At 68.1% G+C, this 57,671-nt stretch carries 51 protein-coding genes (3 of these 51 cut by a window edge); 41 read left to right on the forward strand and 10 right to left on the reverse strand.

The features are described from left to right. Positions 1–2, forward strand: partial view of a carbohydrate ABC transporter permease gene (locus tag ASD56_RS05840; protein ID WP_055962366.1) — a 2-nt sliver only. The gene continues 901 nt to the left of window position 1, outside the view; a 2-nt sliver of its 903-nt coding sequence is all that appears in the window; its start codon lies off the left edge, out of view; the stop codon is cut by the window's left edge — 2 of its three bases fall inside, at positions 1–2. After that, positions 1–961: the 3' portion of a carbohydrate ABC transporter permease gene (locus ASD56_RS05845; protein ID WP_082541276.1), read on the forward strand. The gene continues 2 nt to the left of window position 1, outside the view; the window shows 961 of its 963 coding nt (coding positions 3–963); the start codon is cut by the window's left edge — 1 of its three bases falls inside, at position 1; the stop codon is at positions 959–961. The genes ASD56_RS05840 and ASD56_RS05845 overlap by 4 nt, the downstream gene beginning before the upstream one ends. A 62-nt stretch (positions 962–1,023) precedes the next feature. Beyond that, positions 1,024–2,394, forward strand: coding sequence for an ABC transporter substrate-binding protein (locus ASD56_RS05850; protein WP_082541277.1), 1,371 nt, complete (start codon positions 1,024–1,026; stop codon positions 2,392–2,394). Between the two features lie 158 nt (positions 2,395–2,552). Continuing rightward, positions 2,553–5,495, forward strand: coding sequence for a hypothetical protein (locus ASD56_RS05855; protein ID WP_157535778.1), 2,943 nt, complete (start codon positions 2,553–2,555; stop codon positions 5,493–5,495). Between the two features lie 90 nt (positions 5,496–5,585). Beyond that, positions 5,586–6,608 carry a LacI family DNA-binding transcriptional regulator gene (locus ASD56_RS05860; RefSeq protein WP_235565532.1) on the forward strand — a complete coding sequence of 341 codons (1,023 nt, stop codon included), beginning with the start codon at positions 5,586–5,588 and terminating at the stop codon, positions 6,606–6,608. A gap of 328 nt (positions 6,609–6,936) precedes the next feature. On the opposite strand, the gene ASD56_RS05865 is transcribed toward ASD56_RS05860, so the two are convergent. Beyond that, the gene (locus tag ASD56_RS05865; protein WP_055962373.1) at positions 6,937–8,196 is read right to left on the reverse strand and encodes an ABC transporter substrate-binding protein; all 1,260 of its coding nucleotides are present in this window, start codon (positions 8,194–8,196) and stop codon (positions 6,937–6,939) included. A gap of 208 nt (positions 8,197–8,404) precedes the next feature. On the opposite strand from ASD56_RS05865, the gene ASD56_RS05870 reads away from it, so the two are divergent. Then, positions 8,405–9,685: an ROK family protein gene (locus ASD56_RS05870; protein WP_082541278.1), complete on the forward strand. Its 1,281-nt coding sequence runs from the start codon at positions 8,405–8,407 to the stop codon at positions 9,683–9,685. Positions 9,686–9,768: 83 nt separating this feature from the next. Then, positions 9,769–11,610 (forward strand): glycoside hydrolase family 3 protein, encoded by a 1,842-nt coding sequence (locus tag ASD56_RS05875; protein ID WP_055962380.1) that lies wholly within the window; start codon positions 9,769–9,771, stop codon positions 11,608–11,610. A 304-nt stretch (positions 11,611–11,914) separates the two neighbouring features. Here the strand turns inward: ASD56_RS05875 and ASD56_RS05880 are convergent, their stop codons facing one another. Both ASD56_RS05880 and ASD56_RS05885 read right to left on the reverse strand, forming a co-directional pair. Beyond that, positions 11,915–13,096, reverse strand: coding sequence for a 4-hydroxybenzoate 3-monooxygenase (locus tag ASD56_RS05880; RefSeq protein WP_055962383.1), 1,182 nt, complete (start codon positions 13,094–13,096; stop codon positions 11,915–11,917). Positions 13,097–13,180: 84 nt separating this feature from the next. Further along, positions 13,181–13,933 carry an IclR family transcriptional regulator gene (locus ASD56_RS05885; protein ID WP_055962386.1) on the reverse strand — a complete coding sequence of 251 codons (753 nt, stop codon included), beginning with the start codon at positions 13,931–13,933 and terminating at the stop codon, positions 13,181–13,183. 121 nt (positions 13,934–14,054) lie between these two features. Here ASD56_RS05885 and pcaH point away from each other — a divergent pair, with 121 nt between their 5' ends. Genes pcaH through ASD56_RS05925 form a run of 8 tightly spaced genes read left to right on the forward strand, consistent with a single transcriptional unit; the run spans position 14,055 to position 20,551 of the window. Then, entirely contained in the window at positions 14,055–14,876 is an 822-nt protein-coding gene (gene pcaH / locus ASD56_RS05890) for a protocatechuate 3,4-dioxygenase subunit beta (RefSeq protein WP_055962390.1), read from the forward strand. Further along, positions 14,876–15,442: a protocatechuate 3,4-dioxygenase subunit alpha gene (gene pcaG / locus ASD56_RS05895; RefSeq protein ID WP_055962391.1), complete on the forward strand. Its 567-nt coding sequence runs from the start codon at positions 14,876–14,878 to the stop codon at positions 15,440–15,442. Before pcaH ends, pcaG begins: the two co-directional genes overlap by 1 nt. Beyond that, positions 15,432–16,784: a lyase family protein gene (locus ASD56_RS05900; RefSeq protein WP_055962393.1), complete on the forward strand. Its 1,353-nt coding sequence runs from the start codon at positions 15,432–15,434 to the stop codon at positions 16,782–16,784. Before pcaG ends, ASD56_RS05900 begins: the two co-directional genes overlap by 11 nt. Next, the gene (locus ASD56_RS05905; RefSeq protein WP_055962395.1) at positions 16,781–17,548 is read left to right on the forward strand and encodes an alpha/beta fold hydrolase; all 768 of its coding nucleotides are present in this window, start codon (positions 16,781–16,783) and stop codon (positions 17,546–17,548) included. Before ASD56_RS05900 ends, ASD56_RS05905 begins: the two co-directional genes overlap by 4 nt. A 4-nt stretch (positions 17,549–17,552) precedes the next feature. Beyond that, positions 17,553–17,957: a 4-carboxymuconolactone decarboxylase gene (gene pcaC / locus ASD56_RS05910; protein ID WP_055962398.1), complete on the forward strand. Its 405-nt coding sequence runs from the start codon at positions 17,553–17,555 to the stop codon at positions 17,955–17,957. Beyond that, positions 17,954–18,712 (forward strand): 3-oxoacid CoA-transferase subunit A, encoded by a 759-nt coding sequence (locus tag ASD56_RS05915; RefSeq protein ID WP_055962401.1) that lies wholly within the window; start codon positions 17,954–17,956, stop codon positions 18,710–18,712. Before pcaC ends, ASD56_RS05915 begins: the two co-directional genes overlap by 4 nt. Next, positions 18,709–19,380, forward strand: coding sequence for a 3-oxoacid CoA-transferase subunit B (locus ASD56_RS05920; protein ID WP_055962404.1), 672 nt, complete (start codon positions 18,709–18,711; stop codon positions 19,378–19,380). Before ASD56_RS05915 ends, ASD56_RS05920 begins: the two co-directional genes overlap by 4 nt. Position 19,381: 1 nt before the next feature. Continuing rightward, the gene (locus ASD56_RS05925; protein ID WP_055962405.1) at positions 19,382–20,551 is read left to right on the forward strand and encodes a thiolase family protein; all 1,170 of its coding nucleotides are present in this window, start codon (positions 19,382–19,384) and stop codon (positions 20,549–20,551) included. Between the two features lie 12 nt (positions 20,552–20,563). Here the strand turns inward: ASD56_RS05925 and ASD56_RS05930 are convergent, their stop codons facing one another. Further along, positions 20,564–21,379, reverse strand: a complete 816-nt coding sequence (locus tag ASD56_RS05930; protein ID WP_327043461.1) for a TIM barrel protein — start codon at positions 21,377–21,379, stop codon at positions 20,564–20,566. 149 nt (positions 21,380–21,528) lie between these two features. Further along, positions 21,529–23,142 (reverse strand): carboxylesterase/lipase family protein, encoded by a 1,614-nt coding sequence (locus ASD56_RS05935; protein ID WP_162249506.1) that lies wholly within the window; start codon positions 23,140–23,142, stop codon positions 21,529–21,531. A gap of 224 nt (positions 23,143–23,366) precedes the next feature. Here ASD56_RS05935 and ASD56_RS05940 point away from each other — a divergent pair, with 224 nt between their 5' ends. Beyond that, positions 23,367–24,668: a C-glycoside deglycosidase beta subunit domain-containing protein gene (locus ASD56_RS05940; protein WP_055963744.1), complete on the forward strand. Its 1,302-nt coding sequence runs from the start codon at positions 23,367–23,369 to the stop codon at positions 24,666–24,668. A gap of 13 nt (positions 24,669–24,681) precedes the next feature. Then, entirely contained in the window at positions 24,682–26,157 is a 1,476-nt protein-coding gene (locus ASD56_RS05945; protein WP_055962414.1) for a C-glycoside deglycosidase beta subunit domain-containing protein, read from the forward strand. 3 nt (positions 26,158–26,160) lie between these two features. On the opposite strand, the gene ASD56_RS05950 is transcribed toward ASD56_RS05945, so the two are convergent. Next, positions 26,161–27,102, reverse strand: coding sequence for a LysR family transcriptional regulator (locus ASD56_RS05950; protein ID WP_055963747.1), 942 nt, complete (start codon positions 27,100–27,102; stop codon positions 26,161–26,163). 235 nt (positions 27,103–27,337) lie between these two features. On the opposite strand from ASD56_RS05950, the gene ASD56_RS05955 reads away from it, so the two are divergent. From ASD56_RS05955 to ASD56_RS06010, 12 genes are all read left to right on the forward strand, one after another. Next, entirely contained in the window at positions 27,338–28,639 is a 1,302-nt protein-coding gene (locus tag ASD56_RS05955) for an ABC transporter substrate-binding protein (protein WP_055962417.1), read from the forward strand. A 78-nt stretch (positions 28,640–28,717) separates the two neighbouring features. Further along, complete coding sequence (locus ASD56_RS05960) at positions 28,718–29,677, forward strand: carbohydrate ABC transporter permease (RefSeq protein WP_055962420.1); 960 nt, start codon at positions 28,718–28,720, stop codon at positions 29,675–29,677. Position 29,678: 1 nt separating this feature from the next. After that, positions 29,679–30,515 carry a carbohydrate ABC transporter permease gene (locus tag ASD56_RS05965; RefSeq protein ID WP_055962422.1) on the forward strand — a complete coding sequence of 279 codons (837 nt, stop codon included), beginning with the start codon at positions 29,679–29,681 and terminating at the stop codon, positions 30,513–30,515. Between the two features lie 112 nt (positions 30,516–30,627). Next, complete coding sequence (locus ASD56_RS05970) at positions 30,628–31,422, forward strand: TIM barrel protein (protein WP_055962425.1); 795 nt, start codon at positions 30,628–30,630, stop codon at positions 31,420–31,422. Further along, positions 31,419–32,942: a GMC oxidoreductase gene (locus tag ASD56_RS05975; protein ID WP_055962428.1), complete on the forward strand. Its 1,524-nt coding sequence runs from the start codon at positions 31,419–31,421 to the stop codon at positions 32,940–32,942. Before ASD56_RS05970 ends, ASD56_RS05975 begins: the two co-directional genes overlap by 4 nt. 60 nt (positions 32,943–33,002) lie before the next feature. Next, positions 33,003–33,398 carry a C-glycoside deglycosidase beta subunit domain-containing protein gene (locus tag ASD56_RS05980; RefSeq protein ID WP_055962431.1) on the forward strand — a complete coding sequence of 132 codons (396 nt, stop codon included), beginning with the start codon at positions 33,003–33,005 and terminating at the stop codon, positions 33,396–33,398. Then, on the forward strand, positions 33,395–34,495 hold the full coding sequence (locus tag ASD56_RS05985; RefSeq protein WP_055962433.1) for a sugar phosphate isomerase/epimerase family protein: 1,101 nt from the start codon (positions 33,395–33,397) through the stop codon (positions 34,493–34,495). Before ASD56_RS05980 ends, ASD56_RS05985 begins: the two co-directional genes overlap by 4 nt. Before the next feature lie 34 nt (positions 34,496–34,529). Continuing rightward, positions 34,530–35,582 (forward strand): sugar phosphate isomerase/epimerase family protein, encoded by a 1,053-nt coding sequence (locus ASD56_RS05990; RefSeq protein ID WP_055962436.1) that lies wholly within the window; start codon positions 34,530–34,532, stop codon positions 35,580–35,582. Between the two features lie 10 nt (positions 35,583–35,592). Beyond that, complete coding sequence (locus tag ASD56_RS05995) at positions 35,593–36,009, forward strand: C-glycoside deglycosidase beta subunit domain-containing protein (RefSeq protein WP_055962439.1); 417 nt, start codon at positions 35,593–35,595, stop codon at positions 36,007–36,009. Beyond that, complete coding sequence (locus tag ASD56_RS06000) at positions 36,006–37,193, forward strand: Gfo/Idh/MocA family protein (protein WP_055962441.1); 1,188 nt, start codon at positions 36,006–36,008, stop codon at positions 37,191–37,193. The genes ASD56_RS05995 and ASD56_RS06000 overlap by 4 nt, the downstream gene beginning before the upstream one ends. Before the next feature lie 43 nt (positions 37,194–37,236). Beyond that, positions 37,237–38,238, forward strand: a complete 1,002-nt coding sequence (locus ASD56_RS06005) for a sugar phosphate isomerase/epimerase family protein (RefSeq protein WP_055962444.1) — start codon at positions 37,237–37,239, stop codon at positions 38,236–38,238. Positions 38,239–38,246: 8 nt separating this feature from the next. Further along, positions 38,247–39,116 (forward strand): ThuA domain-containing protein, encoded by an 870-nt coding sequence (locus ASD56_RS06010; protein ID WP_055962447.1) that lies wholly within the window; start codon positions 38,247–38,249, stop codon positions 39,114–39,116. A 66-nt stretch (positions 39,117–39,182) separates the two neighbouring features. On the opposite strand, the gene ASD56_RS06015 is transcribed toward ASD56_RS06010, so the two are convergent. The 3 genes from ASD56_RS06015 to ASD56_RS06025 all read right to left on the reverse strand — a co-directional run bounded on the left by ASD56_RS06015 (position 39,183) and on the right by ASD56_RS06025 (position 41,946). Further along, positions 39,183–40,193, reverse strand: coding sequence for a hypothetical protein (locus tag ASD56_RS06015; protein ID WP_055962450.1), 1,011 nt, complete (start codon positions 40,191–40,193; stop codon positions 39,183–39,185). Between the two features lie 18 nt (positions 40,194–40,211). After that, on the reverse strand, positions 40,212–40,625 hold the full coding sequence (locus ASD56_RS06020; protein ID WP_055962453.1) for a hypothetical protein: 414 nt from the start codon (positions 40,623–40,625) through the stop codon (positions 40,212–40,214). A 64-nt stretch (positions 40,626–40,689) separates the two neighbouring features. After that, the gene (locus ASD56_RS06025; RefSeq protein ID WP_055962454.1) at positions 40,690–41,946 is read right to left on the reverse strand and encodes an ROK family protein; all 1,257 of its coding nucleotides are present in this window, start codon (positions 41,944–41,946) and stop codon (positions 40,690–40,692) included. 130 nt (positions 41,947–42,076) lie between these two features. Here ASD56_RS06025 and ASD56_RS06030 point away from each other — a divergent pair, with 130 nt between their 5' ends. From ASD56_RS06030 to ASD56_RS06075, 10 genes are all read left to right on the forward strand, one after another. Beyond that, positions 42,077–43,117, forward strand: a complete 1,041-nt coding sequence (locus tag ASD56_RS06030; protein WP_055962457.1) for a Gfo/Idh/MocA family protein — start codon at positions 42,077–42,079, stop codon at positions 43,115–43,117. Beyond that, positions 43,114–43,875 (forward strand): hypothetical protein, encoded by a 762-nt coding sequence (locus tag ASD56_RS06035; RefSeq protein WP_055962460.1) that lies wholly within the window; start codon positions 43,114–43,116, stop codon positions 43,873–43,875. Before ASD56_RS06030 ends, ASD56_RS06035 begins: the two co-directional genes overlap by 4 nt. A 107-nt stretch (positions 43,876–43,982) precedes the next feature. Beyond that, positions 43,983–45,002, forward strand: a complete 1,020-nt coding sequence (locus ASD56_RS06040) for a VOC family protein (RefSeq protein WP_055962463.1) — start codon at positions 43,983–43,985, stop codon at positions 45,000–45,002. 88 nt (positions 45,003–45,090) lie between these two features. Beyond that, complete coding sequence (locus ASD56_RS06045; protein ID WP_055962466.1) at positions 45,091–46,056, forward strand: fumarylacetoacetate hydrolase family protein; 966 nt, start codon at positions 45,091–45,093, stop codon at positions 46,054–46,056. Continuing rightward, a complete protein-coding gene (locus tag ASD56_RS06050; RefSeq protein ID WP_157535780.1) occupies positions 46,053–47,051 on the forward strand; it encodes a cyclase family protein in 999 nt (332 codons plus the stop codon). The genes ASD56_RS06045 and ASD56_RS06050 overlap by 4 nt, the downstream gene beginning before the upstream one ends. A gap of 36 nt (positions 47,052–47,087) precedes the next feature. Continuing rightward, positions 47,088–48,224, forward strand: coding sequence for an FAD-dependent monooxygenase (locus ASD56_RS06055; protein WP_055962473.1), 1,137 nt, complete (start codon positions 47,088–47,090; stop codon positions 48,222–48,224). Next, positions 48,221–49,225, forward strand: a complete 1,005-nt coding sequence (locus tag ASD56_RS06060; RefSeq protein ID WP_055962476.1) for an amidohydrolase family protein — start codon at positions 48,221–48,223, stop codon at positions 49,223–49,225. The genes ASD56_RS06055 and ASD56_RS06060 overlap by 4 nt, the downstream gene beginning before the upstream one ends. Then, positions 49,222–50,199, forward strand: coding sequence for a fumarylacetoacetate hydrolase family protein (locus ASD56_RS06065; protein WP_055962479.1), 978 nt, complete (start codon positions 49,222–49,224; stop codon positions 50,197–50,199). The genes ASD56_RS06060 and ASD56_RS06065 overlap by 4 nt, the downstream gene beginning before the upstream one ends. A 128-nt stretch (positions 50,200–50,327) precedes the next feature. Continuing rightward, positions 50,328–51,815 (forward strand): MFS transporter, encoded by a 1,488-nt coding sequence (locus ASD56_RS06070; RefSeq protein WP_055962482.1) that lies wholly within the window; start codon positions 50,328–50,330, stop codon positions 51,813–51,815. 19 nt (positions 51,816–51,834) lie between these two features. Next, positions 51,835–53,406: a GMC oxidoreductase gene (locus tag ASD56_RS06075; RefSeq protein ID WP_055962485.1), complete on the forward strand. Its 1,572-nt coding sequence runs from the start codon at positions 51,835–51,837 to the stop codon at positions 53,404–53,406. Between the two features lie 426 nt (positions 53,407–53,832). Here the strand turns inward: ASD56_RS06075 and ASD56_RS06080 are convergent, their stop codons facing one another. Next, positions 53,833–54,468 (reverse strand): TetR/AcrR family transcriptional regulator, encoded by a 636-nt coding sequence (locus ASD56_RS06080; RefSeq protein ID WP_055962488.1) that lies wholly within the window; start codon positions 54,466–54,468, stop codon positions 53,833–53,835. Between the two features lie 174 nt (positions 54,469–54,642). Between ASD56_RS06080 and ASD56_RS06085 the strand changes: the two genes are divergently transcribed. Together ASD56_RS06085 and ASD56_RS06090 are read left to right on the forward strand one after the other, a co-directional pair. Next, positions 54,643–55,998 (forward strand): MFS transporter, encoded by a 1,356-nt coding sequence (locus ASD56_RS06085; protein WP_235565534.1) that lies wholly within the window; start codon positions 54,643–54,645, stop codon positions 55,996–55,998. A 27-nt stretch (positions 55,999–56,025) separates the two neighbouring features. After that, positions 56,026–57,671, forward strand: partial view of a family 78 glycoside hydrolase catalytic domain gene (locus tag ASD56_RS06090; protein WP_055962494.1) — the 5' portion only. The gene runs 1,012 nt beyond the window's last position; 1,646 of the gene's 2,658 nt are visible here — the first part of the coding sequence; its start codon is at positions 56,026–56,028; its stop codon lies off the right edge, out of view.

Here is a 57,671-nt window from a genome sequence, read left to right on the forward strand (position 1 = left end):
GACCGCCACCCTGCCCCCGCGCCAGCGTCGACACGAGGTCGAGACCGGCCCGTCCGGGCATGCTCCTCAGACGAAGCGAGCACGGCCCCGCATCAGTGCTGGACGCATCTTCGCGTGGGCCGGACTCATCCTCGTGCTGTTGGTGACGCTCTTCCCGTTCTACTGGATGCTCCGCACGGCGCTCTCGAGCAACAGCGCTCTCTACCTGCAGCCCGGCAACCCGCTGCCGGTCGAGTTCAGCTGGGGCGGCTTCCGTCGGGTCCTCGGTCTTGCGAGCCCCGACGAGATCGCTGCCGACGGCGGCACGAGCGGCACCCTCAACTTCTGGCTGTACCTGCGCAACTCGCTCATCGTGTCGACAACCATCACTGTCGGGCAGGTGTTCTTCAGCTCCATGGCGGCGTACGCATTCGCTCGTCTGCACTGGCGCGGTCGCGAGGCCGTGTTCTTCCTCTTCCTGACGGCTCTCATGGTCCCGCCGATCTTCGTGCAGCTGCCGAACTTCGTCCTGATCCGCGACCTCGGCCTCCTCAACACGCTCCCAGGCATCATCCTGCCGTTCCTCTTCATGACTCCGTTCGCCGTCTTCTTCATGAGGCAGTTCTTCCTCGGCATCAGTCGCGAGGTGGAGGAGTCGGCGATGATCGACGGCGCCGGCCATTTCCGGATCTTCTTCCGCATCATCGTTCCGATGTCCTGGACTCCGATGCTCACGCTCGGGCTGCTGACGTTCATCACCGCGTGGAGCGAGTACTTCTGGCCGCTCCTGGTCGGCCGCGGCGAAGAAGCGCGCGTCCTCACCGTCGCGCTCGGGATCTTCCGTTCCCAGACACCGCAGACAGGACCCGACTGGGCCGGCCTCATGGCGGCGACCCTCATCGCGGCACTCCCCGTCCTCATCCTTTTCTTCGTCTTCGGTCGAAAGCTCATCGACAATCTCGGCTACTCGGGAATCAAGTAGCCCCCAACACGTGTGCCGCACCCGCCGGCATTCGATCCACCACCCAGCCCGAAAGGTCAGCAATGAAGCACCAGAATCGGCCCGCGCGCCGGATCATGATCGGTGGCGCCGCCGGAGCCGCCGCGTTCTCACTCCTCCTCGCCGGCTGCGCGCCGCAGTCCGGTGGAGAGGGTGGAGGCGACGCCCAGGAGATCAGCTATTGGCTCTGGGACTCGAACCAGCAGCCCGCCTACCAGCAGTGCGCGGATGACTTCGCCGAGGAGTCCGGCATCGCCGTGAACATCGAGCAGTTCGGGTGGGCGGACTACTGGCAGGGTCTCACGACCGGCTTCGCGTCGGGCAGCGCCCCTGATGTGTTCGCCAATCACCTCTCGTACTACCCCGAGTTCGTCTCGCAGGGCCAGCTTCTCGAGATCTCCGACCGCATCGAAGCAGACGACATCGACCTCTCCATCTACCAGGATGGACTCGCCGATCTCTGGCAGGACCAGGAAGGTGAGCGCTACGGGCTCCCGAAGGACTTCGATACGGTCGCGCTGTTCTACAACGAGCAGATGGCGACCGAGGCGGGAGTCACGCCCGAACAGCTCGCGGAACTCGAATGGAATCCGGAGGACGGCGGCACGTTCGAGGCGGCCGTCGCGGCATTGACGGTCGATGCCAACGGCGTGCGCGGCAACGAAGCCGGCTTCGACAAGTCCAACGTCGCCGTCTACGGGCTCGCGCTGTCGGGCAACGGGCTGAACGCTTCCGGCCAGCAGACCTGGGCGCCCTACGCGCTCAGCAACGACTGGTACTTCGGCGACAAGACGCCCTGGACGACGGAGTTCAACTTCGGCGACCCCGAGTTCGCAGACACCCTCGCCTGGTACAGCAGCCTCCAGGACAAGGGATACATGCCCACCGTCGATATCGCCCTGTCCGAGCAGGACCCGCTGAACGGGTATCTCGCCGGACGCTACGCGGTCGTGTCCGATGGCTCCTGGATGAACGGCTCCTACCTCGGTCAAGACGACGTCGTGACCAAGGTGGCACCCACCCCGGTAGGCCCCAGCGGTGAGCGCGCCACCGTCTTCAACGGACTCTCCGACGGGATCTGGTCAGGCACCAAGAACCCCGACGCAGCGTGGGAGTGGGTCTCCTACCTCGGGTCCGCCGAGTGCCAGGACGTGATCGCGGAGTCCGCGGTCGTCTTCCCCGCGATCAAGACATCGACCGAGAAGGCGACGGAGGCATTCGCTGCGAAGGGCTGGGACATCACTGGCTTCACCGTTCAGGTCGACGAGGGAACCACCCAGCTGCTGCCCATCGCAGACAACTGGTCCACCGTCAACGACACCATGACGGCGGCCATCGAGTCCTACCTCCAGGGCAATGGAGACGCCGCTTCGCTCGCCACCGCCAACGACGAAATCAACGCCCTCTTCAAGTAGCCCACGTCAGGTACGTGTCCTCTTCGGCGGCCGACAGCCGCTGAGCCGGTAGTGGCGGGATTGGAGTCCCGCCACAGGCCGTACGGCCACTCGATCGGCGACGGATCGCTGGTCGTCACGAACACGCAGGAATACCCAACCCCGAAGGAGTGGTAAGTATGTTCTCACGATCCCCTTTGCGCGCCACCAGCGTCTTGCTGGCCGGCGCCCTGATAGCCGGAGGCGGAGCTCTCGCCACCGTCGTGCCGGCCTCAGCCGCAACCGAAGTCGTCACCGTCGATTTCTCCGATTCGACGGGACCCGTGCACGGCGGTGCAGCGGGCTACCTCTATGGGCTGAGCGACCCCGACGTGCCCACCACTTCCGTCATCGCAGGTGCCGGAGTAAAGCACCTCACGCAGATGCCGGAGGGTGGTGAGCAGCATCCGAACGGCGGAGCCTTGACGGTTTCCGACACATTCTTCCGCGCTGGTGGAGAAGAGATCTACATCAACGTTCAGGACCAGTACCCGCAGTGGGGTTATGCCAACGCCGGCGTGCCCTCGAACACCTACCCCGGTCAGGCGGACTACCTCGAGAAGGTTCGCCACGTCGTCCAGAAGGTCGTGGACGCAGTTGAGCCCGAGCACTACGACCGGTACGTCATCACGCCCTTCAACGAACCGGACTGGATCTGGTACGGGAACTGGGGCAGCGCCACAATACGCGAGCAGTTCTTCGCCGACTGGGATGCCGCATACCGCCTGATCCAGGAGATCATGCCCGGCGTCCGCGTCGCCGCGACCGGCGAGGCGCAGTGGAACCAGACCCGCGTGCGAGACTTCCTCACGCACGCGAAGGCGAACAACACCCTTCCGCAGATCTTCACGTGGCATGAGCTCGACAACAACGACCTGCGTGACTGGCCGACCCACCTGGCGCAATACCGTCAGATTGAGGACGACCTCGGGATCGCAGATCTTCCGATCAACATCACCGAATACGGTGGCCGCCGCGACACTGGCGTCCCCGGGCGCATGATCCAGTGGCTCTCCACCTTTGAGGGCTCGAAAGTGGACGCTCAGATCGCCTACTGGACGTACTCGGGAAACCTTGACGACCATGTGGCGCAGACCAACGGCGGCAACGGCGCGTGGTGGCTCCTCAAGTGGTACGCCGACCTCACCGGAGAAACGGTCCGGCTCACCCCGCCCGCGATTCACCAGCCCAGCACGATCCAGGGGATCGCAGCGCTTGACGAGCAGAAGCAGGCAGCCACGGTGCTCGTCGGGGGAGGTGCGATCGATGTCGATCTCTCCTTCACAGGGCTCGACTCTGTGACCTTCGGCACCGAGGTCGATGTGCAGGTCAGCCGTACGACGTTCACGGGGCAGGAGGGCTTCGCAGAGCAGCCGCCGATCATTCTCACCCAGCGTGTCGAACTCGACGCGAACGGCGGCGGGAAGATCACCATTCCGAACAACTACGTGATGGACGCTTACCAGGTCGTCTTCACTCCGGCGGTCGAAGCAGCGCCCGAAGTCAACGCTCCGTGGAAGGTCCGCACAGAGGCGGAGTCGACGACTCTCGCGGGTGGCGCATCGATCACGACTCACAACGCGGACCAGCAGGCGACGTCCAATGGCCGGGACGTGCGGGGCTTCGGCAACGCCGCCGCGTCGTCGACCTGGACCGTGGAGGTTCCTGCCGACGGCAAGTATCTGCTCGGTGTGCACTACGGCACCCAGGAGAAGGTCGCCGGTGACACCCTCAACAACAAGGTGGGCCGTCACGCCCTGTTCCTGGACGGCGCGTTCTCCACGGTTGTGCAGTACTCCAGCACGCTCAACTATGTCTACAAGGGTCGCGTCGATGTCCCGGTCGAGTTGACCGCGGGGTCGCACACGTTCTCACTGCGTTCCAGCCAGAACGGGACCACCGCCCTGCCGGGAAGCAACATCGCCCTCGACAAGTTCGAACTGACGGATGCCTCGGCACCAGAAGCGGCTGAGTATCGGGGCACAGCTGCCCGGCTATCGGGTGACTGGGAGATCGAGCGTGGCGCCGGCGAGTACGGCGGCAGCGCGGTCCTCGGCGACGATGGCATCGCGGCGTTCTACCTCGGTGCGGCCGAGGACGGCTACTACGACGTCACGATCGATTACCGCACACCCGGCCCACAGGAGCTGGATGTCACTGTGAATGAGCGTCCGATCACGGGCGTGGCATCCGATGGCGCCGGACTCTGGTCGACGACGGCAACCATCCACTTCGCCAAGGGCGTGCAGGAGCTCGCGGTGAGCGGCGCCGGCGTGGGAGTGGAAGGAGTCAGCGTCGTCCGTAACCGTGCCGCAGACTCCAATGTGGCCGTCATCGAGGCCGAGTCCCCGGCTGTGCAGCGATCGGCGGGCATCACCGTCGAGACACCGGGCGCGGCCTATGGATCGAACGTGAACGGGCAGTTCGCCGGTTGGATTCAGGCAGGTCGTACGCTCACCATCCCCCGCCCAGCGGGAACGGAGGCGGGGCAGTACAACTTCCTCGTCAACTACGCGAACGCCCAGCGCCGTGTCGGTCATCCGTACAACACGGACGGGATCACCCGCACCGCAGATATCACGGAAACTGGCGGATCGACATCCGTCACGGGACAGTTCCGACACAACTACAGCTTCTACAGCTTCTGGTGGCAGAACGTTCCGATCGAGCTCGTGACGGATGACGGCGCCATCGTCGTCGGCAACCCCGCCGGCGATGCGCCGAACATCGACGCCTTCCAGCTTGCCAAGCTGGTCACCGCGATCGACACCACCTCTCGCAATCCCGTCCCCTCGCTGGATGTCAGCGCGGAAGCGAGCACGCGATGCGTCGCGGGCAAGGCGGTCGTCACCGTCAAGTCGACCAACGATGATGACATGCCCGTCTCGATGGCGGTCAGCTCGGCGTTCGGATCGAAGACGTTCGCGTCGGTTGCGGCGGGCAAGTCCGTCTCTAACGTGTTCACCACACGATTGGGGAGCGTCCTGGCCGGCGTGGCGACCGTGCAGGCGACGGCATCCGTCGGTGCTGAGCCGGTCACTGTCACCATCGAGGCGCCGTACGACGCGCGATCCTGCGGCTGACAAACAACCGAGCCGGGTGCTGCGTGATCGCAGCGCCCGGCTCGGGCCGCATCCGCTCAGCCAATCGGCCGCCATAAGAGGAAGACACAGTTGGATGAACTGATTGTGAGGGGTTCGCAGAGGCCGAACATCTATGACGTCGCCACACTGGCCGGCGTCTCGCACTCCACGGTGTCGCGCGTGCTCAATGACCAGCCGCATATCAGCGACTCGGCCCGGCAGCGGGTGCTGGATGCCATCGAACGGACCAACTTCATGCCGAGCTCAATTGCGAGGGCCCTAGCGACCCGACGCGCCGGTCGCATCGGCGTCGTCGTCGACACGTCCCTCCAATACGGCCCCGAAAGCACCATCCGTGCACTGGAGAGCGCCGCGCGCGTCGCCGGGTACGTCATCACTCCCTTTTCCGTGGGCGACGATGACGGTGGCCTCGGGATAACCGAAGGAGTGGGTGAACTCGACGCCGACGGCGTAGACGCGCTCTGTGTGATCGCCCCACGGGTGTCCTCCCTCGAGGCGCTGCGTCAGCGGCAGGCCGGTGTCCCCGTCCTCGTCATCCAGTCCGAGCCAGACGCCGACATGCACAGAGTGGCAGTGGACCAACGCGCCGGCGCGATGATGGCAATGAAGCACCTACTCGACCTCGGCCACCGGTCGATCGCGCACATCGCCGGCCCTCTCGACTGGTACGACGCGCGTGCCCGCGAAAGCGTGTGGCGTGATGCGCTGACCGCGGCGGGGGTGACCCCAGTCGGCACGCCAGTCGGCGACTGGTCCTCCGCGTCCGGCTACGAGTTCGGCCGGTCCCACGACTTCGGCGACGCCACTGCCATCTTTGCGGCCAACGATCAGATGGCGCTGGGAGCTATCCACGGGCTCAGAGACCGTGGACTTCGAGTACCAGTGGACGTCAGCGTCGTCGGCTTCGACGACCTGCCCGACTCCCGCCACTTCCTGCCGCCCCTCACCACCATCCGGCAGGACTTCACCGCGCTGGGCACCCTCGCGATGGCGTTGCTCGTCGCTGCCATCGAAGACGGAACCACACCCGACCGGAAGACAATCGCGCCCCAGCTGATCGTGCGCGAGTCCACCGCGGCTCCGCCTAAGTAGCCGACCCGGTAACGAATGCGCGGTCTCCCGCGTCGACGAGTCGACTAGGTCGTCGTTCCTTCAGGCGTGGCGACCTACTCCCAGGGATCAAATCCTTGCGGCGCAGGCAGATGCGTCGAACGACGTGCAGCATCCGCAATCCCGCGGAAGAAACCGGCGAAAGAAGCAGCGCGCCTCTGCGTAGCCTCGAAAGGTCGAGATCCGCCTGTCCGGAACCTGCTCGAAGGCCGATCCCTAGCCCGGCACTCGCCGCCAGATCGTTCGCACTCCCCTTCGACTCAGCCCAGGTCGTCGCGTGTACGCCGACCTGGGCTGGCTCAGGGGGTCTCTAGCGGTCCCAGGCTGCGTCCATGTCCGCAAGGACCTGTTCGGGAGCGACCTGCCCAGTCAGCAGACCTTGCACTCCGGTCGCGAGCGCGTCGAAGACCGCGGAGTTCGGCCACGTGGCGTTCGGCACCGTGGTGAAGGCGCCGTTCTTGAGAATGTTGGCCACTGGTGCATAGACGGTCTGCGACAGGTCCATGTCCTCGTAACCGACCGCTGGGAGGGCGTTGCTGAGTTCAGCGAACATTTCGGCTTGGGCAGGTTCAGCGACCCACTTGACGAACGCCTGTGCGGCCGCGTCATTACTGGCTGCCGCTGGCACCGATAGTGCGTATGAACTGCTTACCAGACCGAACGGATCCCCCGATTCGGTGGGGAACGGCTCGATAAGCCAGTTCGCGTCGGGGGCAGAAGTGAGCAGCTCGCCGATGGAGTTTCCCGGGATGAACGCGCCAAGCGCGATCTGCTGCTGCAGGTTGTTGGTGATGACGTCGAAACCTGCGCCCTCAGCTCCCTCTTGGAAGCATCCGCCGTCGTGGAGTGCGATGACGGTGTCAAGGGTTTCGCGCCAACCGTCGCTGTCGGAGAAGGTGACATCGCCGGCCTCACGCTGCGCATTCCAATCCGGCTCGTCTGCGTAGACAGCGCTCGCGGCGACAGTCATGGCAGCCAATCCCGTGTTGGGAGGCGCCGCGCCCGCGAGGACGATGAAGGACATGCCCATTTCGGACAGGTCTCCGCACTTGGCGATGAAGTCCTTCAGCGTCGTCGGGAACGGATCGACCCCGAGTGGCTGTAAGCCCGCCCCCGCCACCACGAGTCCGCTCACCGTGATGCCCATCGGAACGCCGTAGATATCGCCGTCGACCTCGAACAACGGCTCGCTGCCCGGCGCGACAAGGTCCCGCGCGGAGGCGTCGATGGGAGCAAGGAGGTCAGCCTCGACGAGAGGCACGATGCTGTTCTGCTCGCCCGAGCCGGCGGCAGTGAGCATCACATCCGGGGCGTTGCCCCCTCGCAGCTGTGTGAGGACCGTCTCGGCGTAGCTGTCATTGGGCAAAGCGTTGAGCTCAATGGTGACGTCCGGGTTCTCCTGCATATAGGCCTTCGCCAGTTCCTCGTAGGGGCTGACGCCCGAGTTGGCGACCGCGTAAGTGAACGCGAAGTTCTTGCTGTCCGCGGACGCGCCGCAACCTGCCAATGCAAGCCCGGCAAGGACGGGCACGGTAAGCGCCGCGACTGCGCGCGGCGAGTGGAGAGTCATGTGCTGTTGCCTCCTCAGACATCGTTGTCGTCGACCCTCGGTGGGATCGCAAATCAGAGCTTGTCATGGTAATGCGCGCCGCGCACATTAGTAAGGTCTATACAGTGCATTGATCGAGTTGCGGGCCGAGCCCTTCAGGTGCACTGAGGTCCGCAGGTGCAGCCGTAGAATTCGGTCGAGACCGATTACCCTAGCGATTGAGTACACCATGGAGCCCGCCGAGGAACCCTCGCGAGGCGTGGCCGGGGTTCCCGCGGACTTCGACTCCATGCCGACAGCTGTTCTGCTGGACCTTGTGCGCTCGGGCCGTGCCACAACGCGCCCCGAACTGGTGAATGCCAGCGGTGCGGGTAGGAAAGCCGTCGCCGAGCGAGTCGCTCACCTCGTGGACGTTGGCCTGCTAGAGGATACGGGTCTGGTTCCTTCCAGCGGCGGGCGACCCGTCCGCACGCTCGCCGTGAATCCGGGTGCTGGGCATGTGGTCGCCGCCATTGTCGGATCCACCGAGATCACGCTGGCGCGGACGGATCTCACGGGTCGGGTTATCGCTTCCGCGCACTGCTCGTGGCAGGTTGAGCGAGGTCCGCAAGAAACGATGCAGCGAGTCGCTGCGCTGCTCGATGAGACCTCGATACCCGTACGCGGCAGGGCGCCCTGGGCCATTGCCCTGGGATTGCCGGGCCCGGTCGAATTCTCGACCACGCGGCTCAGTGCTCCAGCGATCATGCCCGGCTGGGATGGGTTCAGTCCCAGAGCGTGGCTTCGCGAGCGTTACGACGCACCCGTGTGGGCCGACAACCACGTGCACGTGATGGCTCTCGGCGAATGGCACGAGCAACCGCAGCCACGACGCGACCTCCTCTTCATCGAGGTGGGCGTGGACGTGGGCGCCGGCCTCGTAGTCGACGGCCACGTTCTCCGAGGTGAGCGCGGCGGCGCTGGGGCCATCGGGCACATTCGAGTTTCGGCCGACGAGACGCGATGTCGCTGCGGAAAGACCGGCTGCCTCGAGGTCACGGCCGGCGGATGGGCGATACTGCTCAAAGCGGCGGAACGGGCCGCTGAGAGCCCGACCTTATCGCGCATGCTTCGGACTGGGCCGCTCACCCTAGAAGACATCGGCGTCGCGGCGAGGGAGGGCGATCCGGTCGTCGAGGAACTACTGCAGCGCGCCGCGGATGATGTCAGCGCGGTGGCCTCCAGCCTCGTCACCTTCATCAACCCCGGCGAGGTCGTGCTCGGCGGCGGCGTCCTCAATGCGGGCCCTCGATTCTTGAAGACCATGGACGCCGCCATCAAGGCGAACGGGCCCGAGTTGGTCACGGAGCGGCTCGTCGTGCGTCCCTCGTCTCTCAGCGACGGCTACGGCATCATTGGAGCCGCCCGGCTGGCCCTAGATTCCATCCTTACCCCGCCATCGCTGGCTCGATGGTTGCCGAGCCGGACGCCGCTCGCACATGGCGCCGAGCTGCAGCGCATCGTGCGTTAGCAACTTAGGTGCTTAGCGAACCTTAGCGGTGCTATGGTAGCGGCTGTCGATCGCGTCTCGTTGCGGCGACAGATGGGAAGACCATGGCGCTGGCTCATTCGGAAAGCAGCGACGGTACTCGCTACCGCGATTTGAACGGCAATGGCGTTATGGATCCGTACGAGGATCCCCGACTGAGCTCGGACGACCGAGCCGATGATCTGCTTGGCAGGCTTTCCCTGGAGGAGAAGGCCGGCCTGGTCTTCCAGACCGTCATCCACGTCGGCGCCCCTGGGGATCACGATGACCCCGGGCATGTGGGGACTGGAACTGCCCGAGAACTGGTCCTCGGCAAGCGGATGAATCACTTCAATGTGACCCGGCTGCCGTCCGCCCGGCAAACGGCACTCTGGGTGAACGCGCTGCAGGAACTCGCTGAGGGGACGCCGCACGGCATCCCGGTCACCCTCGCTTCGGACCCGCGTCACGGCTTCTCCCACAATGAGGGGATGGTTCAGCCGGCGGGTCACTTGTCGCAGTGGCCGGAAACACTCGGGTTGGCTGCCATCGGTGAGGTTGATCTGTTCGAGCGGTTCGCAGACGTCGCTCGGCGGGAGTACCGCGCGCTGGGCATCACCTCAGCGATCCACCCGCAGATCGACCTGGCGACCGACCCGCGCTGGGCGCGGCAGTTGCAGACTTTCGGTCAGGATCCGGCCCAGGTCAGCGCGTTCGTGGCGGCCTACCTTCGCGGCTTCCAAGGTCAAGACCTCTCCACCGGTGTGGCGTGCATCGCGAAGCACTTCCCCGGCGGCGGCGCACAAAAGGATGGCGAGGACCCGCACTTCCCGTACGGACGAGAGCAGGTCTACCCCGGCGGCCGATTCGACGAACATCTCGCCCCCTTCCGCGCAGCAATTTTCGCCGGCGTCGCCGCCGTCATGCCCTACTACGGCATGCCCGTCGGACTCACCGTTGATGGTGAACTGATCGACGAGGTTGGATTCGCGTTCAACCGCGCCATCATCACCGACCTGCTCCGGAGCCGCCTTCACTTCGATGGGGTCGTCGTCTCGGATTGGGCGATCATCAGCGACATCGAGGTGGCAGGAAAGCCGTGGCCCGCGAAGGCCTGGGGGGTCGAGCATCTCAGCATCCCGGAGCGCGTGACCCTAGCTCTCCAGTCCGGCGTCGACCAGATCGGCGGAGAAACCCTGACCGAAGTCGTCGTTGACCTGGTTCAGAACGGCACAATCGAGGAGGAGCACCTCAACCAGTCCGTTCGACGTATCCTCCTGGTGAAATTCCGACTCGGACTGTTCGATAATCCGTACGTCGAACCCGACACCGCGGACGCGGCCGTCGGAACCGTTGAGTATCGCCAAGAAGGCCACAACGCGCAGGCCCGGTCGATCACGATTCTCAAGAACGAGGGGATACTGCCTCTCCCTGAAGGAACCCGGCTCTACTGCGAGGGCATGAACGTTGACGACGTCAGACAGTATGGGGTCGAAGTCGTGGACAAGCCCGAGGATGCTGACGTCGCCGTCGTCCGACTCGCTGCGCCTTACGAACCGCGGGACATGTACTTTCTAGAAGCAGCAACTCACCAGGGCAGCCTCGACTTCGATCCAGAGGTGATCGCGCATCTCGCGGACCTGGCATCCCGTACCGCCGTTATCGCCGACATCCATCTCGAACGCGCGGCGATATTGACCCCGATAGCTCCGTCCACCAGCGCCCTCGTGGGCAACTACGGGGCGTCGGACCGCGCCCTCCTGGACGCCCTGTTCGGCCGCATTCAAGCCCAGGGAACGCTCCCCATGGAGCTACCCAGCTCCATGACCGAAGTCCTCGCGAGCTACCCCGATGTACCGTCGGACACCGGCAACCCGCTCTTCCCCGTCGGGCACAGTGTCCCGTACGCCACCGTGATGAGGACCTGACGCGGTCGCTCCGTCGTGATCTGTCCGGACCTGCCCCGCATCCATGGGCTCCTGGACGCCGGGCTCCGGGTGCCGGGCGACGTCACGATCCGCGGAACGACGCGGAAAGTCAACCTCTGCGCAGCCTCGAAATGTGATCCGAGAGGGGTTCGAATCCCATCGTCGCCGCCAGAAAACCCCTGATTCGTCAGGGGTTTTCTGGCGCGGACGCCTGGTGGGAAAGAAATGGGAAGAACCGTTCGCGGATCACGTCCAGGATTGCTGTCGCGCCCGCGACTGCTCACGTTGGGTATCTGTCGCATCGTCACTCCGGGAGCGGCCACCCTGTGTACGCCTCGGCGAGGAAGGTGCGACCGGCGTCGGATTCGACCACCGAGCGCAGCTCGCCCAGCTGACGACGCCGGTCGAAATCAGTGGCTCCGGGAGCGACGTGGAGCATGCTCGTCATCCACCACGAGAAGTGCTGGGCCTTCCAGATGCGGTGCGAGGCGGACTCGGCGAAGCCGTCGATGAGGCGCTCGTCGCCGTCGAGCAGGAGGGCGCGCAGCGCGCGGTCGAGAAGCACGACATCGGCGACGGCGAGGTTCATGCCCTTCGCGCCGGTGGGCGGCACGGTGTGCGCGGCGTCGCCGACGAGCACCGCGCGTCCGCGCCGCAGTTCGCGGGCGACGAAGCTGCGGAAGCGCAGCACGTCGCGCTGGAAGATGGGGCCCTCGGTGAGCGCCGTGCCGGGGACGCGGGCCTGGAGGGTGTCCCAGATCTGGGCCTCCGAGAGTGCATTCGGGTCGGCATCCGGTTCGCACTGGAAGTACATGCGCTGCACCGTGGCGCTGCGCTGGCTGATCAGGGCGAAGCCGTCGGGCGCGTTGCTGTAGATGAGCTCGTGCGCGCTGGGCGGCGCCTCGCACAGGATGCCGAACCAGGCGAACGGGTACTCGCGGAAGTAGCCGCCCGCAGAAGCGCCGCTCACCGCGCCGCGCACCACGCTGCGGGATCCGTCCGCGCCGACCACGAACTCGGCCTCGATGCGGAGGTCCTCTTCTTCGGCGGTGGTGGCGATCACCGTGGGGCGGTCGCCGTCGATCCCTTCCATCCCGACCGCCGTCGTGCCGAAACGCAGGTCCTGTCCCGCCGCGATGCGCGCCGCGATGAGGTCCTTGAGCGCTTCGTGCTGCGGGTACAGCCATACACTCCGGCCGACGAGACCTGGGAAGTCGATGCGGTGGCCGTGGCCGTCGAAGCGGAGCTCGATTCCGTCGTGCCGGCTGCCGTCCGTGAGCACGCGCGTCGAGGCGCCGGTCCTGGTCAGCACGTCGACCGTTCCCTGCTCGAGGATGCCGGCACGGATCGTGCTCTCGATCTCGGCGCGGGAGCGCTGGTCGATCACGACTGAGTCGATGCCGGCGTCCGCGAGGAGGTGCGAGAGCAACAGGCCGGCGGGTCCGGCGCCGACGATGGCGACGCGGGTGCGGACAGTGGTGGTCATGGCGTCTCCTTCGACGGGGCGGGACCATTGTCCTGTCGCGGTTCGCGCCGTTGACGGCCACTTCTCATTCAACGGGATTCCGCGTCAGCGGCGGAAGCCCAGGGCCCCCTCGATGCCGCGCGCGGCGGCGTGGAGCTCCGCGAGAGCCGGAGGCACCGGGTCATCGCGCCGCAGCACGCTCGACAGCGCCGCGATCACGGCGCCGGTCTCATCTCTCACGGGCACGGCGACGCCGGTGGACACCGCCTCGATGTAGCCGGGGGCGATCGAGTGCCCGAGGGAGCGCACCTCGGCGAGCTTGCGGCGCAGGGCCGCGGCATCCGTGATCGTCTCCACGGTGAGGGGGAGGAGAGGGCCGTGCAGGATGCGCTCCTGCAGGTCGTGCTCCCCATAGGCGAGCAGTACGAGCCCCGAGGACGAGGCGTGCAGAGGAAGCCTCCCGGCGACGCGCGTCACGTTCGACCCGGAGTGGGGGCCGCTCAGGCGCTCGAGGAAGAGCGCCTCGTCCTGCTCGAGGATCGCCAGCTGGGTGTGCTCGCGCACCCGGGCCTGCACCTGCTCCATGTACGGCAATGCCACCTGTCGCAGCCGGAGCGCCTGGGATGATCGGGTCGCGAGCTCCCACAAGCGCATTCCGACGCGGATGCGGCGCTCCTCGTCGCGCTCGAGCAGCCCCGCGTCCACCAACTCGCCGACGATTCGGTGCGCCGTGGACGGCGGCAGTCCCGCACGCCGCCCGATCTCGGCCGCGGTCTGCACGGTGCGTGTCGGGGTGAAGGTGTCGAGCACGCGCACGAGACGGCCGGTGACGGAGTCGCCCGACGTGGAGTTCGCCATGGCCTCATGGTCGCACAGCGCGCATCCGATTCCCATTGGATGGGAATCACCACCACGATCGGCCGACCGGAGCGCACGATGCTGTAAGACGTACCGCCCTCCTGTGTCGAAGGAGACACCCATGACCGACCCTCTCGCGCCCACCGCCGAGGCGCCGGAGTCCCTGCTCGCTTCGCCCGACCAGGTCGACCAGCACACGATCACCCGGGAGATCGAAGACTTCCACGCGAGCTATGCCGAGCGCGAGCGCTCCGGCGAGGCGCTTCCCGCGACGATGCACGACTTCCCGCCGTACCGTTCAAGCCTGCTGCGCCACCCTACGAAGAACCCGAAGCTCGTCGACCCCGAGACGATCGAGCTGTGGTCGCCCGCCTTCGGACAGCGCGATGTCGCCGCGATCGAGTCCGACCTCACGATCCAGCACGCCGGCGAGCCCCTGGGGGAGCGGATGACCGTGCGCGGGCGCCTGCTGGACTCGTGGGGCAAGCCGATCCCGAACCAGCTCGTCGAGCTGTGGCAGGCCAACTCCGCGGGCCGTTACATCCACCAGCGCGACCAACATCCCGCGCCTCTCGATCCGAACTTCACCGGTGCCGGGCGCGCGATCACGAACGATCAGGGCGAGTACCTCTTCACGACGATCAAGCCCGGACCGTACCCGTGGAAGAACCACGTGAACGCCTGGCGCCCCGCCCACATCCACTTCTCGGTCTTCGGCAACGGCTTCACCCAGCGGCTCGTCACCCAGATGTACTTCCCCGGCGACCCGCTGTTCCCGCTGGACCCGATCTACAACACGATCTGGCGGCAGCGTGACCGCGACAGCCTCCTCGGCGTGTACGACCACGACCTCACCTCGCCCGAGTGGTCGACCGGCTACCGCTTCGACATTGTCGTCGACGGCCCGGATGCGACCTGGTTCGAACCGGAGGAAGAGCACTGATGCCCGCGGACCGCCCACCGAAGACGCACCTGCCGACCCCCGGCCAGACCGTGGGCCCGTTCTTCGCCTACGGCGTGGAGTACGCCAAGATGCACGAGGTCGCCCACCCGCACTCGCCGGGCGCGATACTGCTCGACGGGGTCGTCCGCGACGGCGCGGGCAACCCGATCCCGGACGCCTTCATCGAGATCTTCGCGGCGGACGAGGACGGCTCCGTGCCCCGCGCACGCGGGGCGTTCCGTCGCGACGACCACACCTTCACCGGGTTCGGCCGCGCGTTCACGGACGACGAGGGTCACTACGAGTTCTGGACGCGGAATCCCGGCTCCGTCGACGGCGCCGCGCCCTTCTTCGCCGCGATCGTCTACGCCCGGGGCCTGCCGGACAAGCTGCACACCCGCATCTACCTCCCCGACGATGCAGGAGCGCTCGCCGCGGATCGGCTGCTCTCCTCGCTCGACGAGGACGACCGCGCTACCCTCGTCGCGACGCGCCTTCCCGGTGGTGGACTCCGCCACGACATCCGGCTGCAGGGCGAGAAGGAGACCGTGTTCCTTGTCTTCTGACCACCGCGAACCCTCCCTCGACGTCGGGCTGCTCTCGCCGGTCTCGGCCGGCCACGACGAAAGCGTCAGCGACGCGGCGATCCTCGACGCGCTCGTCACGGCGGAGGTCGCGCTGGTCCGGGGCCTGGCCCGCGTCGGCGCGCTCGACCCGGGTGCCGCCGAGCGGCTGTCGGCCGAGTACGGGTGGACGGACAGCGGATGCCGCGGCCACGGCCTCAGCGCGACGGACCTCGCCCTCGCCGCCGTCGACGGCGGGAACCCCGTGATCCCGCTCGTTGGTGCCCTGCGCGGACGCGGAGTCGAGCCCGACGCGATCCACCGCGGGGCCACCAGCCAGGACATCCTCGACACCGCACTCATGCTCGTCGCGCGCGAGGCGCTCGGCCGTGTCATCGCAGACCTCGACCGAGCCGCTCGTGCGCTGTCGGCGTTCGCCGACGAGCACGCCGGCGTCGTCACGGCGGGCCGCACGCTCACGCAGCACGCGGTGCCGACCACGGTCGGCGCTCGGGTGGCGGGCTGGGTTCGCGGCATCCGGAGAGCAGTGCACCGGCTGCGGGAGGCGCGCGACGCCCTGCCCGTTCAGCTCGGCGGCGCTGCCGGCACGCTCGCGGCGACCGTCGACGAATGGGGGACGGATGCCGCGGCCGCCCTGCCTTCTGCCTTCGCGGCCGAGCTGGGTCTGATGGCGCCGGATGCCCCCTGGCACACCGAGCGCTGGCCGGTGACCGAGCTGGGCGACGCCCTGGTCCAGGCCGTCGACGCCGTCGGCAAGGTCGCCGCGGATGTCGCCGTCCTCACGCGCCCCGAGATAGGCGAGCTGGCGGAAGGCCGTGGCGGCGGGTCGAGCGCCATGCCGCAGAAGCAGAACCCTGTGGCGTCGGCGCTGATCCGCTCCGCGGCCCTCCGCGCTCCGCAGCTCGCGGCGACGCTCCACCTCGCATCCGCGTTCGCCGTCGAAGAGCGACCGGACGGGGCATGGCACGCCGAGTGGCCGACCCTGCGCGAGCTGCTCCGGCTGGCGCTCGGATCCTCGGCGCAGGCCGCCGCGCTCGCCGAGGGTCTGGTCGTGGACCGCGCGGCGGTCGCGCGAAACCTCGCCCTGTCGGACGGGCGGATCGTGAGCGAGCGTCTCGCCCGGGTGCTCGTTCCCCGCATCGGGAAGGAGCGGTTCGCGGCCCTGATCGGCGAGGCCTCGACCGGGTCGCTGGCGGGCGCCCTGCGCGCACTGCCCGAAGCCGCCGACCTCGACGTCGACGCACTGCTCGACCCCGCCGGCTACACGGGGCTCGCCGAGCGCTTCGTCGGTGATGCCACAGCGCCGGACAGCGGGCGCGCATGACACCCGCGCTCACCCTGACCGATCCCGTCGGCCCCGACGGAGCGCCGCTGCTCGTGCTCGGGCCCTCGCTGGGCACCTCGACGATCTTGTGGGAGGCGGCGACGCCTGTCCTCTCGACCCGGTACCGGGTGACGGCCTGGGACCTTCCCGGCCACGGCGACTCCCCGGCCGGCGACGGCGGCTTCACCGTCGCCGACCTCGCCGACGCGGTCGCCGCCGCCGTCGACGAGCCGACCTTCCGCTACGCCGGCGTCTCGCTCGGCGGGGCGGCCGGGCTCGAGCTCGCGCTCCGGTATCCGCATCGCGTCGAGGCGGCGGTGATCGTCGCCTCGGGTGCGCAGCTCGGCGAGCCGGCAGCGTGGCACGAGCGCGCCGCACAGGTGCGGGCCGAGAGCACCTCGAGCCTGATCATCGCGTCGGCGCAGCGCTGGTTCGCCGAGGGGTCGGTGGCGCGGCATCCGGAACTGACCGGCCGCCTTCTGCACGCCCTGCAGTGCGCTGACGACGAGAGCTATGCCCGGTGCTGCGAGGCGCTCGCCGCGTACGACGTCCGCGCGAGACTGAACGACATCGCGACCCCGACGCTCGCGCTCTGGGGTGAGCACGACGCGGTGGCGCCCGAGGTCAAGGCGGTTGAGATCGCCGATGGCGTGCAGCGGGGCGAAGCGGCGATGGTCGCCGGTGCCGCGCACCTGCCGCCGGCCGAGCAGCCCGAGGCGGTCGCCGACGCGGTGCTGAGGTTCTTCGCGAGTGTGGAGGGATGAACGCATGACTCGACCCGATGGCGAGGGCCTCACCGACGAGCAGCGCTACGACCAGGGGATGGCCGTGCGCCGCGCGGTGCTGTCCGACGCCCACGTCGACCGCGCCGACGCCGCGACGACCGAGCTCACCGCGGACTGGCAGGACTTCATCACCCGTGTCGCGTGGGGAGACGTCTGGTCGCGGCCGGGCCTCGATCGCCGTGCCCGCTCGGTGGCGGTGATCACCGCGCTCATCGCGCACGGTCACCACGAAGAGCTCGAGATGCATCTGCGCGCCGCGGTGCGCAACGGGCTCACCGTCGACGAGATCCGCGAGGTCATCCTGCAGTCGGCGATCTACTGCGGCGTCCCGGCGGCGAACAGCGCCTTCCGCATCGCCGCCGCCGTGTTCGGCGAGGAGACCCCGTGATCGACAAGACGGTGACGGATGCCGCCGCCGCCGTCGCCGGCATCCCCGACGGAGCGACGGTCATGATCGGCGGATTCGGCCGGGCCGGGCAGCCTGTGGAGCTCATCGATGCGCTCATCGAGAGCGGTGCGACGGACCTCACGATCGTCAACAACAACGCGGGCAACGGCGACACCGGTCTGGCTGCGCTCCTCGCGAGGAGGCGGGTGCGCAGGATCGTCTGCTCGTTCCCGCGCCAGCACGACTCCTGGGTCTTCGACGGTCTCTACCGGGCCGGCGAGATCGAACTCGAGATCGTGCCGCAGGGAAACCTCGCCGAGCGCATCCGTGCGGCAGGCTCCGGGATCGGTGCCTTCTTCTCGCCCACCGGGGTGGGGACCGAGCTCGCCGACGGCAAGGAGGAGCGCACGATCGACGGACGCCGCTACGTCCTCGAGTACCCCATCCGCGCGGACTTCGCGCTGATCTCGGCGCTCAAGAGCGACCGCTGGGGCAACCTCGTCTACCGCGAGACCGCGCGCAACTTCGGCCCGATCATGGCGACCGCGGCCACGACCACCGTGGTGCAGGTCGACGAGGTCGTCCCGCTCGGCTCCCTCGATCCCGAGAGCGTCGTCACTCCCGGGATCTTCGTCGACCGCGTCGTCGCCGTCGGTCCGCGTGCCTGGCTCCGCGACGGCGGGTTCGTCGGGGGAGTGGACGTCGAAGGACGCCCGGCGGCCGCCCCGGTCGCCACCGTGGAGGAGAACCAGTGAGCACCCGGATCAGCCGCGACGACCTCGCCCGCCGGATCGCCGCCGACATCGCCGAGGGGTCGTACGTCAACCTCGGCATCGGAGCGCCCACCATGGTCGCGAACTTCCTGCCCGACGACCTCGAGATCATCCTCCACACCGAGAACGGACTGCTCGGCATGGGCGGCGCCCCCTATCCCGGCAGCATCGATCCCGACCTCATCAACGCCGGCAAGCAGCCGGTGACCGCGCTGGCGGGCGCCGCGTACTTCCATCACGCCGACTCGTTCGCGATGATGCGCGGCGGGCACCTCGATGTGTGCGTGCTCGGAGCCTTCCAGGTCTCGCAGACCGGAGACCTCGCGAACTGGTCGACGGGCGCGGCCGGCGCGATCCCCGCCGTCGGCGGGGCGATGGACCTGGCGATCGGCGCCAAGCAGGTCTTCGTCATGACCGACCTGCTCACCAAGACCGGCGAGTCCAAGCTCGTCGCCGCCTGCACCTACCCGCTCACCGGGGTCGGCTGCGTCACCCGGGTCTACACCGACCACGCCGTCTTCGACGTGGACGGCGGCCGGTTCGCCGTGCGCGAGACGTTCGGCGACAACACGCTCTCCTCGCTCGCCGAGCTGACGGGCCTCGACCTCATCGATAGGACGGATGCCGCGGCATCCGTCGCCGGAGACTGACATGCCTGCCGCCTACATCTACGACGCCGTCCGCACGCCCTTCGGACGGGCGGGCGGAGCGCTCGCCGGCACGCGGCCGGACGACCTCGCCGCCGTCGTCATGAAGGCCGTGGTCGAGCGCTCCGGTATCGACCCCGGCCGCATCGACGACGTGATCTTCGGCGATGCCAACCAGGCCGGCGAGGACAACCGCAACGTCGCCCGCTTCGGCGCGCTGCTCGCGGGGTTTCCGACCACCGTGCCCGGAGCGACGGTCAACCGCCTCTGCGGCTCGTCGGTGGAGGCGGTGATCCAGGGGTCGCGCGCCATCGAGACGGGTGACGCCGAGGTCGTGCTCACCGGCGGCGTCGAGTCGATGAGCCGCGCGCCCTACGTGGTCGAGAAGTCGCCCCGGCCCTGGCCGGCGGTGGGCAACCAGACGCTGTGGAACACGGCGATCGGATGGCGGATGACGAACCCGGCGCTGCCCGCGCCGTGGACGATCTCCAACGGCGAGTCTGCCGAGAAGCTCGCAAGCATCTACGGCATCTCGCGCGAGGCACAGGACGCGTTCGCGCTGCGCAGCCACCGGCTCGCCGGTGACGCCTGGGCAGCCGGCGCCTACGACGACGAGATCGTGCAGGTGCCGGGCGCCCCGCTGGAGCGGGACGAGGGCATCCGTGACGACACGACGCTCGAGAGGCTCGGCGGGCTCAGGGCCCTGTTCGCTGCCGACGGGACCGTCACTGCGGGCAACTCGTCTCCGATCAACGACGGGGCGTCCGCCGTCCTTCTCGGTGCCGAGGGCGCGGTCGACGCGGAGCCGCTCGCCCGCATCACCGGCCGGGGCGTCTTCGGCAACGATCCCGACGTGTTCGGCGTCGCACCGGTCGAGGCGGCGAACCGCGCCCTGGCGCGCGCCGGCCGGACGTGGGCCGACGTCGACGTGGTCGAGCTCAACGAGGCCTTCGCATCACAGTCGCTCGCGTGCCTCGCCGGATGGCCCGACCTCGACCCCGAGCGCGTGAACATCCACGGCGGGGCCATCGCCATCGGTCATCCGCTCGGCGCTTCCGGCGGGCGCATCATCGGCCACGCCGCGCACGAACTGAGGCGCCGCGGCGGGGGAGTCGCGGTCGCGGCGCTCTGCATCGGCGTCGGCCAGGGGTTGGCGGTCGTGCTCGAGAGGTAGCGGTGTACCGCGTCATGCGCGAGATGCCAGCTCACGAATATATTGAATCGCTTCGGCTGAAGATGTTTGGGGCACCGGCTCGAGGCCGATCGGCCCGTCGTAACCGGTGGCACGCAAGACAGTGAAGAATGCGGGCCAATCGATCTCACCCGTTCCAGGCTCGCCGCGCCCCGGTGCGTCTGCGATCTGCACGTACTGGATGAGTTCACCAGCGTTGGTGAGCTCGACCTCGGGATTCTCGCCCTCCGTGACCGAGTGGTAGAGGTCGTAGAGGACGCCGAATGAAGGTGAGTCCACTCCGCGAGCCACATATACGGCGTCGGCCGTGCGATCCAGAAGCATGCCGGGATGATCGACGCGGCCGTTGACCGCCTCCAGGACGAGCGTGATTCCTGAGCCGCTGATCTGGGTCGTTGCCTTTCGGAAGATCTCGACCAGCTCATCCAGCTGCGTCCGTCGCCTCGAGCCTCCAAACCCTGTGCCGCCACTGACGACGAGACGCGGGCACTCGAGCGTTTGCGCGATCCGAACTCCCTCGTCGAGCTTCCGATAGAACTCTGAATGGTCCTTCGGTGGAAGCATGAAGTGGGTTCGCGGTTCAGCAGTCTGCAGGGTCAGCTGCGTGTTCGTCTCCTCCAGCGCTGTCTTCAGGGCGGCTATGTCCTTCGGGACCGAAGGGAAGTCCGCGCCGGTGGGACCCCACATCTCCACAGCCGTGAACCCGGCGTCGGCGGCGGCGCGCACGCGGTCGTGGTAGTCGCCCGCCTCTGTGAATAGAAGTTCTATGTTGGCAGCAAGTTGGTACACGAGGCCGTTTCCTGTCTGCACGGGGATCGTCAGGGCTGTCCCTGTTGCGAGTCGAACTTCGGACTTGGCGAAAGCATGATGCAGCGGGTCTCCGCAAGACGATTCGCTGCAAACGGGCTCCGCCCAGAATCGGTCGCGCGCCGGACCTGTTGAGGTCCGGCGGACCTCGCTTATCGCTGGGTCGCCCAGAATCCGCAGTTGTGGTCGTCCGCGAAGGTGCGGAACACCTCATCCCCTCCGGACTGCAGGCGCAGCACGGGGTGATCGAGTGACGTGACCGGCGCCCAGGGTGATCCCAGCGTGCCAGTCTCGGCGAACTCACCCCAATACAGCTTCATCCGCGTCGCGAGCTCGTTCTCCGTCGCGGTGAGCGGGCGTTCCACATCGGAGTATGCGAACAGGTACGCCAGGTCCGCCGAGTGCGCACTCGCCATGTCTAGTCCGGCGATACTCATGCCCTGGTTCGTGGGTGACGTCGGGTCGTCGAACTCGTACTCATAGACCGGGACTTGTGTGGCCGCGAGCTCCGCGAACTCGTACGAACGGCACCCGAAACCACTGTCGGTATCGATGGCCGCCAGGGCATACGCGGGCTTCTCGAAGTCGGAGGCCGGGTACTGGGCGAGGATGGCATCCGCCCGCGGCCCGTGGAACTGTCGCACCTTAGCCTCGTACTGCTCGACAGTCATCGACCCGGCATCCGGGCCCACGCTGAAGTAGATGCCCTGCTTGCCCTCGTATCGCGTGGAGCCGAGGAGCAGCGGTACCTTGTGCCAATCGCCGGCGGCGATGGCCTCGAGCGGCGATGTCGGAACCGCCGGCACCCCGTGCACCGGAGTGAAGCGTCCATTGACCCGCATCAGTGCGCCGACGTCGAGTCCGCGCAGGCAATCCATCCGGTCGGCTGGCGACGTGCACCCGAGGGAGGCTGCTGCCGCGCCGCCGCGGACAACGGCGGTCGAGGCGGCGCTGGATGCGGGGAACGTGCATGGACCGCTCTGCAAGATGGCCCTATCGAACAGGCCTTCGGTCAGCGGCGACACGAGAAGGCTGCAGATCGACATCGCACCCGCTGACTGCCCGTCGAGGGTGACGGAGCCCGGGTCGCCGCCGAAGGCGGAGATGTTCCTGCTCACCCACGTGAGCGCGGCAGCCTGGTCGAGGATGCCGAAGTTGCCGACGGCTTCGCCCATCTGCTCGACTGCGAGGAATCCGAGCGCCCCGAGTCGGTAGTTCACGGACACCACGACGGACTGGGTCAGCCGGGCCAACTCAGAACCGTCGAACTCACCGCCGCTGCCCCCACCGAATCCCCCGCCGTGAATCCAGACGATGACGGGCAGCCGGTGCCCGGGTGCAGCGCGCCCGGGACCGTAGACGTCGAGGTACAGGCAGTCTTCGCTCGTGACCTGGCCACTCGACACGTCTCCCATCCCGCCTTGGAGACACGCGGGAGACGCTGTCGTGGCGTCCCGCACCCCCCGCCACTTGGCGGGCTCGCTGGGGGCGGCGAACCGAAGCTCGCCCACCGGCGGTGCCGCGAAGGGAATGCCGCGGAACGACTGCACGCCGTTCGCCTGCACCCCGCGGAGGTTCCCCTGCTCCACGTGCACGACGCGCGACTTCGAAGATGACCCCCCGACGGCCCCGGTCGCAGGCGCCGCGGTCAGCCCACTGACGACGATCACGATCGCGGCCACCATCGCGACGGCGAGCGCAGCGACCCGGGCTCGGTGAACCGCTCGTTCGGAAGCGCCATTTGGCGCGAGATGCCAATGCGACACATCAACTCCTTTGTTGAGTAGTGAAGATATGAGGTCGCCCGCGCGACCCACTCCGAGCATTAAGTCATATACCGACTCACTTAAGCAAGAAATAGTCGAAAGGCTTCACTAACAAGGAGCGCGCCCTTCCTTATGCGCCTATCAGGAATCCTTATGCATAAACCTGACTGAAGTTGCTAGCCTCGAAGAGCGCGATGCCGCGCCTGATCAGAGAGCGAGCACCGATGCTTCTCGAGCGAGACCTCATCCAATCTGTCGGATTTCGGAACGTCCGCGAGGGCGACGAGATCCGCGGATTCCAGTTCCGCGTTCGGATGCCCTCCTACCGCGGCATGGCCGCCTCCCTCATCGACGGCATCGGCGTGCGCATCCCGGGCCTGGTCGATGTCGCCCCCGATGTGCCGACGTGGACACTGCAGGGGCAGACGTACACCCTCGCCGAGCTGTGGGAGAGCGACGGGGTGCGCTGGCAGCTGGAGGAGGCGGCCGTCGTGACCGTTCCCCTTCCCGGGGGTCTGCCGGACGGCATCCACGAACTGTCGATCGACCTGCGCCTGCGCATGTCCTACATCCCGCAGGAGCACCAGCCGAGCCGGTACGAGATCGCGAAGCACGTCACGCTCACACCGGAGGCCGCTGGCCGGCCGTTCAGCTACGGCGTCTCGCTGTACAGCTACATGGGCGATTACGGCACGGTCATGGACCTCGAGACAGCACTGCGCTCGATCGCCGACCTCGGGGCGACGGGGGTTGAGATCCTCGGCGAAGGCCACATCCCGAACTACCCCGAGCCTGCGCAGGAGTGGGTCGACGAGTGGTTCCGGCTGCTCGGCGTGTACGGGCTCGAGCCGACGAACTACGGCTCGTGGATCGATACCCGGCTCCACTCCAGCGGAGCGAACGGCCGCGACATGACCGCCGACGAGGGCGCGGCCGCCCTCCAGCGCGACCTGCGCCTTGCCAAGCGCCTCGGCTTCCGCTTCGTCCGACCCAAGATCGGGGTGGTCTCGGGCGACCTGGTCCCGCATCCGATCTGGACCGAGGTCGTCGAGCGATCCCTCTCGCTCGCCGAGGAGCTGGACGTCGTGATCTGCCCGGAGATCCACTCTCCGACCCCCATCAAGCACGAGGTCGTCGATGATTACATCGAGCTGATCCGCCGCACCGGCACGAAGCACTTCGGGCTCCTGCTGGACACGGGCATCTTCCAGGACCGCCCGATCCCGTTGGCTCCCGGCGAGCTCCCCGGCCGCCGGCCGGCCTTCCTCGACGGCATCGGGGTCGACCCGGCCGACGTCTTCGACATCATCGACCACGTCGTCTTCATCCAGGCGAAGTTCCACGACATCGACGACTCGCTCGAGGACCAGCAGATCCCCTGGGAGCCCGTCCTGCGTGCGCTGAAGGAGGCAGGCTACACCGGCTACCTTTCCAGCGAGTACGAGGGGGAGCGGATCCCCTGGCGCTCGATCGAGCAGGTCCGCCGCCAGCACTCGCTCATGCGCCAGGTCGCCGACCGGCTCTGAACAGGAGACAGCCATGCCCAACGGACTCATCCACGACGACAGCCTCCGCCTGCACCCGGACGGACTCGCACTGCGCTTGACGCTGCCGTGGTACCGCAGCCTCTGGCTGTCGTCGGTCACGAGCCTCGACCTCACCGTCGACGGCGAGCCCGTGCCGCAGGGCGATCTGACGTTCGTACTCGGTGATCGCGAGTACACGCTCGACGAGCTGCCCGAGCAGAGCGAGACCCTCTGGTACCTGCAGGAGCACCCGCTCCTGGTCGTCCGTCGCGACCGCGGCGTCGCTCTCGGCGAGCGGCACAACGTCACCCTCGCCGGGCAGTTGCGTCTGCCGTACATGCAGATCGCGCCCGGCGAGAACGGTGCTCCCGGCATGTATGTGCCGAACTTCGTGCGCGACCAGCTCACGTTGACCGTGAGGGATGCCGATGCCCCCGCGCCGGCGCTGGTGACGGACGTGCCGCCACCCCCGCCGGCGATCGACGCCGATCCCTTCCAGCTCGGGCTGACGCTCTATTCGGCGAGTGCGGAGTTCCGCGCCGGCTGGTTCGACTTCGACGGTCTGCTGGACCGGGTCGCCGAGCTGGGCATCGGACCGGGGATCGAGATCGTGGCATCCCAGATGGTGCCCACCTACCCGGTGGTGTCCGAGGAGTTCGTGCGCAGCTGGCGGGCCGCGTTCGACAGGCACGGCTTCGCCGCCAGCTCCTTCGGCGCGAACCTCGACATGGGGCGCCGCCGCGACCGCGACATGACGCCGGACGAGGAGTTCGAGTTCAGCGAGCTCATGCTCCAGGGGGCGAAGAAGCTCGGCTTCCCGCTGGTGCGGATCCAGAGCGCGAAGTCTGAGCTGCTGCGGCGCCTCCTGCCGATCGCCGAGGAGCTCGAGCTGCAGCTCGCGTACGAGATCCACGCGCCGCTGGGCCCCAACGCGGAGCCCATCCTCAAGGTGCGCGAGACGTACGCCGAGCTGAACTCCCCGCTCCTCGGCTTCGTCGCCGACTTCTCGTCGACCATGCACGCGATGTCGCCCACGCTGCTGCGTGCGGTCCGTCGTGCCGGGCTCGACGACGAGGCGCTCGGGCGTCTCCAGGAGATCTGGGCGACGGATGCCACGATGCGAGAGCGCCAGGAGGAGTTCATCGGCTATCTGCGGGGACGCGATTTCGATCCGGCACGACTGGGATCGTTCGCGCACCTCGCCTTCAACATGCACGGTCATGTCGACCCGCGGGAGTGGGCCGACATCATGCCGCAGATCATGCACGTGCACGCGAAGTTCTACGACATCGACGAGCACGGGCAGGAGCCCGCGATCGACTACCCGGAACACGTCCGCGTCTTCGTCGAAGGGGGATACCGCGGCTACTGGTCGAGCGAGTGGGAGGGGCACGCCTTCGCCGAGCTGGGCGAGGTCGACCCGCTACTCCTGGTGCGCAGGCAGCACGACCTCATCCGTCAGGCGATGCGAGAGCTGCAGCCGTCCTGAGGTTCACGCGATGACGTGAGCGTTCTCCTCGACGATGCGGCCCGCTTCCTCGAACAGCCCGCGCATCCAGGTGTGCTCCGGGTCACGGGTGTGGCTTGGGTGCCACCACAGGGCATTGACGAGCGGCGTCGCATCGAACGGCAGGGGCACCACCCGGATGCCGCCGATGCGGAGCATGTGGGGGGCCAGCGCCGCCTGCACGAGACCGATCCGGTTCGTTCCGCTGACGAAGTGCCCGACCGACAGGAAGCTCTCGAGTACCACCTCGATGTGCGGCTCCACCCCGAGCTGCTGAACCTGACGGGCGGCGGAGGTGAAGGCGGACCGCGACTGGTACGTCATCACCCAGGGCAGCTCCGACATGTTCTCCATCGTGAGCTCGGCGCCGACGGCCGAGTTGGTGTCGGACACGACCGCCAGCCAGCTGTCGTGCCACAGGTCGAGGAACGGCAGATCCGAGACCGGGCCATGCGGGATCACCATGCCGTCGGCGGATCGCAACTTGGTCGCGGCGTCCTCGACGATGACGGGGTTGTGCAGCATGAAGCGGAATCGCACCCCGGGCGAACGCTCGGCGGCGAGCCGGGATACGACGGTTCCGAGGGTGACGAAGCCGTAGTCCGACCCGTAGATCGAGAACTCCCGGGTGGATTCCTCCGGACTCCATGTCGCCTGGCTCTCGAACACGCGCCGTGCGGCTTCCAATGCGGTGGTGGTGTGTTCGATGAGTCGCAGCGCGAACGGCGTGAGCTCGTAGGTGTTGCCACGGCGGGCGAGGATCTGATCGCCGAAGTGGATGCGAAGCCGCCCGAGCGAGGCGCTCAGAGCGGGCTGGCTGAGATGCAGGCGCTCAGCGGCGCGGGTGACGCTCTTCTCCGTGAGCAGCGCGTCGAGCGCGACGAGCAGGTTGAGGTCCAGGCGTGAGAGCAGGGCGTGATCGGTCACCACGACGTGAACCTCCGATGCAAGAGCGGTCGATCCACTGTATCAACGGAGGCTATGCCCACGGGGGTTGGTATACGCGGGGTCGATGGTGTCGAAAATCGACCGGGGTCGTCCCGGCTTATGCCGCATATCGTAAACCCTTATGTGCGTTTCCGGCACATGATCGTGATACTGGACTCACAGCACAGGCGCTCGAATGGACGAGCCGCCGACAATGAAGTCAGAAAGGCTGGACATGTCACAGCACAGTCACACCGCTCTGCGTCGAGGAGCCCTCATCGCGGTCCCCGTCATCGGAGCGCTGCTCCTGGCCGGCTGCTCCGGCTCCGGCGGCGATTCGAACGACTCGGGCGACGAAGGCGCGGCCGAGTTCTCGTTCACGTTCGCGACCTCCAATAACCTCGAGAGCCCGTACGAGACGCTGTCGAACGCCTACATGGAGGCGAACCCCGACGTCACCATCACGACGAACCCGACGCCGAACGACAAGTACGGCGAGACCATCCGCACGCAGTTCCAGGCCGGCAACGCGGCCGACGTCGTGCAGACGACGCCCGGATCCGGCGACGCCCGCGGCATCATCCCACTCGCCGAGGCCGGGTTCCTCGAACCGCTCGGCGAGACCGCGGCATCGCTCGTGCCGCAGGGCAGCGAGACGATCTTCGAGATCGACGGCGAGGTCTACGGCCAGCCGATGGACTTCACCATCGCGGCAGTCGTCGCGAGCATGGGCACGGCTGCCATGAACGGCCTCGATGCGTGGCCGACGAGCGAGGACGAGATGTACGACGCGTGCACCGCGCTCGCCGGTGACGGCAAGTCGCTCCTCGTGGTCGCCGGCGCTGCGCCCCCCAACGCGGGGCTCACCGCGCAGGGCATCGCCGCCACCCGCGTCTACGCCCAGGATCCCGACTGGAACGAGCAGCGTGCCGCCGGCGACACGACGTTCGCCGAGAGCGAGGGCTGGGCCGACACCCTCCAGACGATCATCGACCTGAACGAGGGCGGCTGCTTCCAGGCCGGTGCCGAGGGTGGTGGCTTCGACGCCATCACCAACGGGCTGTCTCAGGGCACGTCGGTCGGCAGCTTCATCCCCTCGGGCTCGGCCGTCGAGATCGCGACCGCGGCACCGCCGGAGGCCGACTTCAAGGTGCAGCCCTTCCCGCCGGCAGATGGAGGCGACCCCTACATCATCGCGAGCTCGAACTACACGATCTCGATCAACGCCGCATCGGAGAAGAAGGACGCCGCCGCCGACTTCGTGGAGTGGCTCGCCACGCCCGAGGCGCAGGAGATCTACTACGAGGCATCCGGCCTCCTGCCCATCTCGAACTACCAGGACCTCGATCTGAGCGAGACCATCTACTCGCCCGTCGTCGACCTGCTGGCCGAGGGCTCGTACACGCCGCTGCCGAACAACATCTGGCCGAACCCGGCCGTGTACGAGGCGCTGCAGGTGGGCGTCCAGGGCTTGCTCACCGGTCAGAAGACCGTCGACCAGGTGCTCCAGGACATGGACAGCGCCTGGGGCGAGTGATCACCGTGACCGCCCGGGCGCATGACGCCCGGGCGGTCACTCCCACCTCCGCACGATGACGTACGAACACGAGGAATCATGACCGCGACACTCAACACCGAGACCGAGGCGCTGATCGTTCCGAAGCGCGATCGCCGCGGCCGTCGTCGCGATGCCGCCACCCGCCGGCCCGGTCTGCTGAAGTTCGGGTACTGGTGGTGGGCGCTGCCGGGCATCCTGCTCGTCCTCGCCATCCACTACGTCGCCACCGCGATCGGCGGATTCTTCGCCTTCACCGACTGGTCGGGCATCGGCGACTTCACCTGGATCGGGTTCCAGAACTTCGTCGAGATCTTCAACGATCCGACGCAGATCGGCGCCGTCACCAACACGCTCTTCCTCGCGTTCGCGTCGGTCATCCTCAGCAACATCGCCGGGCTCGCACTCGCTCTCGGCCTCAACCGCGGTCTGAAGACCCGCTACGCACTCCGCGTCCTCTTCTTCATGCCGGTGGTGCTGAGCCCCCTCGCGGTCTCGTACGTCTGGAAGTTCATCTTCGACTTCAACGGTCCGATCAACGGCGTGCTCCGGGCGATGGGCCTCGACGAATTCGCCAAGGCGTGGGTCGCCGATCCGACCTGGGCGATCTGGACGGTGCTCGTCGTCATCGTGTGGCAGAACACCGGCTTCGCGATGGTCATCTACATGGCCGGCCTCGCCGCCGTGCCGATCGAGATCGAGGAGGCGGCGGCCATCGACGGCGCGACCCTGTGGCAGCGCTTCTGGCACGTGACCTTCCCGTCGATCCGACCGGCCGTGGCCATCGCCACGACACTCGGGCTCGTCAACGGCCTGCGGGTCTTCGACCAGATCATGGCGCTCACCGGCGGCGGTCCGGCGGGAGCGACCGAGACCCTCGCGACCCAGGTGTACAAGGAGTCCTTCGCCCTCGGCAACTTCGGCTACGGCGCGGCGCTGGCCCTCGTGCTGACGCTCATCATTCTCGTGTTCGCCGTCATTCAGCAGCGAGTGACCAGCGGCCGTCCCGAGGAGGACTGACATGTTCCGCTACACCAAGCTCACCGCGGCCCGCGAAGTGGTCTTCTGGATCATCGCCGTGATCTTCCTGGCGCCGTTCTACTTCCTGGTCACCACGGCCTTCAAGTCCGACGAGGAAGTGCTGACCACTTCGAACCTCGCCCCGCCCACGAGCCTGGACTTCAGCAACTTCACCGAGGTCCTCACGGCGCAGGGCAACTCCAACGTGATCCAGGGCCTGGTCAACAGCATCCTGATCACCGCCGGCAGCATCCTCGGCCTCATCCTGCTGGGGGCGATCACGGGATATGTCATCGCACGGAGCACCCGCCGGTGGAGCCGGGCGGTGTTCTACCTCTTCCTGATCGCGATCGTGCTGCCCACGCAGCTCGGCACCGTGCCGTTGTACATCGGGGCGAGGGCCATCGGCCTCACCGGGTCGATCGGGGGCATGATCATCCTCTACACCGGCATGCTGCTTCCGCTGTCGATCTTCCTCTACGCCGGATTCTTCCGCGGCCTCGGCACGGAGTACGAGGAGGCGGCGACGATCGACGGCGCCTCCAGGACGCAGATCTTCTTCCGCATCGTGCTTCCGCTGATGTCGCCCGCCACCGGGACGGTGGCCATCCTGGCCGGTCTCATCGTGTGGAACGACTTCTTCACGTCGCTGATCTTCCTCGGTGGCTCGCAGAACCAGACGCTGCCTGTGGCGATGTACTACTACATCGGCTCGCTGGTGTCGTCGTGGAACAAGATCTTCGCGATCGTCATCGTGTCGATGATCCCCATCCTGGCCTTCTACCTCTTCGCCCAGAAGCGCTTCATCCAGGGCTTCGCAGGTGGGTTGAAGGGCTGATCAGCATCTACCGATTCGAGGGCGGCCGGATCGTCGAGCACTGGGACGTGCTTCAGCAGGTTCCCGTGCATGCCGCCCACGACCATCCGATGTTCTGACTCTAAGGACGACCATGTACCAGCTCGCACCCAATATCGAACTGCTCTTCACAGAGGCCGGCGACTATCACGACCGCGTGCGGGCGGCCGCGGCATCCGGTTTCACGGCCGTCGAGATGTGGGGGCCTACGGGTGTCGACGCGCCTTCGACGCCCAAGGACCTGCCGGCGCTGAAGGCGGCGCTGGATGAGACGGGGCTGCAGCTGACCGCGCAGCTCGCCGAGCCCCGCACGCAGTTCATGATCCCGCCGTGGGACCACTCCGAGTTCTACCGCAAGCTCGACGAGGGCGTCGAGATCGCCCATGTCCTGGGCACCCCGCGGATGGTCGTCGGAAGCGGCACCGGATTCGGCGGATGGAAGCGCCAGGTGCAGCTCGACAAGCTCATCGAGATCTACCAGAAGGCCATCGCCCAGATCGAGGGATCGGGGATCACGCTGGTGCTCGAGCCGGTGAACGTCCGTGTCGATCACCCCGGGTCGCTGCTGGACCGCACGAGCGAGGCGGTCTACGTCGCGCGCGGCGTCGACTCCCCGTTCTTCGGCGTGCTCTACGACCTGTACCACTCGACCGTCGAGGGGGAGGACGTCGCGGCCGAGCTCGCGAACGCCGGCGACCTCATCCGGTACGTCCAGCTCGCCGACGCTCCGGGACGCGGCGAGCCCGGCACGGGTGCGATCGACTGGGAGGCCCGTCTGGGCGAGCTCCGCGCCTCGGGGTACGACGGCCCCATCGGCCTCGAGTACTACCCGCAGGCCCCGTCGGCCGAGTCGGTGAAGCGGATCGTCGCACTGGCGGCCGCCGCATGAGCGCGCGCGCCTACCCGGACGCGGTCGACGTGGTGATCGTCGGCAGCGGCCCGACCGGAGCCGCATACGCCCGCATCCTGAGCGAGGAGGCGCCGAACGCGACGATCGCGATGTTCGAGGTCGGACCCACCGTGTCGGACCCACCCGGTGCGCACGTGAAGAACATCGAGGATCCCGCCCGGCGATCCGCCGCCCAGCACGCATCCCAGGGCCCCTCGGCGGCAGCGGAGACGGTCAGCAACCCCGGAGCCGTCAAGAGCGGGCGGCGTCTCGCCCGGGCCGGCACCTTCCTGCTGGAAGACGGCTATCAGCAGCCCGGCGAGGACGGCCTGCCCGTCGCCGCGATGTCGAGCAACGTGGGTGGCATGGCGGCCCACTGGACCGCAGCGTGCCCGCGCCCCGGTGGCAGCGAGCGCGTCCCCTTCGTGCCCGACCTCGACGAACTGCTCGACGAGGCCGAGCGCCTGCTCGGCGTGACGACCCACGCCTTCGACGGCTCGCCGTTCGGCGACCTGGTGCGCGAGCGCCTGGCCAAGGCCGTCGACGAGGGGCGCGTCGACGAGACGCGCGTGCAGCGGATGCCGCTCGCCGTGCACCGCCGTGAGGACGGCCGCCTCGTATGGTCGGGATCCGACGTGGTGCTCGGCGAGACTACCCGGGCGAACGAGAACTTCTCCCTGCACGACGAGTCGCTCGTCACGCGGGTGCTGCTCGAGGACGGACGTGCGGTGGGCGTCGACGTGCGCGACGTGCGCTCAGGCGCGACCCACACCGTGCGTGCCCGCTTCGTCGTGGTCGCCGGCGATGCTCTGCGCACCCCGCAGCTGCTGTGGGCCTCGGGCATCCGCCCCGAGGCTCTCGGGCGCTACCTGAACGACCAGGCCCAGATCGTGTTCGCGGTGCGACTGCGCGATGTGCCCCCGCTGGCCGCCGACGTGCCGGCAGACGGCGCGCTCGCGGAGTACAGCGGCGTCAGCTGGGTGCCGTTCACCGACGACGTGCCCTTCCATGGGCAGGTCATGCAGCTCGATGCCTCGCCGGTCCCGCTCGCCCTCGACGATCCGGTGCAGCCGGGATCGATTGTCGGCCTCGGCCTGTTCTGCGCGAAGGACCTGCGGCGAGAGGATCGGGTGGCCTTCGATGACGTCGAGCGCGACGCGTACGGGATGCCGGCGATTCGTCTTCACTACCGCCTGACCGAGGCTGACCACGCCGTCATGGAGCGGGCACGCGAAGAGATCGTACGCATGGGCGCCGCCATCGGTGACCCGCTCGACTCGCACCCCTTCACGATGCCGCTCGGCGCGTCCCTGCACTACCAGGGCACAACGCGCATGGGCCGCAGCGACGACGGCGAGAGCGTCTGCGACGCCGACAGCCAGGTCTGGGCAGCCGGGGGCCTGTTCGTGGCGGGCAACGGCGTCATCCCGACGGCCACGGCGTGCAACCCGACTCTGACCAGCGTCGCGCTCGCTATACGCGGAGCATGGAAGGTCGCCGCCGAACTCGCTTACGGTTGACTTATGTAGGAATACGACATTATACTGTAGAAACAAGGACAAAGTAGTCAAGGAGGACTTGTGATCCCCGATCGCATCATCGAGCAGGGCACGCTGAAGACCGATGGCGCACGCGCCGCGGTCGAGGTGCGCATTCCCTGGTACCGAGCCCTTCCCGGCTCCTGCATCGCGGGCGCCGGCCTGAAGATCGACGGCGTCGCCGCTGATCCGCAGTCCCTCCGCTGGACCATGAACGGGCGCGAGTTCACCTTCGCCGAACTGGCGACGAACACCGACGAGTGGTGGTTCCCGCTGGACTCCGCTGTGCTGTCCGGCGATGTGGAGGCGGCCCCGGATGCCGAGCACGAGGTCGAGGTCGATCTCACGCTCTTCATCCCGTACATCGTCATCTCCGACTCCGAGGTGCTCCACATCGAGGAGCACGACAAGAAGACCATGAAGGCGGTGGCGGCATGACCGAGCTCGGCACGCCCATCCAGGGCGTCACCCTCTACAGCTTCACCCGCGCCTTCCACGGCCGCGAGTACGACCTCGAGGGCCTCATCCGCAAGGTGGCTGCCGACGGCTACGGCCCCGGGCTCGAGATCATCGGCTTCTCGAGCTTCCGCGGCTTCCCCGATATCGACGACGCGTTCGCCGGATGGTTCCGGGACCTGGTCGACGAGGTGGGTCTCGTGACGACCTCACTCGCGGTCAACGCCGACATCGGCATCCACCGTGATCGCCTTCTCAATCAAGATGAGCTCATCGAGTACATGCGCCGGCAGATCGCGGCCGCGGCCAAGCTCGGCTTCCCGATCGCGCGGGTGCAGATCTCGCTCACCCCCGACTCGATGGAGGCGCTGGCGCCGATCGCCGAGGAGTACGGTGTCACCCTCGCGCTCGAGGTGCACGCCGACCAGTACGCGTCGCATCCCCGGATCCTCGCTCTCCGCGACCGCTACGAGAAGGTCGGCTCGCCCTACCTGGGGTTCACGATGGACTGGGGCGCCACAGTCTCGGGCTTCGCCCCATCGCTCATCGAGGCCTACCGTCGCCGCGGCGCCTCGGAGGAGCTGCTCGCGCAGGTCACCGGGCTGTGGAACGAGTTCTACGAGCAGGGTCCGCCCGCTGATCAGGCCGAGCACGGCCAGCGCTTCGGCCGATTCATCGGACTGGCTGCGCAGAACGGGCGCCCCGATCTCGGCATCGACTTCGGCATCAACGGCACAGGTCTGTTCGGGCCCGCCCGCGTGGACGATTGGCTCGAGATCATGCCGTGGATCCGTCACGTGCACGGCAAGTTCTTCGGCATCGACGAGAGCGGCGAAGAGCCGTCGGTTCCGGTGCGCGACCTCATCCGCATTCTCGTTGAGAACGGCTACAACGGCGCCGTCTCCAGCGAGTACGAGGGCTGGCACTGGAACCACTGGCAGAGCCCCTTCGACATCATCGCCGGGGAGCAGGCGGTGCAGCGGTCGGCCGCGACGGATGCCGGCAGCCGCATGATCACGGATGCGGCCGAGGCCCGCGGCATCCTCTCCACCCACCTCGCTCAGCCCGTCCGCGGCTGATCCAACCGACTTTCGACAGGCTCAGGACCAGATCATGACTGACAACGACGGCATCGCCGGCACGGGCATCAAGCTCGGGATCACCCTCTACTCGCTCACCTCGGAGTTCGCCGCCGGACTTTACACGCCCGAGACTCTGATCAAGGCGGCCGCCGACGAGGGTCTCGGCCCGGGCATCGAGTTCAACATCGCGCAGATGCTGCGCACCTACCCGGATGTGGACGACGAGTTCGTCCGCCTCTGGCGCGACAGCATGGACCGTTACGGCCTCGAGCCCAGCGCGATCGGCACGAATCTCGATATGGGACGCCGCAAGGAGCGCGACATGACGCGCGACGAGGAGCACGACTTCCTCGCGCGCCAGCTCAAGACCGCGCACACCCTCGGGTTCAAGAAGGTCGTGATCCGGTCCCATGGCAAGGAGTTGCTACGCAGCCTGCTGCCGCTCGCAGAGAAGTACGACCAGAAGCTGGGCTACGAGATCCACGCACCGTCAGGACCGAACAATCCGCAGGTGCTGCAGATGCGCGAGATGTATGAGGAGCTGCAGTCGGATCGCCTGGGGTTCACCGCCGACTTCTCGTCGACGATGCACTCGCTGTCGCCGACGCTGCTGCGCACGATGCGGCAGATGGGCATGCCTGAGGAGTACTTCTCGGTCATGGACGAGATCTGGCACGAGCCGACGCCGATGCACGTGCGCAACCAGAAGTTCGAGGACTTCCTCACGTCGCAGGACTTCGACTTCGCCCGGCTCGGGCCCTTCACCCGGCTCGCCTTCAACATGCACGGGCTCGTGCCGCCGGAGGAGTGGCTCGACATCATGCCGCAGATCTTCCACGTGCATGCGAAGTTCTACGACATCGACGAGAACGGCGACGAGCCGGCCATGGACATCCCGCGGATCGTGCGGCAGTTCGTCGAGGGCGGCTACCAGGGCTATCTCTCCAGCGAGTGGGAGGGCCACGCCTTCTCGGACCTCGGCGAGTCCGACCCCATCGACCTCGTGAAGAAGCAGCACGCGCTGATGCGCCGCACCATCGAAGAATCCGTCGCAGCCGGCACCGTCGCCGGAACAGTCAGGTAGGGGACAGGCCATGGCCACTCACAACTCGCTCTTCTCCGAGAAGGACGTCCGCCGTCGCGAGGACGGGATCGGCGTCGCCGTCCAGCTGCCCTGGTACCGGAGCCTGTGGCTCTCGGCGGTCGACGACGTCTCGGCATCCGTCAACGGCGTGCCGGTGCCCAAGGAAGACCTGCGGTTCGAGCTCAACGGCACGAGCTACCGCATCGAGGAGCTGCCCGAGCAGTGGGACACGCTCTGGTTCGTCGCCGACAAGCCTGAGGTCGTCATCCCCATGGATCACGCCCCCGAGGCGGGGGAGAAGCTGACCGTCGAGGTCGTGCTGACGATGCGCCTGCTGTACATGCAGATCATGCCCGGTCAGGACGGCGGACCCGGTCGCTACGTGACCAACCGGGTGCCCGTCGAGCGCGAGGTCGTGCTGGCATGACGCTGCGCGTCGCCATGATCGGATACGGCTTCATGGGCGCCGCGCACTCGGTCGGGTGGCGTCAGGCACCCCGGATGTTCCCATTGCACGAAGAGGTCGAGATGGCCGTTGTCGTGGGCCGCAACGCCGAAGCGGTCGCGGATGCCGCGGCTCAGTGGGGCTGGCAGGAGTCGGCGACCGACTGGCGCAGTGTCATAGCGCGGGACGACATCGACATCGTCGACATCGTGACACCCGGCGACTCACATGCCGCGATCGCGATCGCCGCGCTCGACGCGGGGAAGCACGTACTCTGCGAGAAGCCTCTGGCCAACACGGTTGCTGAGGCCGAGGCGATGGCCGCTGCCGCGGCTCGCGCGGCCGCGAACGGCGTCCGCTCGATGGTCGGCTTCACATACCGGCGGGTACCTGCGGTGACTTTCCTGCGGGACCTCATCGCACAGGGCGCGGTCGGTGAGATCGCGCAGGTCCGCGCGGCCTACCGTCAGGATTGGCTGGTCGACCGCGACGTGCCGCTCGCGTGGCGCCTGCAGAAGGATCACGCGGGCTCGGGCGCGCTCGGCGACATCGGCGCCCACATCGTCGACATGACCCAGTTCGTCACCGGACTCGATGTGACCGCGGTCTCGGGAGTCGTCGACACGATAGTCAAGGAGCGCCCCCTGCAAGGCAGCGGCTCGGGTCTTTCCGGCCGCGCGCGGGAGGGCTACGGCGAAGTCACGGTCGACGACATCGCGATCTTCACGGGGAGACTGTCGACCGGCGCGCTCGTCTCCTTCGAGGCGACCCGCTTCGCCACGGGTCGCAAGAACGACCTGTCGATCGAGGTATCCGGCGACAAGGGCGCGCTGCGATTCGACCTCGAGGACCTCAACACGCTCTGGTTCCACGACCGCACCGCCCCGAACGCCACGCAGGGCTTCACCCGGATCCTGGTGACCGAACCGCAGCACCCCTATGTCGGGGCGTGGTGGCCCGCAGGGCACGGTCTCGGCTACGAGCACGGCTTCAGCCATCAGGTCGTCGACCTCGTGACCGCCATCGCGGAGCGGGCTGACCCGCACCCGTCCTTCGCCGAGGGTCTCGCCATCCAGCGTGTGCTGGCCGCCGTCGAGGAGAGCGCGGCGCATGACTCCGCCTGGGTGCACATCGCGGCGACGGTGGCGGCGCCGCCCAGCCGCTGACCATCTCGCCGAACCATCCCGACCCACCAAGCGAAGGAGCTCCATGTCCCGTCCGATCACTCTGTTCACCGGCCAGTGGGCCGACCTCCCATTCGAAGAGGTCGCGCGGCTCGCGGGCGAGTGGGGCTACGACGGCCTCGAGATCGCGTGCTGGGGTGATCACATCGACGTCTCACGCTGGGATGACGACCAGTACGTGCAGTCGCGACTCGATATCCTCAAGCGCCACAACCTGCAGGTCTGGGCGATTTCGAACCACCTGACCGGCCAGGCCGTGTGCGATGAGCCGATCGACGCACGTCATCGCGGCATCCTCTCGGACCGGGTGTGGGGCGACGGCGACCCCGAAGGCGTGCGTCAGCGCGCCGCCGAGGACATGAAGAACACCGCGCGGTTCGCAGCGAAGCTCGGCGTGAAGACCGTGAACGGCTTCACCGGCTCGTCGATCTGGAAGGCCGTTGCCATGTTCCCGCCGGCACCCGACGAATGGATCGACGCCGGCTACCGAGATTTCGCCGCCCGGTGGAACCCCATCCTCGACGTCTTCGAGGACGTGGACGTGCGGTTCGCTCTCGAAGTGCATCCCAGCGAGATCGCCTACGACTACTGGACGACGAAGCGGACGCTCGAGGCCGTCGGGCACCGGGTTTCCTTCGGCCTGAACTTCGACCCGTCGCACTTCATGTGGCAGCAGCTCGACCCGATCGCTTTCGTCCTGGACTTCGCGGACCACATCTTTCACGTGCACGTGAAGGAGTCCGTGACCAACCTCGACGGCCGCAACGGCGTGCTCGGCTCGCATCTGCCGTGGGCGAATCCACGTCGCGGCTGGACCTTCGTGTCCACCGGGCACGGCGCCGTCCCCTGGGAGCCGCTGTTCCGTGCGCTCAACGCGATCGGCTACGACGGCCCCACCTCGGTCGAGTGGGAGGACGCGGGGATGGACCGCCTGCACGGTGCACCGGAGGCGCTCGCATTCGTCCGCAGACTCAACGAGATCACGCCGCCGGCCGCCGCGTTCGACGCCGCCTTCTCGACGAAGTGAGGACCGAGATGACCGATGTCGTCAACGTGCTGATCCTCTCCGGTCACATGACACGTGAACACGACAACGAGCATCGGAGCTTCCGTCAGCACAACCAGTGGCTGACTACTCTTCTCGAGGACACCGGACGATTCAGGGTCCGAGTCGTCGAGGATCCGCGTGGACTGGGCCGCGACGTCATCGACAAGTACGACGTGGCGATAGTGGTCTTCGAAGGCCGCGACGGATATCACGACAAGGCTGTCGGCTTCGGTGCCGAGACGGATGCCGCGCTGCTGCGCTTCGTCTATGACGACGGCAAGGGAATCGTCTGGTTCCACGGGTCAGCGGCGCAGGAGGACGACTGGGGCTATCCCGACGAGTACAACGTGATGCGCGGCTCCCGGCTGACGGTGGCGGGCGGTCTGCGTCCGCGCCCGTGGGGTGAAGCGCAGCTCGACACCGTCGAGCCGCGCCACCCGATCACCGAGGGCATCAGCGCGCGATGGACGGTGACCGGTGACGACATCCTGACAGGGGTCGAGATCGCCGAAGGCGCCAGGGTGCTGCTGACGACTTTCGACGACCTCGAATCATATGAGAATGCGCCCGTGTGGCCGATGTCGCACTACCCGGTCGCGATTCCCCCGGAGGGGATCGCCGCGCTGCCGGGCATGAACACCGACCAGCCGATCGCGTGGGTCAACGAGTACGGCGCCGGGCGCTCCTTCACGATCACGATCGGCCACGACATCGACACGTTCCGCCGCATCGAGTTCATCCGCATGTTCCCGCGCGGAGTGGAGTGGGCGGCGACCGGCGAGATCTCGCTGCAGGGGCCGGATCGTCGTGGCGAGCGGCGGTTTCTGCCCTGGCCGTACTACAACCGCGAGGGGTGACCTCGGAGGTTCAGCCGGCCTCGCGACGCTCAGGGAAGCGCGCCGCGGGGCCGGCTGCTCGCGTGGTCAGGCGGCGAGCGATGCAGCGCCGTCTGCCAACGCGGCGCTCGCGAGCTCGAGGTGGGCGCGCGTGGTCGCCAGCGGATCGTCGTCGAGCCACTCCTGGCCGCCCCACTCGCTGCAGAGCGTCCCGGCGAAGCCGACTCGGTGCAGCGCGGCGGCCAGGTCGCGGATGGGCTGCGACACCCGCGCATCGGAGTCGTCCAGGTCCCAGAACTTCAGGTGGGCCGCGGACAGCAGCGGCAGGACCGGGACGACGTCGGCGATGCTGCTGCGCCCGAAGCGCACGAGCAGGTTCATGTAGAGCGTGTGCACCTGGGGGGGCACGGCGCCCGAGCGCAGAACATCGACGACGGCGGCGGCGGTCGCCGGGTCCTGCCACTCGTCCCGCAGGCGGCGCACCAGATCCGATGGCAGGCCAGCCGTCTCGAGCTGTTCGAGGTAGGTCGTCGGCAGCGCGGGCATCAGCATGCTGATGTCCAGCAGCAGGCGCACGTGCGGGCTGTCGATGCGCGCCAGCGTCTCGTACGCCGGCGCCGCTCCGGGGTTGCCGGGAGCGCCCTGGCCCTGTGCCTCCTCGAAGAGCACGAGGTCCAGCTCCTCCAGCAGAGGCACGAGCCGGCCCAGAAGCACGGGTCCCGCCTGACCGAGCGGCAGGCGGAGGCCGGTGGCGCCCATTTCGGCCGTCGCGCGCAGCTGCGGCTCGAGGAAAGCGTAGCGCTCGTCCTCGGAGCGTCTGCGGCCGGCAGGGGTCCAGTCGTCGAGGCTTCCGCCCACGATGCTGACACGGCCGTCGATGCGCGCGAGGCGCTCGCCGAAGGCCGTGGCCTCCGCGGTCGAGGGCTCGGGGAACGAGCGCCACAGCTGCCCGAGTTCGACCTCGATGTGCGTAGCGAGGCCCTCTTCGATGAGGGATGCCGCGACATCGGGCGCGGTGCGATCGGCGGCGATCACGGTCGGGGTGAGGTTGAACGCGCTGGCCGAGAGGGTCCAGCCGGTGGGGAGTGCTCGGGTCATTTTTCGCTCCGGCTCGTATCAGGCGACATCGCGCGAAACGGTCGCGACGGCGGTCGGGGCATCCGTCACGAGTGTCCGTGACGCGGTGAAGGGGAGGCGCAGCGGCCCGTCCGGACCGGACTGGAGGTACGGCACCACGAGCTCGAACACGACGGTGACCTCATGAGCGCCGGGTGCGACAGGCCTCCGACCCCGGAGGACGACGCGATCCTGGACGAACCACCATTCCCGCTCGTGGACCAGCGCCTCGGACGGGATCGACCGATCGCCGATCTGCACCAGCAGCGGACCTGAGGGGGCGCCGTCGATCCGCACGACCGGGCCTGAAAGGCTCGCGACCGGGAGCGATCGGATCCAGGGCAATGACAGTCGCAGCGCGAACCCGTCAGTCGTCGAGGACAGCGCGTCCGCACGCAGGGCATGGAGCGTCATGGCTCTCCTTCGATCCGTCGCTTATGCGTCGAACCTACACCCTTATGTCGAAAGAGCGAAGAAGTTACATAGTCAGCGACGCCGGCGGCTGCTGGTCCGCGAACCAACGCGGGAACGTCGCATCGAAGAGCTGCTCCTTCACCATCTCGACGCCGCCGCGCAACGGCTCGGTGACGTCATTGATCGACTGGACGATGCTGAGGTCGCGCGTCGCGAGCGGAAGCGAGAGTTCGTAGACCCGCTGTCGCACCTCAGCGAGGAACACCTCACCGGCCGCGGCCACTGCGCCGCCGATCACGATCACGCTCGGGTTGAACATATTCACCAGTGCGGCGATCGACTCGCCCACGACGCGGGCGGAGGCCTGGATCAGCGAGATCGCGAAGGCGTCGCCGTTCTCGGCCGCGCGGGAGATGTTCTCGGGGGTCGGCGGGATGCCGTCCGCGGCCTGGCGGGCGAGCTGTCCGCCGGCGCCGGCGGCGATCGCCGCTTCGGCGTCGCGGGTGAGCGCCCAGCCCCCCGCGACCGCTTCGAGGCACCCGACCTTGCCGCACCGGCACTGCAGATCGGATCCAGCCACGCGCACGTGCCCGATGTCGCCCGCCGCGCCGTTGGCCCCGCGGTGGATGTGACCGCGCGACAGCAGGCCGGCACCGATCCCGGAGCCGATCTTGCAGTAGATCAGGTCGATGTCGTCCTCGTGGCGGCGGGCGCGCTCTCCGTAGGCGAGCAGGTTGACGTCGTTGTCGACCCAGACCGGCGCGTCGAAGTGCTGTTCAAAGCGACGGCGCACATCGAACCCGTTCCATCCCGGCATGATCGGCGGTGCCACCGGACGACCGGTTGCGAAGTCGACGGGACCGGGAAGGCCCACGGCTACGCCCCACACCGGCCGCTCATCGTGGCGCTCACGCAGCTCGTGGACCATCGCGAGCGTGGCCTCCAGTGTCTCCGCGGGGCCCCGGGAGATCTCCCAGTCGCGGTGACTCTGATCGATGATGACGCCGTCCAGGTCGGACAGCCCGACGTGGATGTGCAGCGCGCCCAGGGCGCAGATCACGATGTGCCCGCGATCGGACCGGAATCGAAGCGTGCGCGGAGCCCGTCCGCCCGATGAGGGCCCGTAGTCGCCGTCGCCGAGGAATCCCATTTCAATCGCCTGGTCCACGCGCTGCGCCACCACGCCGCGACCGAGGCCGGTCACGCGGCCGATGTCGGGGCGCGTCGTCGCGTCGCCCGTTCGCACCATGTTGACGATGCGCAGAAGGCTCGTCACCTCGTCCGTCTGAGCGCCGAAGCGCAGTGTCGTTCGCGTCGCCATGGTTGATCCTGACACAACTGCCCGTTGCTGGAGCGCAAGCTAGAGCAGTCTTGCGGCATTATGTTCCAACTTGGGCTTTAAAGCGACCGAAGTCCGGGTTACGCTCGAGGCCCAACGATCGGAGTCCGGGATGCACAACGTGGGTGTGATCGGCGCAGGGCCCGGCGTGCGGGCGCTCCACGTGCCGACTCTCGGGTCGCTGACCGACGACTACCGGATCGTGCATGTCGCGGACGCCGGCGGCGGTCGGGCAGAAGGGGTCGCGCGAACCGTCGACGCGCGCTGGTCTGGGTCCGCGGACGCGCTACTCGCAGATCCGGCGGTCGACATCGTCGCCATCTGCACGCCTCCGGCCACGCACGCCGCCCTCATCCTCGCGGCCGTCGCCGCCGGCAAGCGTGCGATCTTCTGCGAGAAGCCGCTCGCCGTCTCCACCGAGGAGCTCGACGCGGTGCTGCGAGTCTGCGCGGCGAACGACGTGGTGCTGGTGGTGGGGACCAACCACCTGTTCGATCCGGCCTGGGACCGCGTGAAGCAGCACCTCGACCGGACCCGCGCCCGCGTTCTCAGCGTGTCCTCGACGGTCGCGCTCGCGCCGAACGACCGCTACCACGCCCTCGTCGCCGACACGGTGCCCGCCGCTGTGCCGGAGCCTCGGCCGCCGATCGACCTCTCGGACCCGATCATGTCCGCCGCCATCGTCCGTCAGCTGCTCACCGGACTCGCGATCCACGACCTCCCTCTCGTGCGGGATCTGCTTCCCGAGTTCGAAAGCGTCGAGTTCGGGCGTGCCGTGGCGCCGATCGGGTACGACGTCGGGATCCGGGCTGGCGGAGCACTCGCCCGCCTGTCGGCCGTCATGCTCCCCGCGGGTGCGGACAGTCGGTGGCGCTTCACGATCGTGACCACCCATGACCGCGTCGAGATCGACTTCCCGCCCCCGTTCGTCCATGTCGGCAGCGCCCGCGTGAGGGTGCGAGACGAGGCAGGCCGGGTGACGCGCTTCCCTGTGGTCGACGAGGACGGATATCAGGCCGAGTGGCGATCACTGGCGGAGATCCTGCGTGGCGAGCGACCCATGGAGTACGACGAGCTCGAGGCCGACGCACGCTTCGCCATCGCGCTGGCGGACGCTGCGGCCGACGTCGTGCGACGAGGAGCGGCGGCATGACCCGCCTACCGGTGTGGGGGGAGGATGCCGCGTTCCGCGCCGCGATCGCGCAGCTGGCGGATCGCGCACGGCCGGCTACCGGTCCCGCCGGAGCGGTCTGCGTCATCGACGGTGGTCGCGCAGCAGCCCAGTACCCGCACGTCGCAACCGCCGGCCCGCTCGCGCTGATCGTCACCGACCCCGCTCGCGTCGCGGATTCACTGCTCGCCGAAATGTCGACGGCCGGCGTCCCGGTGATCGTCCACCGCCCTCGGCTGCGCAGTGACGACGTGGCTGTGACCGGTGACCCAGGGTCGCTCCGCCTCCTCACCGTCGACGTCGTGGCGTCGGGGGCGGAGCTGCGGGAGACGACGGTCGACGCCGTCGGGTGGGCCCGCTCGCTCGCCGGCGGGCCGCTGGTGCTGCGCGGCGGCGCCCGGTCGGAGGCGGCGCTCCTCGTGGCACTCGACGGCCCTGGCGGTGTACCCGTCTCGCTGAGCATCACGCGGCTGATGTCGGCCACGAGCCCGTCACTCCTCGTCGTCGGTGTCGGGGAACGGCGTGTCGAGGTCGAGATCGAGGAGGTCCTGGGGGTGCACGATGTGAGGATCCACGACGCCGATGGCGAGTGGCGGCCCCGCCCTCGCCATGAGGCTGCAGCGAGACTCGCCCTCCGCCGTGCGCTCGCCGCGGTGGACGGGGCTGTCGTCGGCGATCTGGACGACCTCGTCCATGACCGGGCGCTGGCGGACACCATGCTGCGCGGCTTCTCCTCATAAGCATCGTCGATGCCAGGCATCGACATGATCTGCTTCCCTGATGCGCGACTTCGGCCGGATAGTGGAAGAAGGGTCGGGATCCGCCGCCCCACCGGAAAGGATCGAAGATGATCAAGCTGCTGTCCCACCTGTCGTTCGTCGCGATCACGACGCCGGACATCGAGGCATCCGTCGACTTCTACGTCAACCAGGTCGGCCTCGTCGAGGTCGCCCGTGAGGATGACCGTGTCTACCTCCGCTGCTGGGGGGACTACTACAAGTACTCCGTCGTGGTGGTCAAGGGCGACGAACCGGGGCTCGAAACCATGGCGTGGCGCACGTCGAGCGCCGAGGCTCTCGAAGAGGCCGCGAAGCGCATCGAGGCGGCCGGCGCACAGGGCGAGTGGTTCGACGGCGAGGGCATCGGGCGCGCCTACCGCTTCACCGGCCCCTTCGGCCACAGCATGACGCTGCACTGGGACGTCACCCGCCACCACGACAGCGAGGGTGACGCGGCATCCATCTACCCCGACCGTCCCTCGCGTCGTAGCAAGATCGCCGGCGCACCCCGCCAGCTCGACCACGTCACGATCGCGACGAGCGACGTGGACGGCTTCGTGAAGTGGTACGTCGACACCCTCGGCTTCCGCTTCATGGCGCGCACCGTGCTCGACGAGGCCCCCATCTCGGTGTTCTCCGTGCTCACGACGAACGAGAAGTCGCACGACCTCGGCGTCGTCCTCGACGGCTCGTCCCGTGCGGGCCGCATCAACCACTATGCCTTCTGGGTCGACACCCGCGAAGAGTTGCTGATCGCCGCCGACGTGCTGGGCGAGAACGGCTACCCGATCGAGTACGGCCCGTCGATCCACGGCATCGGCGAGCAGAACTTCCTCTACTACCGCGAGCCGTCGAGCCTGCGCATCGAGCTCAACACCGGCGGCTACCGCAACTACGTGCCGGACTGGGAGGCGAACACCTGGAAGCCTTCGCAGGGGTCGAACAACTTCTACCGGAACAGCGTCATGCCGATGTCGATGACCGAGTCGTTCCCGCCCGCCGACGGTCCCAGCGCGACCGAAGAGGGCGTCCCCGACGAGATCAAGGACGCTCTGCTGAACCCGTACCAGAAGCAGGGACAGGGCTGACACCGCCGCGGGCGGCCCTAGGCTCCTCCTTGCCGGGGCCGCCCGCGACACCACTTCGCACGACGATGAGCGATGGGACGCACAGACGATGACGACCACTGCAGGACCCGAGGCGCCGTTCGCGCTCGCACGCTTCCGAGAGGGGGCGGGCAGCCGGCTCGGCCTGGTGGCGGGCGACCGCATCAGACCGCTCTCCGAGCAAGACCTCGGCGCCGCGTCGCTCAACGAGTTCCTCGCCGAGCCCGACTGGGACCGCCTCGCCGCGCTCGCCGATGCGGAGGGGGAGTGGATGCCGCTCTCCGCCGTCACACTGACGGCGCCGGTCGAGCCTCGCCAGGTGCTGCAGACCGGGGCGAACTACCGCCAGCACGTGATCGAGCTGGTCGTCGCCGGACTCACTCAGGACGGCACCCGCACGCCGGATCAGGCACGCTCGTTCGCGGCCGACATCATGGACAACCGCAAGCGCAACGGCGAGCCGTACTTCTTCATCGGCCTTCCCGCGTGCGTCGTCGGTGACGACCAGACGCTCGCCCTGCCGGCCTACAGCAAGGTGCACGACTGGGAGCTCGAGCTCGCCGTCGTGATCGGACGCGAGGCGTTCCGGGTGTCGCCCGAGGACGCGATGAGCCATGTCGCGGGCTACACGATCGCCAACGACATCACCACGCGCGACTACGTCTTCCGCAAGGACATGAAGGAGATCGGCACCGACTGGTACCGGGCCAAGAACGCTCCGGGCTTCCTTCCCACGGGCCCGTTCCTGGTCCCGGCGGCGTTCGTCGAGGGCGGCAATCTGACCGTGCGCCTCGAGCTGAACGGTCAGGTGATGCAGGATGCCTCGACCAGCGACCTGCTGTTCGACATCCCGGCCCTCGTCTCCGCGGCGTCTCAGACCATGCCGCTGCTGCCCGGTGATCTGCTGCTCACCGGAAGCCCCGCGGGCAACGGCCAGCACTGGAAGCGGTTCCTCCAGGACGGGGACGTCATGACCGGCTCCATCCAGGGGCTGGGAACGCAGGTCGTCCGCTGCGTCGAGGAGCCGGCGCGGTGACCACGCCGACGGAGGATCCGGCCGAGCTGGACCGCAGCGATCCCGCAGCGGAGGTCGCTGCGCGCGCCGCCGCCTTCCGGAACTGGGGTCGCTGGGGCGAGGACGACGTGCTGGGCACCCTCAACTTCATCGAGCCGTCCAAACGCGTCGAGGCCGCCGCCCTCGTGACCGAGGGTCGCATCGTCTCCCTGGCGCAGGCCTTCGACACGAACGGTCCACAGAAGGGCTGGCGGCGGCGCACCAATCCGGTGCACACCATGACCGACACCGGCACCGACGCCGAACGCGGCAGCCAGGGGTTCCCGCACGGCATCGGCGGCGCGGACGACGTCATCGCCATGCCCCTCCAGTGCTCGACGCAGTGGGACGGCCTCGGCCACATCTTCGACCACGGCAACGCCTGGAACGGCCGCCGTGCCGGTGACGTCGTGACCAGCGACGGCGACCTCGTCACGGGCATCGAGCACGCGGCATCCGTCATCGTCTCGCGCGGTGTGCTGCTCGACATGGGGCGGCACCTGCAGACGGAGACGGGCGAACTGCCGGACGGGTACGCGATCACCGTCGCCGACCTCGAGGCGTGCGTCGCCGCGCAGGGCGCGAGCAGCGCCGTCGGCCGCGGCGACATCGTGCTCGTCCGCACCGGGCAGTACGCGCGGACGCGTCGCGACGGCTGGGGCGACTACGCCGGCGGACCGGCGCCGGGGCTCTCGCTCACCACCGCGGGCTGGCTCCACCGCACTGAGATCGCGGCGATCGCCACCGACACGTGGGGTTTTGAGGTGCGGCCGAACGAATTCGACGCCCCCGCCTTCCAGCCGCTGCATCAGGTGGTCATCCCGAACATCGGACTGACCATCGGCGAGATGTGGAACCTCGACGAGCTCGCCGAGGCGTGCCTCGAGCGTTCCCGCTGGGACTTTCTCCTCTCGGCGGCGCCGCTGCCGATCACGGGTGCGGTCGGTTCGCCGATCAACCCCGTCGCCATCCTCTGACCCATCCGTCCCTCACCAGAACATGGAGGTTCTGACATGACCGCAGTCTCGAAGGTCGCGATCGCCGGTGCCGGCGTCGTCGGGCTTGCCGCTGCCATCCAGCTCGCTAAGGCGGGTGTCGAGGTCGATCTGTTCGAGTCCAAGCCCGAGCTCAGCGCTCTGGGCTCGGGCATCTCGTTGCAGGGCAACGCGCTCCGCGCGTTCGACGCGCTGGGCGCGTGGGACGACATCCGGGCCGCCGGCTACCCGTTCGAGGGCCTCACGCTTCGCGCGCCCGGCCCCGACGCGCCTGTGGTGGCGAACCTGCCCGACGTCAAGACCGGCGGACCGGATTACCCCGCCGCGATGGGGATGCCGCGGCCCGAGCTCGCGCGCATCCTCGTGCGCCACGCCGAGGAAGCGGGCGCGAAGATCCACTTCGGTCGCAAGGTGACAGGGCTCGACGCCCGCGCGAGCGATGCGGTCGAGGTCTTCGTCGACGACGAGTCGATGGGCGCCTACGACCTCTTGATCGGTGCGGACGGCCTGCACTCGGTCGTCCGGGGGCTGATCGGCATCGAGACCGTGCCCGAGCCGAACGGCATGGGCATCTGGCGCACGTTCGTGTCGCGCCCGGCCGAGGTCGAGCGCACCGAGCTCTACTACGGCGGCCCGGTGTACATCGCCGGCTACACCCCGACCGGGGAGGACTCGATGTACGCGTTCCTGGTCGAGAAGTCGCAGGACCGCTTCGGGGTGCCAGACGAGGAGGCGACGAGCATCATGCTCGAGGAGTCCCGCGCCTACGGCGGGCCCTGGAACTCGATCCGCGCCGATCTCGAGAAGGGCGCCCGCGCGAACTACACGTGGTTCACGAAGCACATCGTCGAGGGCGCGTGGAACCGCGGACGCGTCGTCATCATCGGCGACGCCGCCCATTCCTGCCCTCCGACCATCGCCCAGGGTGCCGCTCAGGGCCTCGAGGACGCCGTCGTGCTCACCGAGCTCCTCGTCGGTCGCGACAGCGTCGACGACTCGCTGTGGGATGCCTTCCACGCGCGCCGCCTGCCTCGCGCCAAGGCCGTGGTCGAGGCATCCGCTCAGCTGGCGCAGTGGCAGATCGACGGCAACCGTGAGGCGGACGCCGGCGGGCTCATCTTCGGACTCGCCCAGCAGATGGCCGTGCCCGCATGATCACCGACGTCCACGCGCACCTGCTGCTTCCTTCACTCCACGCCGAGGTCGAACGCCGCGCGCCGGAGCTCGTAGCCGAGGCCGCCGACCTCGAGCGCCGGCGCAACGGCGTGGAGAGCCTGAAGGCATCGGGCGCCATGATCGGGGCGCGCATCCCGCGCCTGACCGACGTCGCCGCGCGGCTCGCAGCGATGGACGACCAGGGCGTCGACCGGCAGTGGGTCAGCGTCTCGCCCAACCACTTCTACCCCTGGGCGCCGGAAGGGCTGGCGGTCTGGGTGGCGATGGAGACGAACCGGCTCATCGCCGAGCACGTCGCTCAGGCGCCGGACCGCCTCGTCGGGCTCGGAGTCGTTCCGCTGCAGCATCCGGAGCGCGTCGTGGAGTATCTCGACGACGCCGTGCTCGGCCGCGGGCTCGCCGGTGTCGAGATCTCGTCATTCGCGGGCGATGTCGAACTGTCCGACGAGCGGCTGGAGCCGTTCTGGGCCCGCGCAGCCGAGCTGGGCTGCGTCGTCTTCCTGCACCCGTTCGGCTGCAGCCTCGACGAGCGCCTGGACCGCTTCTATCTGTCGAACACCGTCGGGCAGCCCACGGAGAACGCGGTCGCACTGTCGCACCTGATCTTCTCGGGAGTGCTCGACCGCCATCCCGGGCTTAAGATCGTGGCCGCCCACGGCGGCGGCTACCTGCCGTTCGCCATCGGACGCTCGGATCGCGCGTGGCACGTCCGCCCCGAGGCGCGACGCTGCGAGCACGCGCCGTCGACGTACCTGCGACGGCTCTGGTTCGACACCGTCGTGCACGACCCGCTCGCTCTTCGGCATCTGGTCGATGCGGCCGGTGCCTCGCGCGTGCTGCTGGGGAGCGACTTCCCCTTCGACATGGGACTGGACGATCCGGCGGGCTTCGTGCGCTCGGCGGATCTGCCGGGCGACGTCACGGCCGGCATCCTCGGCGACAACGCCGACGACCTCCTCCGGACCCGGGTGCGGGCATGAGGATCGCGCGCTGGATCGACGGCGCCGAACTCGGGGAGGGGTTCGTCGTCGGCGACGAGGTCGTCGCGTTCCCGAACGGACTCCGTGTGGCACAGGTGCTCGCCCAGGGCCTGCCGGCAGCGCACCGGCTCTTCGAGCGCGTCGCCGCCGGCCCCCGCATTCCGCTCCAGTCTGTCCGCCTGATCGCACCGCTGGAGCCGACGTCGATCCGCGACTTCGTCGCCTTCGAGGAGCACGTCGAAGGCGTCAGCGCCGGCGTGGAGGGCAAGAGTCACGTGGCACCGGAGTGGTACGAGGCGCCGACCTTCTACTTCACCAACCCCCACACCGTGCTCGGACCCGGTGAAGCCGTGTCGCCGCCCGTGACCGAGCGCCTCGACTTCGAGCTCGAGCTCGCCCTGGTGATCGGCGGAGTCGAGGGCTCGGCGGGGCGCAACCTCACGCCCGAAGAGGCGGGCTCGCACATCTTCGGGTACACGATCATGAACGACTGGTCCGCCCGTGACCTTCAGGCGCGAGAGATGAAGGTGCGGCTCGGACCCGCCAAGGGCAAGGACTTCGGTACGTCGCTCGGGCCCTGGATCGTGACGGCCGACGAGTTCGCATCGCGGCACGACGAGGACGGCTTCCTCCCGCTGCGCGCCGAGGTCTACGTCAACGACGAGCTCATCGGGTACGACCTGTTGTCGAACGCCGGCTGGCCTTTCCCGGAGTTCGTCGCGTACGCCTCCCGCAACTCACGCGTCATGCCCGGAGACGTGCTGGGGTCCGGCACGGTCGGCAATGGCGGATGCCTCGGCGAGCTGTGGGGTCGCAACGGCGGCCTCACTCCGCCTCCGCTGGCTCCCGGCGACGTCGTCCGCATGTCGATCGAGGGCATCGGCGAACTGCTCGGAACCGTACGGGAGCCGGTGCCGGCGCCGCTCATTCCCGCTGCTCGCCCGCGACCTCGGCTTCGCACCCGCGTACTTTAGTTCTTTTCTGACCTAAGTGTGCTAGCATGATCGTGACGTCGGGGCCCTCGGGTCCGTCCCCGTTCGCGAGGTCGCGAACGGGGCACACACCGTCGCGTCGATGGCCCGATCGTTCGGGCGACCCACGCATGCAGCTGTCACCTCTGAGGCTCCGCCTCCTCGTCATCTCCCTTCTCTCGGTGTCGTTCCTCGGCGCCCTGGACCACACCGTGGTCTCGACCTCGCTCGCCACGATCGCCGGCGACCTGGGCGCTCTCGAGCAGATGAGCTGGGTGGTGGTGGGCTACACGCTCTCCAGCACCGTGCTGCTTCCGGTGATCGGAAAGCTCGGCGACGCGATCGGTCCGCGTCGGGTGTTCCTCACCTCGCTCGTCGTCTTCCTCGTGGCCTCCGCGCTGTGCGGGTTCGCGGCGAGCATGCCGTGGCTGATCGTGGCCCGCGTGCTCCAGGGCATGGCGTCGGCGGGCATCCAGTTGATGTCGCAGACGATCATCGCCCACGTGACCACGCCGCGCGAGCGCCCGCGGCACATGGCCGTCATCGGCGCCGCGTTCCCCATCGCAATCCTGATCGGACCCGTCGTCGGCGGACTCATCACCGAGTACTGGGGCTGGCCGTGGATCTTCTGGATCAACATCCCCATCGGCGCCGCCGCGCTCGCGCTGGCGGTCTTCGCGATCCCCCACATCGAGGGGGCAGCCGTGAGGCGCTTCGATGCCGCCGGCGCGCTCACCTTCACCATGGCGCTGGTCGCGCTCGTGCTCGCCGTCTCATGGGTGGCGGACCCGGATGCCGCGGCCGCCGCCGCCGTCGCGTTCGTCGTCGCGCTCATCTCCTTCGCCGCCTTCGCGGTGGTCGAGCTGCGTGCCGCCGAGCCGATGCTGCCGCCGAGCCTCCTCCGCAACCGGACGATCGCCGCCGGGCTCGCACTCTCCGCGATCATCGGGATCGGGCTCTTCTCGGTGACGGCCTACCTGCCCACGTACTTCCAGATGGCCTACCGCACGTCGGTGACGGTGTCCGGGCTGGTGCCCATCGCCACCGTGCTGGGCATGCTCGTGAGCAACCTCGCGACGGGATTCCTGGCGAGCCGCTCGGGGCGCTACCGCGTGTTCGCGATCGGGGGCACGGCTCTTGCCGCGCTGGGTCTCCTCATCATGTCGATCCTTCCCGTCGGCCTTCCGCTGTGGGTGCCGATGGCGGTGATGTTCGGGGTGGGCGTCGGGACCGGCGCCTTCATGAGCCTCATCATCGCGGTGGTCCAGAGCGCCGTTCCGCGCACGGAGCTGGGCACGGTCACGGCCGCCGTCAACCTCGTCCGTCAGGTCGGAGCGACGGTGACGACAGCCCTGATCGGCGGTGTCGTCGCCGTCGGCGTCGCGGCTCTGCTGCCTGCCACGATCGACGCGGCGACGCTGACCCCCGCGATCGTGCACGGCGCGCCGGCCGCCGTGCAGGCGGAAGTCGCGGCCATCTACACCGCCGTGTTCTCTCCCGTCTTCCTCGGCCTGGCGATCGCCTACGGCATCGGCCTCATCGCGGCGGTGCTCCTGCCCGCCGGGACACTCTCCGCAGAGCGCGCCGTCCGTGTCGACGCCGAACCCCTCACCGCCTAGTCCTCGAGAAGGAGACACCATGTCCACTGCTCCGCACGTCGTCATCGTCGGCAGCGGCCCCATCGGCTCGGCGTATGCCCGGACGGTGCTCGAGAATCACCCGACGGCTACGGTCACCATGTTCGAGGCCGGACCGCAGCTCACCGAGGTGCCGGGCGAGAGCGTTCGCAACATCGCCGATCCCGTGGCGAAGGAGCGCGCCAGGGAGATGTCCCAGGGTCCCCAGGCCGGCGCGCACCGCGAGTCGCTCGGGATCCCCGCCGGAGCGGTGGTCGAGGGCATGTTCACCGCGCGTCAGGGAACGCACCTCCTGGACTTCGGAGGCGACGGATCGGCGCATGCGCCCACGTTCCCCGCCGTGGCGGCGGCGACCAACGTGGGCGGACAGGGTGCTCACTGGACGTGCGCGATCCCGCGCCCCGCTTTCAGCGAACGGGTCGCCTTCATTCCGGATGCCGAGTGGGATGAGCTGATCGGCACCGCCGAGTCACTGCTCCACGCGCAGAGCGCGGCGTTCGCGGACTCGGCGATCGGCGGAGCCATCCGCTCGCTCCTCGAGGCGGAGTTCGGAGCTGAGCTGCCTTCGGGGTACGGCGTGGGGACCCTCCCAGTCGCCGGCGACCCGCAGCCCGACGGGTCCATGCGCTGGGCGGGCGCCGACGTCGTCCTCGGGCCCCTCATCGACCCCGCCCATCCGCTGTCCCGCCGGTTCACGCTCCGGGATCTGTCCTTCGTGCGGCGCATCGTACGCGACGGAGATCGGGCGACCGGTGTGGTCGTCGACGACCTCCGCACTCGCACGGAAACCCCCGTCGACGCGGACATCGTCGTCGTCGCGGCGGACGCCTTCCGCTCTCCGCAGCTGCTGTGGGCCTCTGGCATCCGTCCCGCCGCCCTCGGGCGGTATCTCACCGAGCATCACGTCGTGATCTCCACCGTCGCGCTGGACGGCGACCGCATGGGCGATCTCGTCAGCGACGACCAGCTCGACGAGGAGCTGGCCCGCCGAGCGCAGCACGCCGCCGATCCGGTGGCGGCGGTGAACCGCATCCCGTTCTCCGAACCCGACCATCCGTTCTCGCTACAGGTTATGTACGCCGAAAAACCGCCCTTCCCGCTGGATCCTTCACACCCCCACGCGGGAAGCCGCTGGGGTTACGTGAATATGGGGTACGGCGTGCGCAAGCATCCTCGGGTCGACGACGGGGTGACCTTCTCGGACGCCGAGCTCGACTACCGCGGACTGCCCAACATGACGATCGAGTACGCCCTCACCCCCGCGGAGGAGGACGAGATCGCGCAGGCGACGGAGCGCCTCCGTCGCGCCGGGAGCGCGCTCGGAACCTTCGTCGCAGAGCCGCGGCTGCTGCCGAACGGGTCGAGCCTGCACTACATGGGCACGATGCGCATGGGCGACGTCGATGACGGCACCTCGGTTGCGGACCCGTACTCGCGGGTGTGGGGGATCGAGAACCTGGTCGTCGGGGGCAACGCGCTGATCCCGACCGCGAACACGATGAACCCCACGCTCATGAGCGTGGCGATCGCCGTGCGCGGCGCGCGCGAGATCGCCCGCGAGCTTCAGCGATAGCCGCTGTCGCGTCAGCCGCCGGGGCCGACCGGGTCGTCACCTTGACGATGGCGCGGCGTCGTGGGAAAACCCGACGAAAGAAGAGGTCCATCGCTGCCTAGTAGCGAAAGGTCGAAGTCCGCGGAATGACGGGGGAAGTCCACGTTCGCGCACCCTAGAAAGGTGATCCCATTAGGGTTCAAATCCCACCGTCACCGCCAGAAAACCCCTGACTCGTCAGGGGTTTTTTCTTGCCCGATGGGCCGGGGGGAAAGAAATGGGAAAGCCCTCGCTCCACCACGTTTCACGCGGGCATTCGAGTCGGGTCCGGCCGCGACCCGAGCCACCGGTAACACCCCGGGCGCCCGCGCTGCCGGGTACCTGGTTCGCGGGAATGTCTCGCGACGAGGTTCCGCAGCCGCGGTACCGACCGGACGCCTGATCCGGTCAGTCCGTGCCGGTCGTGGCGAGCAACCGCATCAGCCGCTCCATGAGGGGCAGGACGTCGCGGCCGGGATCGAGCAGCGCCTGGATGCGCAGACCGTCCATCATGGCGAGCACCATCGTGACCTTGTCGTCGGCCGTGAGCTCCTCATGGTCCTGCGTGGTGGCCAGGCGGCCGGTGGTGAAGCTCTGACGCATTCGGTCGCGACGTGCGAGGAAGAAGTCATGAGCCGGGTGCTCGGGGTTCGTCGCAGCCACGGTGATCGCGAGCCAGTTGCGCTGCTGGTCCGGATGGGCGAACTCCTCGCGGAGGACGGTGGACAGCACGCGTTCGGGCGGGACGTCTGACTCCACGATGTGCCGGGCCAGTTCCTCGTCCTGCTCGTCGCGCAGCGCCAGCGCCGCGACGAGGAGCTCATCCTTGCTGGCGAAGTGCCGCAGCAGCGCCGCGTGCGTCACGTTGGCGCGTGCGGCGATGTCGCGCAGCGACGCGCGCTCGTAGCCGTGCTCGGCGAAGCTCGCCGAGGCGGCACGCACGATCTCGGCTCGACGTGCGGGTGTGGTCGCGTATGGCCCACGTCGACGGCCGGCGGGCGACGGCGACTCGTCGGATACGACCTCAGCGGCGGCTGCGGGCATCGGAGCTCCCTCGAACACGACGACGAGTGCGCCGTACGAATTGCCAAGTGTAACCGGAGCGGTTACATTCTACGAAGAGTTACCGACGTGGTTACTTTTGGTGGTCGTGCAGTCGACCGCCCAGATGGTCCGCGATGCCGCGGACGAGGAACCTCACACTGATGAAGGAGTCTGGTGTCCAAGAACGCACAGGACGGTCGTATCGTCGCCGAAGGACTCTCGGCGGCTGAGCCGCTTCCGGGCAACGAGACCGCGCTCGACAGTCGCGCCGAATCCGGAAGCGGAACCGCAGGGCCGACCACCCCGATGAGCCGGTCGTACATCTTCTGGCTCATGCTCGCCAGCTTCGGTGCGTCGATCGCGATGATGGTTCCGCTGTCCTACGGCATCGCGGTGCGGATCACCGAACTCGCACCCGGCCACGAGGAAGTCCTCGGCTACATCACGGGCACCGCGCAAGGCGTCTACCTGCTGATCAGCCCGCTCGTCGGAATCTGGAGCGACCGGACCCGATCGCGCTTCGGTCGCCGTAGCCCGTTCATCTACCTCGGCACGGCCATCGGTCTCGTTGGACTGGTCGTGATCGGACTCGCCCCCGACCTGCTGATCGTCGGAGCCGGATGGATCCTCGGAATGGCCGGCTGGTCGATCGCCGGCGCCGCGCTGCAGACGCTCCAGGCGGACAAGCTCCCCGAGAAGCAGCGCGGAAAGGTGTCCGCCCTCACCGGCCTGATGACGCAGATCGCCCCCGTGTTCGGCATCGGCGTGGCCTACGCGGTGTCGTCCAGCACGATGCTCATCTTCCTCGTGCCGGGCATCATCGGCGCGGTCATGCTGGCGCTGTTCCCCCTCGTGATGCCGGAGGGCAGCTCGAAGGCGCTTCCCCAGAGCAGCGGCGTCACCGTGAAGTCCGTCGTCACCAGCTACGGATTCAACGTGCGCAAGTACCCCGACTTCGCGTGGAACTGGCTCGGCCGCTTCGTCTTCTTCGTCGGCCTCTACTTCAACACCACGTTCGGCACCTTCTTCTACGCCCAGCGGCTCGACCTGCCGGTGCGCGAGGTCGCGGGCATCGTCGCGACCGTCGGCATGATCGGCGTCCTCGCCGCCGCGAGCGGTGCGCTCGTGGGCGGCTTCCTCTCCGACAAGCTGCAGCGTCGACGGCTGTTCGTCATGCTGGCCGCGCTCATCTTCGTCGCCGGCGCGATCGTCGAGGCGACAGCCTGGTCGCTGCCGCAGATCATCGTCGGAGCCGTCCTCATGCAGCTGGCGATCGCCGTTTTCGCGACCGTCGATCAGGCCATCGTCTACACGATCATCCCGGAGCGGGACCAGGCGGGCCGCTACATGGCGGTGATCCAGTTCGCGCAGAAGATCCCCAGTGCGGTCGCGCCGCTGCTGGCCGGCATCGTCATCACGATCGGCGCCGTCGGCGACGAGAAGAACTACACGCTGCTGTACATGCTGGGCGCCGTCTTCGCCCTGGTGGGCGGGCTCATCATCCTGCTCAAGGTCAAGTCCGTCCGCTGAGCAGCCCGATTCGAGGTTCTGAGCATCATGCTTCCCCACCCGCCCTATGCCCTGAGCGTCGACAGCGGTGGTGACGAGTTCGCTGTCACCTCGGCCAGCCCGCGTCTGTCCTGGAAGAGTCGCGTCGATGCCCGCGCGTGGGTCGTCGAAGCGGTGATCGACGACCGCGATCCCGTGGCGGCGCAGGTCACCGGCCACCGATTCATCGCCTGGCCGTTCGGTGCGCTGGCGAGTGCGAGCCGCGTGCAGTGGCGGGTACGGCAGGCGGGAACGGATGCCGCGTGGTCAGCGCCCGCGTACTTCGAGGTCGGGTTGCTCGACCACGACTGGACCGCTGAGTGGATCTCGCCCGTCGAGTCAGCTGACCCCGGCTACGGACAGCGCTCCGCGTACGTGCTGACCGGCCGCTTCGACCTGCCGGACGACATCGTGTCGGCACGGCTGTACGCCACGGCCCTCGGTGTGTACACCGCGACAGTCAACGGCGGCCGCGTGGGCCGTGATGAGCTCGCCCCCGGATCGACTTCGTACGACCGCACGCTGTACGCGCAGGCCCATGACGTCACGTGGCAGGTCGCGCCCGGCGAGAACCGCATCGAGATCGAGCTGTCGGACGGCTGGTTCCGGGGTCAGGTCGGCGCCTTCCGGCTGCCCGCCGGCTGGGGGACCACGACGGGTGCACGCGTGGAGCTGCACACGCGTCTCGGCGATGGATCGGTACGGGTCTTCGCGAGTGACGGGACGTGGACCAGCGCCCCGTCGACCATGACCCGCGCCGATCTCATGGACGGCCAGACCGTCGACTACACCGTGACGGCGGCCGATCCGGTCCCCGCGCGTGTCGGCGCCGTGGTCGATGCGCCGGCGATCGACTGGTCTCCGGCGCCGCCGGTACGCGTGATGGAGACGCGGTCGCCCGTGGCCGTCCACGAGATCCGCGACGGCGTGTGGGTGCTCGACTTCGGGCAGAACGCGTCGGGCTGGATCCGTCTCGCCGACCTGGGGGCGCCCGGGACGCGCACGGCGATCGAGTACGGCGAATACCGGGATGCCAGCGGCGACCTGTCGACGGAGCACCTCGACTCGCAGCGCCCCGGCGAAGCGCGGCTCCCGTTCCTCCAGCGGGACGAGGTGATCGCCGGCGCCGACGGCGACGTCTTCGAACCCCGGCACACGGTCCACGGGTTCCAGTACGCACGCGTCACCCGCACGGGGACGCCGCTGGACCCGGCATCCGTCACCATGCAGATCGTGCACACCGACTTCGCGTCCACGGGATCCTTCGCCGGCAGCGACGATGACCTGAACCGTCTTCACCGGATCGCCGACTGGAGCTTCCGTGGCAACGCGGTCGACGTGCCCACCGACTGCCCGACGCGCGAGCGCCTCGCCTGGACGGGGGACTACCAGGTCTTCGCGCCGACGGCGACACGGCTGTACGACGTGCTCGGCTTCACCCGCAAGTGGCTGCAGTCGGTGCGCGACGACCAGCTCGACGACGGCCGCATCACGAACTTCGCTCCCGATGGACGACGCATCAAGCATCACCTCGACGATCAGTTCGCCATGATGACCGGATCATCGGGCTGGGGCGACGCCATCGTCGCGGTGCCGTGGGAGATGTATCTCGCGTACGGCGACCGCGCCGTGCTCGAGGAGAACTACGGCGCCAT

This window comes from Microbacterium sp. Root166, assembly GCF_001427145.1.
GTDB lineage: Bacteria > Actinomycetota > Actinomycetes > Actinomycetales > Microbacteriaceae > Microbacterium.

What these genes read in the sequence shown, in the direction of transcription:
- ASD56_RS05850 (WP_082541277.1), top strand. Translation starts at nt 1,024, where the DNA reads ATGAAGCACCAGAATCGGCCCGCGCGCCGGATCATGATCGGTGGCGCC.
- ASD56_RS05855 (WP_157535778.1), top strand. Translation starts at nt 2,553, where the DNA reads ATGTTCTCACGATCCCCTTTGCGCGCCACCAGCGTCTTGCTGGCCGGC.
- ASD56_RS05865 (WP_055962373.1), bottom strand. Translation starts at nt 8,196, where the DNA reads ATGACTCTCCACTCGCCGCGCGCAGTCGCGGCGCTTACCGTGCCCGTC.
- ASD56_RS05870 (WP_082541278.1), top strand. Translation starts at nt 8,405, where the DNA reads ATGGAGCCCGCCGAGGAACCCTCGCGAGGCGTGGCCGGGGTTCCCGCG.
- ASD56_RS05875 (WP_055962380.1), top strand. Translation starts at nt 9,769, where the DNA reads ATGGCGCTGGCTCATTCGGAAAGCAGCGACGGTACTCGCTACCGCGAT.
- ASD56_RS05880 (WP_055962383.1), bottom strand. Translation starts at nt 13,096, where the DNA reads ATGACCACCACTGTCCGCACCCGCGTCGCCATCGTCGGCGCCGGACCC.
- ASD56_RS05885 (WP_055962386.1), bottom strand. Translation starts at nt 13,933, where the DNA reads ATGGCGAACTCCACGTCGGGCGACTCCGTCACCGGCCGTCTCGTGCGC.
- pcaH (WP_055962390.1), top strand. Translation starts at nt 14,055, where the DNA reads ATGACCGACCCTCTCGCGCCCACCGCCGAGGCGCCGGAGTCCCTGCTC.
- pcaG (WP_055962391.1), top strand. Translation starts at nt 14,876, where the DNA reads ATGCCCGCGGACCGCCCACCGAAGACGCACCTGCCGACCCCCGGCCAG.
- ASD56_RS05905 (WP_055962395.1), top strand. Translation starts at nt 16,781, where the DNA reads ATGACACCCGCGCTCACCCTGACCGATCCCGTCGGCCCCGACGGAGCG.
- pcaC (WP_055962398.1), top strand. Translation starts at nt 17,553, where the DNA reads ATGACTCGACCCGATGGCGAGGGCCTCACCGACGAGCAGCGCTACGAC.
- ASD56_RS05925 (WP_055962405.1), top strand. Translation starts at nt 19,382, where the DNA reads ATGCCTGCCGCCTACATCTACGACGCCGTCCGCACGCCCTTCGGACGG.
- ASD56_RS05940 (WP_055963744.1), top strand. Translation starts at nt 23,367, where the DNA reads ATGCTTCTCGAGCGAGACCTCATCCAATCTGTCGGATTTCGGAACGTC.
- ASD56_RS05945 (WP_055962414.1), top strand. Translation starts at nt 24,682, where the DNA reads ATGCCCAACGGACTCATCCACGACGACAGCCTCCGCCTGCACCCGGAC.
- ASD56_RS05955 (WP_055962417.1), top strand. Translation starts at nt 27,338, where the DNA reads ATGTCACAGCACAGTCACACCGCTCTGCGTCGAGGAGCCCTCATCGCG.
- ASD56_RS05960 (WP_055962420.1), top strand. Translation starts at nt 28,718, where the DNA reads ATGACCGCGACACTCAACACCGAGACCGAGGCGCTGATCGTTCCGAAG.
- ASD56_RS05965 (WP_055962422.1), top strand. Translation starts at nt 29,679, where the DNA reads ATGTTCCGCTACACCAAGCTCACCGCGGCCCGCGAAGTGGTCTTCTGG.
- ASD56_RS05970 (WP_055962425.1), top strand. Translation starts at nt 30,628, where the DNA reads ATGTACCAGCTCGCACCCAATATCGAACTGCTCTTCACAGAGGCCGGC.
- ASD56_RS05975 (WP_055962428.1), top strand. Translation starts at nt 31,419, where the DNA reads ATGAGCGCGCGCGCCTACCCGGACGCGGTCGACGTGGTGATCGTCGGC.
- ASD56_RS05985 (WP_055962433.1), top strand. Translation starts at nt 33,395, where the DNA reads ATGACCGAGCTCGGCACGCCCATCCAGGGCGTCACCCTCTACAGCTTC.
- ASD56_RS05990 (WP_055962436.1), top strand. Translation starts at nt 34,530, where the DNA reads ATGACTGACAACGACGGCATCGCCGGCACGGGCATCAAGCTCGGGATC.
- ASD56_RS05995 (WP_055962439.1), top strand. Translation starts at nt 35,593, where the DNA reads ATGGCCACTCACAACTCGCTCTTCTCCGAGAAGGACGTCCGCCGTCGC.
- ASD56_RS06000 (WP_055962441.1), top strand. Translation starts at nt 36,006, where the DNA reads ATGACGCTGCGCGTCGCCATGATCGGATACGGCTTCATGGGCGCCGCG.
- ASD56_RS06005 (WP_055962444.1), top strand. Translation starts at nt 37,237, where the DNA reads ATGTCCCGTCCGATCACTCTGTTCACCGGCCAGTGGGCCGACCTCCCA.
- ASD56_RS06010 (WP_055962447.1), top strand. Translation starts at nt 38,247, where the DNA reads ATGACCGATGTCGTCAACGTGCTGATCCTCTCCGGTCACATGACACGT.
- ASD56_RS06015 (WP_055962450.1), bottom strand. Translation starts at nt 40,193, where the DNA reads ATGACCCGAGCACTCCCCACCGGCTGGACCCTCTCGGCCAGCGCGTTC.
- ASD56_RS06020 (WP_055962453.1), bottom strand. Translation starts at nt 40,625, where the DNA reads ATGACGCTCCATGCCCTGCGTGCGGACGCGCTGTCCTCGACGACTGAC.
- ASD56_RS06025 (WP_055962454.1), bottom strand. Translation starts at nt 41,946, where the DNA reads ATGGCGACGCGAACGACACTGCGCTTCGGCGCTCAGACGGACGAGGTG.
- ASD56_RS06030 (WP_055962457.1), top strand. Translation starts at nt 42,077, where the DNA reads ATGCACAACGTGGGTGTGATCGGCGCAGGGCCCGGCGTGCGGGCGCTC.
- ASD56_RS06035 (WP_055962460.1), top strand. Translation starts at nt 43,114, where the DNA reads ATGACCCGCCTACCGGTGTGGGGGGAGGATGCCGCGTTCCGCGCCGCG.
- ASD56_RS06040 (WP_055962463.1), top strand. Translation starts at nt 43,983, where the DNA reads ATGATCAAGCTGCTGTCCCACCTGTCGTTCGTCGCGATCACGACGCCG.
- ASD56_RS06045 (WP_055962466.1), top strand. Translation starts at nt 45,091, where the DNA reads ATGACGACCACTGCAGGACCCGAGGCGCCGTTCGCGCTCGCACGCTTC.
- ASD56_RS06055 (WP_055962473.1), top strand. Translation starts at nt 47,088, where the DNA reads ATGACCGCAGTCTCGAAGGTCGCGATCGCCGGTGCCGGCGTCGTCGGG.
- ASD56_RS06060 (WP_055962476.1), top strand. Translation starts at nt 48,221, where the DNA reads ATGATCACCGACGTCCACGCGCACCTGCTGCTTCCTTCACTCCACGCC.
- ASD56_RS06065 (WP_055962479.1), top strand. Translation starts at nt 49,222, where the DNA reads ATGAGGATCGCGCGCTGGATCGACGGCGCCGAACTCGGGGAGGGGTTC.
- ASD56_RS06070 (WP_055962482.1), top strand. Translation starts at nt 50,328, where the DNA reads ATGCAGCTGTCACCTCTGAGGCTCCGCCTCCTCGTCATCTCCCTTCTC.
- ASD56_RS06075 (WP_055962485.1), top strand. Translation starts at nt 51,835, where the DNA reads ATGTCCACTGCTCCGCACGTCGTCATCGTCGGCAGCGGCCCCATCGGC.
- ASD56_RS06080 (WP_055962488.1), bottom strand. Translation starts at nt 54,468, where the DNA reads ATGCCCGCAGCCGCCGCTGAGGTCGTATCCGACGAGTCGCCGTCGCCC.